This window comes from Pseudochrobactrum asaccharolyticum, from assembly GCF_003314995.1.
GTDB classification, from domain to species: Bacteria; Pseudomonadota; Alphaproteobacteria; order Rhizobiales; family Rhizobiaceae; genus Pseudochrobactrum; species Pseudochrobactrum asaccharolyticum.
On sequence record NZ_QNRH01000003.1, the window covers coordinates 311,895 to 369,565 of the forward strand.

53 protein-coding genes (2 of these 53 cut by a window edge) are annotated in these 57,671 nt (G+C 50.6%); 37 read left to right on the forward strand and 16 right to left on the reverse strand.

What is annotated here, in order from left to right:
• The 16 genes from DFR47_RS09805 to xylB form a co-directional block, all read left to right on the forward strand.
• Positions 1–604, forward strand: the end of a protein-coding gene (locus DFR47_RS09805) for a bifunctional salicylyl-CoA 5-hydroxylase/oxidoreductase (protein ID WP_113944228.1). The gene continues 1,718 nt to the left of window position 1, outside the view; the window shows 604 of its 2,322 coding nt (coding positions 1,719–2,322); the start codon falls outside the window, past its left edge; the stop codon is at positions 602–604.
• Between the two features lie 12 nt (positions 605–616).
• Complete coding sequence (locus DFR47_RS09810) at positions 617–1,417, forward strand: SDR family NAD(P)-dependent oxidoreductase (protein WP_113944229.1); 801 nt, start codon at positions 617–619, stop codon at positions 1,415–1,417.
• Positions 1,414–2,265 carry an enoyl-CoA hydratase family protein gene (locus tag DFR47_RS09815; RefSeq protein WP_113944230.1) on the forward strand — a complete coding sequence of 284 codons (852 nt, stop codon included), beginning with the start codon at positions 1,414–1,416 and terminating at the stop codon, positions 2,263–2,265. The genes DFR47_RS09810 and DFR47_RS09815 overlap by 4 nt, the downstream gene beginning before the upstream one ends.
• Position 2,266: 1 nt before the next feature.
• Entirely contained in the window at positions 2,267–3,445 is a 1,179-nt protein-coding gene (locus DFR47_RS09820) for an acyl-CoA dehydrogenase family protein (RefSeq protein WP_113944231.1), read from the forward strand.
• A 9-nt stretch (positions 3,446–3,454) separates the two neighbouring features.
• Positions 3,455–3,871, forward strand: a complete 417-nt coding sequence (locus tag DFR47_RS09825) for an acyl-CoA thioesterase (protein WP_113944232.1) — start codon at positions 3,455–3,457, stop codon at positions 3,869–3,871.
• Positions 3,864–4,259 (forward strand): RidA family protein, encoded by a 396-nt coding sequence (locus tag DFR47_RS09830; protein ID WP_113944233.1) that lies wholly within the window; start codon positions 3,864–3,866, stop codon positions 4,257–4,259. The genes DFR47_RS09825 and DFR47_RS09830 overlap by 8 nt, the downstream gene beginning before the upstream one ends.
• A gap of 11 nt (positions 4,260–4,270) precedes the next feature.
• Positions 4,271–6,277, forward strand: coding sequence for a 3-hydroxyacyl-CoA dehydrogenase NAD-binding domain-containing protein (locus tag DFR47_RS09835; RefSeq protein ID WP_113944234.1), 2,007 nt, complete (start codon positions 4,271–4,273; stop codon positions 6,275–6,277).
• Positions 6,274–7,479, forward strand: coding sequence for a 3-oxoadipyl-CoA thiolase (pcaF, locus tag DFR47_RS09840; RefSeq protein WP_113944235.1), 1,206 nt, complete (start codon positions 6,274–6,276; stop codon positions 7,477–7,479). The genes DFR47_RS09835 and pcaF overlap by 4 nt, the downstream gene beginning before the upstream one ends.
• A gap of 276 nt (positions 7,480–7,755) precedes the next feature.
• On the forward strand, positions 7,756–9,054 hold the full coding sequence (locus DFR47_RS09845) for an ROK family transcriptional regulator (protein ID WP_170137476.1): 1,299 nt from the start codon (positions 7,756–7,758) through the stop codon (positions 9,052–9,054).
• On the forward strand, positions 9,051–10,361 hold the full coding sequence (xylA, locus tag DFR47_RS09850; protein ID WP_113944237.1) for a xylose isomerase: 1,311 nt from the start codon (positions 9,051–9,053) through the stop codon (positions 10,359–10,361). The genes DFR47_RS09845 and xylA overlap by 4 nt, the downstream gene beginning before the upstream one ends.
• 151 nt (positions 10,362–10,512) lie before the next feature.
• Positions 10,513–11,565 (forward strand): sugar phosphate isomerase/epimerase family protein, encoded by a 1,053-nt coding sequence (locus tag DFR47_RS09855; protein ID WP_113944238.1) that lies wholly within the window; start codon positions 10,513–10,515, stop codon positions 11,563–11,565.
• Between the two features lie 28 nt (positions 11,566–11,593).
• Entirely contained in the window at positions 11,594–12,754 is a 1,161-nt protein-coding gene (locus DFR47_RS09860; RefSeq protein WP_113944239.1) for a Gfo/Idh/MocA family protein, read from the forward strand.
• 65 nt (positions 12,755–12,819) lie between these two features.
• Positions 12,820–14,325 (forward strand): sugar ABC transporter ATP-binding protein, encoded by a 1,506-nt coding sequence (locus tag DFR47_RS09865; RefSeq protein ID WP_113944240.1) that lies wholly within the window; start codon positions 12,820–12,822, stop codon positions 14,323–14,325.
• A 5-nt stretch (positions 14,326–14,330) separates the two neighbouring features.
• Entirely contained in the window at positions 14,331–15,335 is a 1,005-nt protein-coding gene (locus DFR47_RS09870; protein WP_374788379.1) for an ABC transporter permease, read from the forward strand.
• Positions 15,336–15,438: 103 nt separating this feature from the next.
• Positions 15,439–16,380, forward strand: a complete 942-nt coding sequence (locus DFR47_RS09875) for a substrate-binding domain-containing protein (protein WP_113944242.1) — start codon at positions 15,439–15,441, stop codon at positions 16,378–16,380.
• A gap of 66 nt (positions 16,381–16,446) precedes the next feature.
• Positions 16,447–17,907 carry a xylulokinase gene (xylB, locus tag DFR47_RS09880; protein ID WP_113944243.1) on the forward strand — a complete coding sequence of 487 codons (1,461 nt, stop codon included), beginning with the start codon at positions 16,447–16,449 and terminating at the stop codon, positions 17,905–17,907.
• A 314-nt stretch (positions 17,908–18,221) separates the two neighbouring features.
• On the opposite strand, the gene DFR47_RS09885 is transcribed toward xylB, so the two are convergent.
• The 12 genes from DFR47_RS09885 to DFR47_RS09940 form a co-directional block, all read right to left on the reverse strand.
• Positions 18,222–19,052 (reverse strand): substrate-binding periplasmic protein, encoded by an 831-nt coding sequence (locus DFR47_RS09885; protein ID WP_210207291.1) that lies wholly within the window; start codon positions 19,050–19,052, stop codon positions 18,222–18,224.
• 23 nt (positions 19,053–19,075) lie between these two features.
• The gene (locus DFR47_RS09890; RefSeq protein ID WP_113944244.1) at positions 19,076–19,729 is read right to left on the reverse strand and encodes an amino acid ABC transporter permease; all 654 of its coding nucleotides are present in this window, start codon (positions 19,727–19,729) and stop codon (positions 19,076–19,078) included.
• Positions 19,726–20,367 carry an amino acid ABC transporter permease gene (locus DFR47_RS09895; RefSeq protein WP_113944245.1) on the reverse strand — a complete coding sequence of 214 codons (642 nt, stop codon included), beginning with the start codon at positions 20,365–20,367 and terminating at the stop codon, positions 19,726–19,728. The genes DFR47_RS09890 and DFR47_RS09895 overlap by 4 nt, the downstream gene beginning before the upstream one ends.
• Positions 20,367–21,137, reverse strand: coding sequence for an amino acid ABC transporter ATP-binding protein (locus DFR47_RS09900; RefSeq protein WP_113944246.1), 771 nt, complete (start codon positions 21,135–21,137; stop codon positions 20,367–20,369). Before DFR47_RS09900 ends, DFR47_RS09895 begins: the two co-directional genes overlap by 1 nt.
• A gap of 291 nt (positions 21,138–21,428) precedes the next feature.
• Positions 21,429–22,382, reverse strand: a complete 954-nt coding sequence (locus tag DFR47_RS09905; protein WP_113944247.1) for a LysR substrate-binding domain-containing protein — start codon at positions 22,380–22,382, stop codon at positions 21,429–21,431.
• 81 nt (positions 22,383–22,463) lie between these two features.
• On the reverse strand, positions 22,464–23,669 hold the full coding sequence (locus tag DFR47_RS09910) for an NAD(P)/FAD-dependent oxidoreductase (protein WP_113944248.1): 1,206 nt from the start codon (positions 23,667–23,669) through the stop codon (positions 22,464–22,466).
• Positions 23,666–24,481 carry an NAD-dependent epimerase/dehydratase family protein gene (locus DFR47_RS09915; protein ID WP_374788380.1) on the reverse strand — a complete coding sequence of 272 codons (816 nt, stop codon included), beginning with the start codon at positions 24,479–24,481 and terminating at the stop codon, positions 23,666–23,668. Before DFR47_RS09915 ends, DFR47_RS09910 begins: the two co-directional genes overlap by 4 nt.
• Entirely contained in the window at positions 24,482–25,699 is a 1,218-nt protein-coding gene (locus tag DFR47_RS09920; RefSeq protein WP_113944250.1) for a pyridoxal phosphate-dependent aminotransferase, read from the reverse strand. It abuts the gene before it with no gap.
• Positions 25,696–27,315: a hydantoinase B/oxoprolinase family protein gene (locus tag DFR47_RS09925; RefSeq protein WP_113944251.1), complete on the reverse strand. Its 1,620-nt coding sequence runs from the start codon at positions 27,313–27,315 to the stop codon at positions 25,696–25,698. The genes DFR47_RS09920 and DFR47_RS09925 overlap by 4 nt, the downstream gene beginning before the upstream one ends.
• Positions 27,312–29,396 (reverse strand): hydantoinase/oxoprolinase family protein, encoded by a 2,085-nt coding sequence (locus DFR47_RS09930; RefSeq protein ID WP_113944252.1) that lies wholly within the window; start codon positions 29,394–29,396, stop codon positions 27,312–27,314. Before DFR47_RS09930 ends, DFR47_RS09925 begins: the two co-directional genes overlap by 4 nt.
• On the reverse strand, positions 29,393–31,060 hold the full coding sequence (locus DFR47_RS09935; protein ID WP_113944253.1) for a thiamine pyrophosphate-dependent enzyme: 1,668 nt from the start codon (positions 31,058–31,060) through the stop codon (positions 29,393–29,395). Before DFR47_RS09935 ends, DFR47_RS09930 begins: the two co-directional genes overlap by 4 nt.
• A 188-nt stretch (positions 31,061–31,248) precedes the next feature.
• A complete protein-coding gene (locus DFR47_RS09940; RefSeq protein ID WP_113944254.1) occupies positions 31,249–32,724 on the reverse strand; it encodes an aldehyde dehydrogenase family protein in 1,476 nt (491 codons plus the stop codon).
• Between the two features lie 464 nt (positions 32,725–33,188).
• Between DFR47_RS09940 and DFR47_RS09945 the strand changes: the two genes are divergently transcribed.
• The 16 genes from DFR47_RS09945 (at position 33,189) to DFR47_RS10020 (ending at position 47,487) form a co-directional block, all read left to right on the forward strand.
• Positions 33,189–34,460 (forward strand): cysteine desulfurase-like protein, encoded by a 1,272-nt coding sequence (locus tag DFR47_RS09945; protein ID WP_113944255.1) that lies wholly within the window; start codon positions 33,189–33,191, stop codon positions 34,458–34,460.
• Between the two features lie 102 nt (positions 34,461–34,562).
• On the forward strand, positions 34,563–35,432 hold the full coding sequence (locus DFR47_RS09950) for a helix-turn-helix domain-containing protein (RefSeq protein ID WP_113944256.1): 870 nt from the start codon (positions 34,563–34,565) through the stop codon (positions 35,430–35,432).
• A gap of 390 nt (positions 35,433–35,822) precedes the next feature.
• Positions 35,823–36,659, forward strand: a complete 837-nt coding sequence (locus tag DFR47_RS09955; protein WP_113944257.1) for a transporter substrate-binding domain-containing protein — start codon at positions 35,823–35,825, stop codon at positions 36,657–36,659.
• 297 nt (positions 36,660–36,956) lie between these two features.
• The gene (locus tag DFR47_RS09960) at positions 36,957–37,676 is read left to right on the forward strand and encodes an ABC transporter permease (RefSeq protein WP_245416526.1); all 720 of its coding nucleotides are present in this window, start codon (positions 36,957–36,959) and stop codon (positions 37,674–37,676) included.
• Entirely contained in the window at positions 37,673–38,368 is a 696-nt protein-coding gene (locus tag DFR47_RS09965) for an ABC transporter permease (RefSeq protein WP_113944259.1), read from the forward strand. Before DFR47_RS09960 ends, DFR47_RS09965 begins: the two co-directional genes overlap by 4 nt.
• A 1-nt stretch (position 38,369) precedes the next feature.
• Entirely contained in the window at positions 38,370–39,116 is a 747-nt protein-coding gene (locus DFR47_RS09970) for an amino acid ABC transporter ATP-binding protein (protein WP_113944260.1), read from the forward strand.
• A 7-nt stretch (positions 39,117–39,123) separates the two neighbouring features.
• Positions 39,124–39,903 carry an inositol monophosphatase family protein gene (locus DFR47_RS09975; RefSeq protein ID WP_113944261.1) on the forward strand — a complete coding sequence of 260 codons (780 nt, stop codon included), beginning with the start codon at positions 39,124–39,126 and terminating at the stop codon, positions 39,901–39,903.
• 35 nt (positions 39,904–39,938) lie between these two features.
• A complete protein-coding gene (locus DFR47_RS09980; protein WP_113944262.1) occupies positions 39,939–40,727 on the forward strand; it encodes an inositol monophosphatase family protein in 789 nt (262 codons plus the stop codon).
• 137 nt (positions 40,728–40,864) lie between these two features.
• Positions 40,865–41,674, forward strand: coding sequence for an AraC family transcriptional regulator (locus DFR47_RS09985; RefSeq protein ID WP_113944263.1), 810 nt, complete (start codon positions 40,865–40,867; stop codon positions 41,672–41,674).
• Positions 41,675–41,750: 76 nt separating this feature from the next.
• On the forward strand, positions 41,751–42,422 hold the full coding sequence (locus DFR47_RS09990) for a B3/B4 domain-containing protein (RefSeq protein ID WP_113944508.1): 672 nt from the start codon (positions 41,751–41,753) through the stop codon (positions 42,420–42,422).
• Positions 42,419–43,033 carry a LysE family translocator gene (locus DFR47_RS09995; protein WP_113944264.1) on the forward strand — a complete coding sequence of 205 codons (615 nt, stop codon included), beginning with the start codon at positions 42,419–42,421 and terminating at the stop codon, positions 43,031–43,033. Before DFR47_RS09990 ends, DFR47_RS09995 begins: the two co-directional genes overlap by 4 nt.
• A 255-nt stretch (positions 43,034–43,288) precedes the next feature.
• Positions 43,289–44,071: an amino acid ABC transporter ATP-binding protein gene (locus DFR47_RS10000; protein ID WP_374788381.1), complete on the forward strand. Its 783-nt coding sequence runs from the start codon at positions 43,289–43,291 to the stop codon at positions 44,069–44,071.
• On the forward strand, positions 44,068–44,712 hold the full coding sequence (locus DFR47_RS10005; protein ID WP_113944266.1) for an amino acid ABC transporter permease: 645 nt from the start codon (positions 44,068–44,070) through the stop codon (positions 44,710–44,712). The genes DFR47_RS10000 and DFR47_RS10005 overlap by 4 nt, the downstream gene beginning before the upstream one ends.
• Entirely contained in the window at positions 44,712–45,374 is a 663-nt protein-coding gene (locus DFR47_RS10010) for an amino acid ABC transporter permease (protein ID WP_113944267.1), read from the forward strand. The genes DFR47_RS10005 and DFR47_RS10010 overlap by 1 nt, the downstream gene beginning before the upstream one ends.
• Positions 45,375–45,400: 26 nt before the next feature.
• Positions 45,401–46,234: a substrate-binding periplasmic protein gene (locus DFR47_RS10015; protein WP_113944268.1), complete on the forward strand. Its 834-nt coding sequence runs from the start codon at positions 45,401–45,403 to the stop codon at positions 46,232–46,234.
• A gap of 122 nt (positions 46,235–46,356) precedes the next feature.
• On the forward strand, positions 46,357–47,487 hold the full coding sequence (locus tag DFR47_RS10020; RefSeq protein WP_113944269.1) for an aldo/keto reductase: 1,131 nt from the start codon (positions 46,357–46,359) through the stop codon (positions 47,485–47,487).
• Between the two features lie 37 nt (positions 47,488–47,524).
• Here the strand turns inward: DFR47_RS10020 and DFR47_RS10025 are convergent, their stop codons facing one another.
• A complete protein-coding gene (locus tag DFR47_RS10025) occupies positions 47,525–48,505 on the reverse strand; it encodes a LysR substrate-binding domain-containing protein (protein ID WP_113944270.1) in 981 nt (326 codons plus the stop codon).
• Positions 48,506–48,645: 140 nt separating this feature from the next.
• Between DFR47_RS10025 and DFR47_RS10030 the strand changes: the two genes are divergently transcribed.
• A complete protein-coding gene (locus DFR47_RS10030; RefSeq protein WP_113944271.1) occupies positions 48,646–51,087 on the forward strand; it encodes a GcvT family protein in 2,442 nt (813 codons plus the stop codon).
• Between the two features lie 72 nt (positions 51,088–51,159).
• Here the strand turns inward: DFR47_RS10030 and DFR47_RS10035 are convergent, their stop codons facing one another.
• The 3 genes from DFR47_RS10035 to DFR47_RS10045 form a co-directional block, all read right to left on the reverse strand.
• The gene (locus DFR47_RS10035; protein WP_113944272.1) at positions 51,160–51,447 is read right to left on the reverse strand and encodes a PTS sugar transporter subunit IIB; all 288 of its coding nucleotides are present in this window, start codon (positions 51,445–51,447) and stop codon (positions 51,160–51,162) included.
• Positions 51,448–51,470: 23 nt separating this feature from the next.
• Positions 51,471–51,932 (reverse strand): PTS sugar transporter subunit IIA, encoded by a 462-nt coding sequence (locus DFR47_RS10040; protein ID WP_113944273.1) that lies wholly within the window; start codon positions 51,930–51,932, stop codon positions 51,471–51,473.
• 83 nt (positions 51,933–52,015) lie between these two features.
• Positions 52,016–53,425, reverse strand: coding sequence for a PTS galactitol transporter subunit IIC (locus DFR47_RS10045; RefSeq protein WP_113944274.1), 1,410 nt, complete (start codon positions 53,423–53,425; stop codon positions 52,016–52,018).
• Between the two features lie 370 nt (positions 53,426–53,795).
• On the opposite strand from DFR47_RS10045, the gene DFR47_RS10050 reads away from it, so the two are divergent.
• The 4 genes from DFR47_RS10050 to DFR47_RS10065 all read left to right on the forward strand — a co-directional run.
• A complete protein-coding gene (locus DFR47_RS10050; RefSeq protein ID WP_113944275.1) occupies positions 53,796–55,115 on the forward strand; it encodes an NAD(P)H-dependent oxidoreductase in 1,320 nt (439 codons plus the stop codon).
• Positions 55,116–55,199: 84 nt separating this feature from the next.
• On the forward strand, positions 55,200–56,237 hold the full coding sequence (locus tag DFR47_RS10055; protein ID WP_113944276.1) for a thiamine pyrophosphate-dependent dehydrogenase E1 component subunit alpha: 1,038 nt from the start codon (positions 55,200–55,202) through the stop codon (positions 56,235–56,237).
• A 5-nt stretch (positions 56,238–56,242) separates the two neighbouring features.
• A complete protein-coding gene (locus DFR47_RS10060; RefSeq protein ID WP_113944277.1) occupies positions 56,243–57,241 on the forward strand; it encodes an alpha-ketoacid dehydrogenase subunit beta in 999 nt (332 codons plus the stop codon).
• Between the two features lie 2 nt (positions 57,242–57,243).
• On the forward strand, positions 57,244–57,671 hold the beginning of the coding sequence (locus tag DFR47_RS10065; protein WP_113944278.1) for an acetoin dehydrogenase dihydrolipoyllysine-residue acetyltransferase subunit. 913 nt of this gene lie beyond the right edge of the window; the window shows 428 of its 1,341 coding nt (coding positions 1–428); it begins with the start codon at positions 57,244–57,246; its stop codon lies beyond the right edge, outside the window.

The following is a 57,671-nucleotide window of genomic DNA, read 5'->3' on the forward strand; positions in this document are numbered from 1 at the left end:
AGGTGCAGACTGGCTGGAATTGCACTGCGCGCATGGCTACCTGCTCTCCAGTTTCCTGTCACCGCTGACCAATCAACGCACCGACGAATATGGCGGCAGTCATGAAAATCGCGCCCGTTATCCGCTGGAAGTGTTCCGTGCAATCCGTAATGTCTGGCCGGAAGGCAAGCCGATTTCCGTGCGTCTCTCCTGTCATGACTGGGCTGAAGGTGGCAACACACCGGATGATGCCGCGATTTTTGCTCAGATGTTTAAAGATGCCGGTGCCGATTTGATCGACTGCTCGTCCGGACAGGTCGTGAAACATGAAAAGCCGGTCTATGGACGCCTGTTCCAGACCCCGTTCTCGGACAAAATCCGCAATGAGGTGAATATTCCGACTATTGCCGTTGGTGCGATTTCGGAAGCAGATCATGCCAATTCGATCATTTCGGCAGGGCGTGCGGATTTATGCGCGGTCGCCCGCCCGCATCTTGCAGATGCGGCCTGGGTATTGCATGAGGCTGCCAAAATCGGCCTGACCAATGTGGCTTGGCCGAAGCAATATTACTCCGGCAAAACACAATATGAGACGAATTTAAGCCGTGCAGCGCAGGCTAAGTGAAGTGAGACAATCATGAATGATATGCAGTTTACGGGCAAACATATCCTGATTACCGGTGCCGGCAGCGGCATCGGAGCAGCTATTGCCCGTGAATTTGTTGCTAAAGGCGGTAATGTTACGCTGGCAGGCAGACGGCACGAGCCTTTGGCGGCCTTGGCAGCAGAACTTGATCAGGCAGCAGGGCGCAAGACCAGCCATGTTGCCGGTGGTTTTGATGTGACGGATACGTACGCAATTCGCGACGGTCTGCAAACGGCACAAGCCTGTTTCGGTGCGGTTTCAATTCTCGTCAATAATGCCGGAGAAGCGCCTTCCGCTCCGTTTGAAAAGACCACCGAGGACATGTGGGCGCGGGTGATTTCCGTTGATCTGACCGGTGTTTTTCAGGTCACGCAGGCGGTTTTGCCTGACGTCAAAGCCGCTGGCGGTCATGGCCGGATTATCAATATTGCTTCAACTGCTGGGCTGACCGGCTATGCCTATGTGTCTGCCTATTGTGCCGCGAAACACGGTGTTGTCGGGCTGACCCGCGCTTTGGCACTGGAACTGGCGACCAAGGGCGTGACGGTCAATGCCGTTTGTCCCGGATTTACAGATACGCCGATTATCCGCGATTCCATTGCGCAGATCATGGAGAAAACCGGCCGCAGTGAGGAAGAGGCGCTGGCGCATTTCGTGCAGAGCAACCCGCAGAAGCGGCTGATTCGGCCTGAGGAAGTGGCACATACAGTATTATGGCTGGCATCATCGGATGCCGCCTCCATCAACGGACAGGCAATTGCGGTTGCCGGTGGCGAGGTATTGGCAGGATGAGTGAACAGACCATCAGCATGAACAGTCATTTGAAAGCGTTCAAAACCTATCAGGCACAGCATTTTCTCTGGGAAGTGAGCGAAAACGGACGGGTGGCAACACTGACACTGAACCGCCCTGACCGTAAAAATCCGCTGACTTTTGAAAGTTATGCCGAGCTGCGCGATTTGTTTCAAAATCTGACCTATGCCTCAGATATCCGGACAGTCGTGCTGACAGGTGCGGGCGGTAACTTCTCTTCCGGCGGTGACGTATTCGAAATTATTGAACCGCTGACCAAAATGCCGATGCCGGAATTGCTGGCGTTTACGCGTATGACCGGCGATGTGGTCAAAGCCATGCGTAAATGCCCGCAGCCAATTATTGCGGCTGTTGACGGTATTTGCGCCGGAGCAGGCGCAATTCTGGTGATGGCTTCGGATCTGCGCCTTGCAACACCGGAAGCCAAAACCGCTTTCTTGTTTACCCGTGTAGGCCTTGCCGGTGCGGATATGGGAGCTTGCGGAATTCTGCCACGGATTATCGGGCAGGGGCGTGCCGCAGAACTGCTCTATACTGGCCGGTTTATGGGTGCTGAAGAGGGCAAAGACTGGGGCTTTTACAATCATCTGCATGCGCAGGAAAATCTCCTTGGCGAGGCGCAGAAACTTGCCGCAACGCTCGCTGATGGCCCGTATTTTGCTCATGGAATTACCAAGACCATGATGCGTCAGGAATGGGCGATGGGCATTGAAGAAATGATTGAATCGGAAGCACAGGCACAGGCTATTTGCATGGCAACACAGGATTTCTGCCGTGCTTTTGAAGCTTTTGCTGCCAAGCGCCGTCCTGAATTTGAGGGGAACTGATATGACAGCCAGCCCTTGCCGATCTGCCCCCGTTTTGGAGCATCTGGAACTGCCGTTTTTTGAGCCGCAGCAGCATGAATTTGTGCAGAAGCTGAATGCCTTTGCGGCCTCCGGTGTTTTGCAGACAATTGATCACAGCGATACCGATGCTGCTTGCCGTCAGCTGGTAAAACTACTCGGACAAGCCGGATTGCTCACAGCGGTGACCGGCGACAATGGCCGGACAGAGATTGACTCACGTTCCGTTTGTCTGGCGCGTGAAACATTAGCATGGCATGATGGTCTGGCTGATTTTGCTTTTGCCATGCAAGGGCTTGGCACCGGAGCGATTGGTCTTGCCGGATCAGATGAGTTAAAGCAGCAGGTGCTGCCAAAGGTGACATCCGGCGAGTGGCTGGCGGCTTTTGCACTGTCTGAAAAAGATGCCGGTTCGGATGTCGGCGCCATGCAATGCGCGGCGATCCGTGACGGTGATGATTATATCCTTAATGGTGAGAAAACGTGGATTTCCAACGGCGGTATCGCCGATGTTTATACGGTCTTTGCCCGCAGCGGTGAGGCCGCAGGCACTCGCGGCATTTCGGCTTTTGTTGTCTATGCCACGGATCCCGGCTTTTCAATTGCCGAGCGTATTGATGTGATCGCACCGCATCCTTTGGCAACAATCCGTTTTGAAAATTGTCGTATTCCGGCTTCCCGCCGCTTAGGTGCAGGCGGAGAGGGCTTCAAAATCGCCATGCGGACGCTCGATATTTTCCGCGCATCGGTGGCCGCTGCCGCTCTTGGTTTTGCCCGCCGGGCATTGGATGAAGCATTGCATCACGCCTGCAACCGGCAAATGTTTGGCTCGGCATTGAGTGATCTGCAATTAACACAGGCACTTCTCGGCGAGATGGCAACGGAACTCGATGCCGCAACACTGCTGACTTATCGTGCTGCTTGGCGCCGCGATGTGCAAAAATTGCCGACAACAATGCAGGCCGCCATGGCGAAAATGACAGCCACGGAATCCGCGCAGATGATCATTGACCGCGCTCTGCAAATGTTTGGCGGACGGGGTGTCAAAAGTGGTGAGATTACCGAAAAGCTGTATCGTGAAATCCGCGCTCTTAGGATTTATGAAGGGGCGACGGAAGTTCAAAAGCTCATTATTGCCCGCGAATTGCTGAAATCAATGTAAGGGCAGATCATGGTATTTCGCACAACCAGACCTTTGCGTTTCGGCGATTGTGACCCTTCGGGCATCGCTTATTTCCCGTCCTATCTGAATATTCTGATCGGCGTGCTGGAGGACTTCTTTGCCTCGATTGGTGCGGACTGGAAAACACTTAACCAGCAAAGGCAGATTGCAACGCCGACTGTGCGCCTTGATCTGACTTTTGTTAAGCCCGGCTTTCATGCAGACCAGCTGGAATTTACGCTCAAAGTTATGGCTGTCGGCGGCAGTTCATTGTCGCTTGAGCATGAAATTCACGCCAACGGTGATTTATTATGGTCGGCAAAACACAAAATTGTCGCCACTTCTATGACCACTCATAAAGCCTGCGCATGGCCTGACGATATTCGCGCTGCGCTCTCAAATCATCTGGAGACACAGAATGCATAAGATTTTACAACCGGATAACTGGGTTGCGCCGATTGGCTATTCGAATGGTATTTCTGCCCGAGGCCGGACAATTTTTGTCGGCGGACAGATCGGCTGGAACGAACAATGCGAGTTCGAAACGGATGATTTCGTTGAACAGGTGCGCCAGACGCTCAAGAATATTGTCGCTATTCTGGCCGTTGACGGGGCAGGGCCTGAGCATATCACCACGATGACATGGTATTTCACCGATAAGCAGGAATATAAATCCAATATGCGTGGTCTCGGACAAGCCTATCGCGATGTGATCGGTAAGCATTTTCCGGCAATGGCGGCGATGCAGGTGGCGGGGCTGATTGAAGACCGTGCCAAAATTGAAATTCAGGTCACAGCTGTCGTGCCGGACTGACGGGAGTGAACATGCCTGCCAGTTCTGAAACAAAGATCATTCATTTTTCAGATGCCGTTTCGGGTTTTGTTGATCATGGCCTGTTGCAGATCACGATCAGCAATCCGCCGGTCAATGCGATTTCAGCCGCTATTCGTGAGGGGCTGATGCAGGCAATGGATATGGTTGAGACCTATAGTGTCGTTCACGGGCTGATCATTCGCGGTGAGGGGAAATTCTTCGCAGCGGGGGCGGATATTCGGGAGTTTGATCTGCCACCGTCAGAGCCGACTTTGCCACAGGTCACCGCGCGGATAGAAGCATTAGTAAAACCGGTTATTGCAGTCATTAACGGGCCTGCGCTGGGCGGCGGCTGTGAAATTATTCTGGCTTGCCATTACCGGATCGCTTTAGAGGCTGCAAAGTTTGGTCTGCCGGAAGTGAAGCTGGGGCTTGTGCCGGGCGCGGGCGGAACACAACGGCTGCCACGTCTGACAGGACTGACTGCTGCTTTGGATATGATTGGTACAGGACGCACGATTTCAGCGCAGCAAGCATTGAAGAATGGTCTGATTGATGAGGTTGCAGCTTCGGAAAATTTAATGCTGACGGCGCAAAATGTTGCGAAAAAGCTGATTGGCTCAGATCTGAGCCGTACATTGGAGTTATCTGTAAAGGCAGAAAATACTGAGCAAACCGTAGCAAAAATTCTGAGTAAAGCGCGTGGTCGTGTTGCACCATCAGAGGCATTGCGTCTGGTTTCGCTCTCTGCAACATTGCCAGCACAACAAGCTTTGGCGGAGGAACGGGCAACCTTTCTGCACTTGCGCGAAAGTGATGAAGCGCGTGCGTTGCGTTATGTGTTTTTTGCTGAGCGCGATGCCGGAAAGCAGAGCGCTGACAGCACAGTTGCAACCCGCAAAGTGACAACGATAGGCATAGCAGGCACCGGCCTGATGGGTTCAGGTATCGCGGTCTGTGCATTAACCGGTGGCTATCAGGTGATTGGTTATGAGCAAAGCGAAGAGGCTGCGCTTGCCGGTTATCAACGCATTACTGCCTTACTGGATAAGCAGTTCCAGACGGGACGTTTGAGTGATCAGGCACTACAGCAGCAGAAGGCTAATCTCCGTGTCAGTGCGGATATTGCAGATTTATCAGCAGCTGATCTGGTTATTGAAGCCGTTTTTGATGATCTGACAGTTAAGTCTGAGCTATTCGTCAAGCTGGACAAAGTGTTGCGTGCTGATGCAATTGTGGCGACCAATACCAGCTATCTCAATCCTGATGATCTGGCTTTACAGATCAGCCATCCGTCGCGGGTTGTGGGGATGCATTTTTTCTCACCGGCCCATATCATGCGGCTGCTGGAGATTGTGAATTGTGCGCAAACTGCGCCGGATGTTTTGGCGACCATCGTTGCTGTGGCTAAAAAACTCAACAAGCTGGGCATTGTCTGCGGCGTTTGTGAAGGGTTCATCGGCAACCGAATTTTTTCGGCCTATCGCCGCGAAGCAGAATTTATGCTGGAGCAGGGCGCTCTGCCGCACGAGATTGATGCGGCGCTGGAAGATTACGGTTTCGCGATGGGATTATTCGCGGTCTATGACATGGCTGGACTGGAAATCGCATGGGCAAAGCGCAAGCGGCAGGCGGCAAAACGTTCTCCTGATGAGCCATATTCTCCGATTGCCGACCGGCTTTGTGAGGCAGGCCGGTTCGGTCAAAAAAGCGGTAAAGGCTGGTATCAATATCTGGATGGCAAACGTCAGATCGATCCTGACGTCACGACATTGATTGAAACCGTGCGGCTTGAGAAAAACATTCAGGCACGCAGCTTTACGTCAGAGAAAATTATCACTCAGCTTTTGCAGGTCATGACCGATGAAGGAACGCAATTGCTTCAGGAAGGCATTGCTGCATCGCCAAATGATATCGATCTGGTGCTGATCAATGGTTACGGCTTTCCCGCCCATAAAGGCGGGCCGATGTTTGCCGCAACACAAAGCAAAACAAAAGCAACGGGAACAAGTGCATGAGTGAAGCCTATATTATCGGCGGTGTCCGCACGCCTATTGGCCGTTATGGCGGGGCACTCGCATCGGTGCGGCCGGATGATATGGCAGCGCATGTTATCCGTGAGGCACTGGCTCGTTTTCCGTCGCTTGGTGGCGCTGTGATTGATGAGGTGGTGTTTGGTTGTGCCAATCAGGCCGGTGAGGATAACCGCAATATTGCCCGCATGGCGGTGTTATTGTCAGGGCTTGGCGAGAGTGTTCCGGCCATAACTATCAATCGTCTTTGTGGTTCGGGGCTTGATGCAGTTGGCTATGCTGCCCGTGCGATTAAGCTTGGAGAGGCCGATATTATTATTGCCGGCGGTGTTGAGAGCATGTCTCGCGCACCATTCGTGATGCCCAAAGCTGATGCTGCCTTCCAGCGGCAGAATGCAGTTTACGATACAACCATTGGCTGGCGTTTTATCAATCCGCTGATTGACGGCAAATATGGTTCTGAATCCATGCCGGAAACAGCTGAAAATGTGGCGCAGGATTACGACATCAGCCGACAGGATCAGGATGCTTTCGCCCTGATGAGCCAGAGCCGTGCAAGCCATGCCATTCAAAGCGGCCGCCTTGCGCAGGAAATTGCGCCTTATGTGATTGCAGGGCGCAAAGGCGCCACAACCATCGTGGCACAAGATGAGCAACCGCGCGAAACATCACTGGAAAAACTAGATGCACTCGCAACGCCGTTTCGCCAAAACGGAACTGTGACGGCAGGCAATGCTTCAAGCGTCAATGATGGCGCGGCAGCTGTGATTATTGCCTCAAAACAAGCCGTTGAACGTTACGGGCTGACCGTGCTTGCACGTGTTGATGGTATGGCGACGAGTGGTGTTGATCCTCGGATTATGGGGATCGGTCCTGTATCCGCAACACAGAAGCTACTGCATCGCCATAATCTGAAGCTCACTGATATCGGTCTGATTGAGCTGAACGAAGCTTTCGCGGCACAATCGCTGGCGTGTATGCGCCAATTGGGGCTCGCCGATGATGCAGCACATGTTAATCCCAATGGCGGTGCAATTGCACTCGGCCATCCGCTCGGTATGTCCGGTGCCAGATTGGCTTTAACCGCTGCAATGGAACTGCAAAACCGCGATACACGCTATGCTTTGGCAACTATGTGTGTCGGCGTAGGGCAGGGTATATCGTTACTATTACAAGCACCGGTGTGAATAGACGCAGGTACAGAGTTTGTCTCTTTGTTGTCCGAAGATATCATGCGCTGAGTTTTTAGATCTACCTTTTTCATTTTTCTAGACGGGCTTCAGCCTTCGCACATTGTTTACAAGAACAGATCGCGTAGAGGGGATAATTTCGTAATATATATTTCGACACTCGAAAAAAAGAATGACAAACCCTCTTTTCCATGTAATTCTCACAGGCAGGAGATTTAAAGTTCAGCGCTAAGGTCATTAAGAACCATGCTGAGCTTATGGGGAGGTCAGCGCTTGACAGTACATGTTTCGCGCTCAGAAGGGCTGCGATGGGAAAACCGTCGCCGTATTCTGATGCTGTTGCGACAATCGGGACATTTGTCTCGCACCGATATTGCCGGTGCGACCGGAATGAGTCATTCAACTGTTTCCGCCATTACCAATACGCTGCTGGCCGATGATGTCTTGCTTGAATTACCAATCAATGAAACCTCTGTATTAGATGCCGAAAACCGCCGCGGGCGGCCTCAGGTGCTGCTGGGGCTTAATCCGGATTTCGCGAGTGTCATCGCTGTTAATATTGCACTCAACGTGATCACTATAGAACTGGTTAGCTATGCCGGTGAGACGATTGATCATGTGGAAAATACAATCCCCACTTTGCAAGTCAGCAATACCGGGCTGCTGGAAGCTTTAAAAACCCATATCAATGCCCTGCTGATAAAACACGCACATCCTGCCCAAAAGCTGGCTCATATTTCTGTTGGTGTACAGGGCATGACAGACGCTGACCAGCAAAGCCTGATCTGGTCGCCGACCATCGGCGCAACCAATGCTCCGATCGCTGCGCATCTGGAAATGCAATTTCAGGTTCCGGTTAAGGTCTCCAATGACTGCTTGATGATCGCAGAGGCGCTGCGCTGGTTTGGTCCGGAAATCTTCGGTGATAATTTCGCAACGATTTTGTTCTCTTCCGGTATCGGTATGGGGCTGTTTTTGAAAGGTAAACCGTTCTCCGGTGCACGATCCTCGGCTGCGGAATTCGGCCATATTGTGCATATCCCTGATGGCGCATTATGCCGGTGCGGACGGCACGGCTGTCTGGAAGCATATGCCAGTGATTATGGCATCTGGCGGTTTGCCAATCATATTGACGATAATACACCGCCATCAGCAATGATTTCGGATGCTGATTTTTCGGCACTCACAAGCCGTGCACGCGCTGCGGAGGGTATTGAACGGCAGGCATTTCAACGTGCCGGTAAAGCGCTCGGTTTTGCACTGCGCAGTATATTCTCATTAATTGATCCGGTGCCGCTGGCCTTTGTTGGGCCCGGAGTTCATGCCTTTGATCTCATTGAAGATGATCTGCGTAAAACAATCAGTGGCGGTATCGAAAACGGTGTTCTGGCCGGTCCTCAAAACGGGCTGCGTTCACCGGAAGACCTGTCAATCTATCGCTATCCGTCTGAGCAACCGCTCATCTTGCAAGGCTGTGCAATCACATCGCTGATACAGGCCGATGCCCGGCACAATAAACAATTAAAAAAGAGCACATCTGACGTGTCACAACTTCGGGGAGTACTGGCATGAGTACGGGATTTTTCAATGCGACCACACCTGTTCAGTATGAAGGGCCGGACAGTACCAACCCGCTGGCCTACCGGTTTTATAATCCGGATGAAATCGTGCTGGGTAAGCGCATGGAAGATCAGTTGCGTTTTGCTGTCGCCTATTGGCACAGTCTGGCCTGGCCGGGGGGCGATCCGTTTGGCGGCCAAACATTTGAACGCCCGTGGTTTGGTGACAGTTTGCAGCACGCAAAACTAAAAGCTGATGTTGCGTTTGAACTTTGCACTCTTTTGCGTGCGCCGTATTATTGTTTTCACGATGCGGATATTCGTCCCGAGGGGCAAACATTTGCTGAGACATCGGCCAATCTCGACCATATGGCTGATTATTTGCAGAAAAAAATGGCTGAAACCGGCGTTAAGCTGCTGTGGGGTACGGCCAATCTGTTTTCGCATCGCCGCTATATGGCGGGAGCTGCGACAAACCCTGATCCTGAAATTTTTGCCTATGCAGCTGCAACCGTTAAACATTGTATGGATGTCACCAAGCGTCTCAATGGTGAAAATTACGTGCTTTGGGGCGGGCGCGAAGGCTATGAGACATTGCTCAATACAGACCTTAGCCGCGAACTTGATCAGATGGGGCGCTTCCTGTCGCTTGTCGTGGATTACAAGCATAAAACCGGCTTTAAAGGCACAATTCTGCTGGAGCCGAAGCCGCAGGAGCCGACCAAACATCAATATGATTATGATGTGGCAACGGTCTACGGCTTTTTGAAACGCTACGGTCTTGAGAACGAGGTTAAGGTCAATATCGAGCAGGGACACGCCATTCTGGCGGGACATTCCTTTGAGCATGAACTTGCCCTTGCCAATGCACTCGGCATTTTCGGTTCCATTGATATGAACCGTAATGATTATCAATCCGGCTGGGACACTGATCAGTTCCCGAACAACGTACCGGAAATGGCTTTGGCCTATTATCAGATATTGCAAGGCGGCGGCTTCACTACAGGCGGCACCAATTTCGATGCGAAATTGCGGCGCCAGTCGCTTGATCCGCAAGATTTGCTGATCGGCCATATCGGCGCCATGGATTGCTGCGCTCGCGGTCTGAAAGCCGCGGCCAGAATGATTGAGGATCAGGCGCTCTCTGGTCCATTGCAACAGCGTTATGCCGGATGGAACAAGCCTCAGGCGCAAGCCATGCTCAAAGGTGAACAGCCACTGGAAGAGATTGCCGCCTATGTTCACACCAGCAAAATTGAGCCGCAGCCGGTTTCTGGCCGGCAGGAACTCTTGGAAAATATCGTGAACCGCTACGTCTGACAGATAGTTTTTCTGAGGCTTTGTAGCATTTTCAGCAAAAAGTGGGAACCGGTTTTGCGTCGGATAATGCGTAAAAACAAATAGTTACAGCGGTTCCAACGATTCAGTTTTAGCTGGAACCGCTGTAAAGCGCAAAAATGGGAGTGGGATAATGAAAACGATTAAAGGACCAGCGATATTTTTGGCGCAGTTTGCAGGCGACAGCGCTCCTTTTCATTCTTTCGATGCTATCTGCAAATGGGCGGCATCGCTCGGCTATAAAGGCGTACAGATTCCCACTTGGGACAAGCGGTTGTTTGATCTGGAAAAAGCTTCAGATTCACAAACCTATTGCGATGAAATCAAAGGCATAGCGGCATCGCATGGTTTGGAAACTACTGAGCTTTCAACCCATCTTCAGGGACAGCTGGTTGCCGTTCATCCGGCCTATGATACTGCATTTGACGGTTTTGCAGATGAGAGTGTCCGTGGCAATCCGCAGGCACGAACGGAATGGGCGAATGATCAGGTGCGGCGGGCATTGCGCGCATCCAAGCGCTTAGGCCTTAATGCAATGGCATCATTTTCCGGTGCTCTCGCCTGGCCCTATGTTTATCCGTGGCCGCAGCGCCCCGCCGGTTTGGTGGAAACCGCTTTCGACGAGCTGGCAAGGCGCTGGACACCGCTGCTTGATTATGCGGATGAGAATGGCGTGGATATTTGCTACGAAATTCATCCCGGTGAAGATCTGCATGACGGTATTTCCTATGAGATGTTCCTTGAGTGTGTGAATAATCATGCGCGTGCCAATCTGCTCTATGATCCTTCGCATTTTGTGCTTCAGCAGCTCGATTATCTGGATTTCATCGACATTTACCATCAGCGCATCAAAGCGTTCCACGTTAAGGATGCTGAATTTAATCCGACCGGACGGCAGGGCGTTTATGGTGGTTTTCAGAGCTGGGTCAATCGTGCCGGACGTTTCCGTTCGCTGGGTGACGGGCAGGTCGATTTTGGCAGCATCTTTTCCAAACTAACAGCTTATGATTTCGATAGCTGGGCGGTTCTGGAATGGGAATGTGCGCTGAAGCATCCGGAAGACGGTGCGCGTGAAGGCGCGGATTTCATCAAACATCACATTATTCGCGTCACCGAACATGCCTTCGATGATTTTGCCAATGCTGGCACTGATGAAGCAGCCAACCGTAAAATGCTTGGTCTTTGATCGAGGCTTTCGCTGAAGGGAACATGCCATGGCAACTGAACACCAGCAGCACCGTATCAGACTTGGAATGGTCGGCGGCGGACAAGGTGCATTTATCGGTGCGGTTCATCGGATTGCAGCTCGCATTGACGATCAATATGAGCTGGTAGCCGGAGCGCTCTCCTCTGATCCTGAGCGAGCCAGCGCGTCTGCGCGGGAACTCGGCGTTGCCGCAGATCGCAGCTATGCGTCTTATGAGGAAATGGCACAGGCAGAAGCTGCACGTACTGATGGCATTGAAGCTGTTTCAATCGTTACGCCCAATCATTTACATGCGCCGATCGCACGCGTGTTTTTAAATGCCGGTATTCATGTCATCTGCGACAAGCCACTGACAACATCGGTGAAAGAAGCGGAAGAGCTGGTCCGTCTGGTTGAAAAATCCGGCAAACTATTTGTTCTTACCCATAATTACAGCGGCTATCCGATGATACGGCAGGCCCGGAGCATGGTCGCCGGTGGTGAGCTTGGTGATATTCGGGTTATTCAGGTGGAATATCCGCAGGATTGGCTGACCGAGCGCTCGGAGCTAAGTGGTAATAAGCAGGCAGAATGGCGCACCGATCCGGCACGTTCCGGTGCGGGCGGGGCGATTGGTGATATTGGCACCCACGCCTATCATCTGGCCGGTTTTGTTTCCGGACTTGAGACAGAGCAGGTGCTGGCACAACTGACTTCTTTTGTTGAGGGGCGCAGTCTTGATGATGATGTACAGATCATGCTGCGCTACAAAGGAGGTGCGCGTGGCTCTCTCTGGGCAAGTCAGGTGGCTGTCGGCAATGAAAATGGTCTGAAACTGCGTATTTATGGCAGTAAAGGCGGACTGGAATGGACGCAGGCTGACCCGAATTATTTGTGGTTTACGCGTTTTGGAGAGCCGAAACAACTGATCACCCGTGGCGGTGCCGGTGCCAATGCGGCTGCCAGCCGTGTTACCCGTATCCCCGGCGGACATCCGGAAGGTTATCTGGAAGGCTTTGCAACGATTTATACGGAAGCAGCGCATGCAATCCGTGCTGCGCGTGCAGGTGAAAAACCTGATGCTCAGGTGCTTTATCCGACGGTCTATGATGGTCTGGATGGGATGCGCTTTATCGAAGCATCCGTTGCTTCCAGTCAGGCTGGCAATCAATGGACTCGCCTGAAATGACAGCACTATCCGGCGCACCCCACACAGAAAATACAGGGACAAAAAACCTTCCGCATATACCATTTATGCAGGTTGCAGGCCTGTCGAAATCCTTCGGACCTATCGAAGTGCTACGGGATATTGCGCTTGAAATCAGACAGGGCGAAATTCACGCTATAATTGGTGAAAATGGTGCCGGTAAATCGACACTGATGAAGTTGTTGGCAGGGCATCTGCAGCCAAGCCGCGGTACAATTGCTTTTGACGGTGAACCGGTCACCCTTTCAGGGCCGGTTGATGCGGAACATCGTGGTGTGGTGCTGGTTCATCAGGAAATTTTGCTCGCACCGGATATGACAGTTGCGCAGAATATTTTTCTGGGACGTGAGATCAGGCGTGGTCTGACACTCAACGACCGGAAGATGAATGACGAGGCAAAAGCAGCCATTGAAAGTCTGGGAGCTGCGATTGATCCCAAGGCACGCGTTGAGCAATTATCCATAGCCCAGCGGCAATTGGTACAAATTGCCCGCGCATTGCTGGTGCCGCATCGGCTGGTGATTTTTGACGAGCCGACCGCTTCCTTAACGCCGATTGAAACAGAAGCACTGCTGAAAGTGATTACGGGTATTCGTGATCGCGGTGCGGCAGTGCTTTATATCTCGCATCGTTTGCCTGAAGTGAAGGCTATTTCAGATCGCATTACTATCTTGCGTGACGGACAACTGGTCTCATCGCATGATGCAGATGACTTACAGCCATTGGATATGGCGCGCCTGATGGTCGGGCGTGATATGTCTCAGCTCTATCCTGAGTATCACAGGTCTTCAGTCCAGAATGTTGTTCTGGAGGTGTCGGATTTCAATGTGCCGGGTTATGCCCAAAATTGCAGTTTTGCACTGCATAAAGGTGAAATTCTCGGATTTGCGGGCCTGATCGGCGCAGGTCGTACTGAGCTGCTTGAGGGGATTGTCGGTTTACGAGCGGCACATGGTAAAATCCGGCTGAACGGTAAACCAGTGCAATTTCCGTCTGCGCGCGAAAGTATGGATGCGGGCATTGTTTATTTAAGCGAAGACCGCAAAGGCAAAGGCTTGCTGCTGGAGCAGAATTTACGCACCAATCTGACACTGGCATCGCTGGATAAATTCACGGAGCATTTTTTGATCAATACCGGCAAAGAGCAGGCCGCGCTTGATCAAGCAATCAGCGAGTTTGATATCCGCACCCGTGATCCGAATTTGCTCGCCGGACAGCTTTCCGGTGGCAATCAGCAAAAACTGCTTCTCGCAAAAATGATGCTGCTTGAGCCGGATATTATCATCATTGATGAGCCCACCCGCGGTATCGATATCGGCACAAAAGAGCAGATTTATAAATTCATTGTTGCACTCGCAGCAGCAGGCAAGGCGGTTATCGTGATTTCTTCGGAAATGCCTGAACTGATCGGCATATGCGAACGCATTCTCGTCATGCGCAATGGCCGCATTGTCGCTGAAGTGAGCGGAGATCAGATGACCGAAAACGAGATTGTCGTGCATGCCACCGGCGTCACAGCACAGGAGGCTGCCATCGTGGCGGAAATAATATGAGTGATATGACAGGTAAAAATCAGAGCAACGTAACCGGTAAGAGCTTCTGGCAGGATATAGATCTGCGCGCTGTAGCACCCTTCGTGGCTCTGGCTGTGCTGCTGATATTCGGTACTTTGGTCAATCCCAATTTTATCGGGGTCGACAACTTGTTAAATATCGCAACCCGCAGTGCTTTCATTGCAATCATTGCCATTGGTGCAACCTTTGTGATTGCATCCGGCGGGCTTGATTTGTCTGTCGGCTCGATGTCTGCCTTTGTTGCGGCTGTCACTATTTTGTTCATGAATTCCGGCATTGTCAGTGGTAATTTGCCGATGTTAATTCTGGCGATGTCTCTTGCGATTGCGGTGGGGGCTGCCTGCGGGCTTGCCAATGGTACAATCACCACAATGGGGCGTATTGAGCCTTTCATTGTCACGCTTGGTACAATGGGGATTTTCCGTGCGCTGACCATTTATCTGGCTGAAGGCGGCTCGATTGCGATGAAATCGCAGGAACTGCGTGCCGCCTATCGTCCGGTTTATTTCGGCAATATTCTCGGTATTCCGATCCCAATTGTGGTGATCATTGTTGTCGCGCTTATCGCTGCTTTTCTGCTCTATCGTACGGCTTTCGGCCGCCATGTCATTGCTGTTGGCTCCAATCAGGATGTCGCGCGTTATTCGGGTATTCCGGTACGACGTGTGCGAACGCTGGCTTTTGTTATCCAGGGCATCTGCGTTGCCATTGCTGTGCTGGTTTATGTTCCGCGTTTGGGCGCAGCAACGCCGACGACCGGTCTGATGTGGGAGCTGCAGGCTATTACAGCCGTTGTTATTGGCGGCACGGCGCTGCGCGGCGGCGTTGGCCGCATCTGGGGCACGGTTTGCGGTGCGCTCATTCTCGAGGTTGTCGGCAATATCATGGTTCTGTCTGATCTGGTCAGTGAATATCTGATCGGCGCAGTGCAGGGCGCGATCATTATCATTGCAATGCTGGTGCAGCGTTCATTGTCACGGCGCCAGTAAGCAAAAGTCACATACCGGTCGGGTTGATCCATACCGGCATCAGAAACGGCGGAGGGAGGCCGGACCGCCGTAGTGTCAGGCCTTAAAATGAGGGAGACGTAAAATGAAGAAGATACTTTTAAGTGCTGTCTGCGGCGTCGCATTGCTGACAGGGGCTGCCTATGCTCAGGATAAGAAGGTGACGATTGCCGTTTCCATTCCGGCCGCAGATCATGGCTGGACAGGCGGTGTAGTGTATCACGCGGAACGTGCTAAAGCCGTTTTGGAAAAAGCCCATCCGGGTCTGAAGATCATTGTCAAAACATCGCCGGATGGTGCCTCTCAGGCCAATGCGCTGGAAGATCTGACAACGCAGGGCATGGATGCTCTGGTAACGTTGCCGCACAATTCGGACGAGCTGACCGATCCGATCCGTCAGGTCAAAGATAAGGGCATTTTTGTTACGGTTGTTGACCGCGCATTGTCTGATCCGTCCATTCAGGATCTGTATGTGGCCGGAAACAATGAAGAGCTCGGGCGCGTTGCCGGACAATATATCAAAGACACGCTTGGCTCCGGTGATGTCGTGGTCATTCGTGGCCTGCCGATTGTTATCGACGAAGAGCGCCAAAAAGGCTTTGACTCTGCCGTGGCCGGTAGCGACATCAAAGTTCTCGACAAGCAGTTCGGTAACTGGTCACGCGATGATGCATTTAAAGTGATGCAGGATTATCTGGTCAAATACCCGAAAATTGATGCTGTCTGGACGCAGGATGACGATATGAGCGTTGGCGCTCTTGAGGCAATCCAGCAAGCAAACCGCTCGGATATCAAGATGGTAATCGGTGGCGCCGGTATGAAAGAAATGATCAAAAAAGTTGCCGATGGCGATGCTTTGATCCCTGTCGACGTGCTCTATCCGCCGGCAATGATTGCAACAGCAATGGAGCTGACCGTTGCTAACTTCTACGATCAGGTTCCAATTCGCGGCAGCTATATTCTTGATGCGACTTTGGTGACGAAGGAAAATGCGCAGGAATTTTATTTCCCTGACTCACCTTATTGATCCGCTTGTTTGAAAACTCCCGCCTTTGGCGGGAGTTTTTTCATAAAGCATGGAAAGAAGCTTGATATGTATCTTGGTCTTGATCTCGGCACCTCAGGTATTAAAGCGCTGCTCATTGATGATGATCAGGGCATTGTCACTTCTGCTCATGCAGATCTGCATGTTGCGCGCCCTCATGCAGGCTGGTCGGAGCAAAATCCTCAGGATTGGTGTGCGGCCGCTGAAACGGCTTTGCTTGCACTCAAAGCTTCCCATCCGAGGGAAATGGCTACTGTCAAAGGCATCGGTCTGTCTGGGCAGATGCATGGTGCGGTTCTGTTGGATCAACATGCACAAGTCTTACGACCTGCCATTTTGTGGAATGATTCACGCAGTTATATTCAGGCGGCAAGGCTCGATGCCGATCCGCAGTTTCGTGCTATTTCCGGCAATATAGTTTTTCCGGGTTTTACGGTTCCCAAGCTCGTCTGGGTGAAAGAAAACGAGCCGGAGATTTTCGCCAAAATCCATAAAGTGCTGCTGCCTAAAGACTATTTGCGGCTCTGGCTGACCGGGGAATACTTGTCTGATTTCTCAGATTCATCCGGAACAGCATGGCTGAATACTGCGCAGCGCCGATGGTCGGCTGAACTGCTCTCTGCCACGGATATGGATATTTCCCAGATGCCGGATTTGGTTGAAGGCACTGAGCAAGCGGGGCGTTTACGCCCCGAGATTGCATCACAATTCGGTCTGACACTAGGTACAATTATTGCTGGTGGCGGTGGTGATAATGCTGCCTCTGCCTGTGGTGTCGGAACCGTTGCTCCAAACCGCGCCTTCATTTCGCTGGGGACATCCGGTGTCGTTTTCGTTGCCAATCAGCAATATAGCCCTAATGCTGAGAGTGCAGTGCATAGTTTTTGTCACGCATTGCCTGATATGTGGCATCAAATGGGGGTTATTTTATCGGCGACAGATTCCTTGAACTGGTTTGCTAAAATCTGCGGCCAGACACCGCCTGAATTAATCTCAGAGCTGGGAGAAACCTTGCAAGCACCGGGCGGGGTCAGTTTTCTGCCCTATTTATCCGGTGAACGCACCCCCCATAATGACGCGGCACTTCGCGGTAGTTTCATAGGTCTGGGGCATGGAAGTGACCGTCCGGCACTCACACAGGCTGTTCTTGAAGGCGTAGCTTTTGCAGTGCGTGATAATCTTGAAGCTCTCCGTGCCGTTGGTGCAGAGATTACACAGGCAACTGCGATCGGCGGTGGTTCGCGATCCTTATACTGGTTGTCTGCGATCGCTACAATTTCAGGTATTCCGCTTGAGGTACCGCAGGACGGAGATTACGGCGCAGCTTTTGGCGCTGCACGCCTTGGCATGATCGCTGCCCATAATCTCGACCCCGTTGCCGTTTGCACGCCCCCAAAAATTGCCCGTGTCGTCGAGCCTGTGCAACAGCTTACAGCAGCGTATGAAACAGCATATCTGCGATACAAAGCCGCCCATCAGCGTATTGTGAATTTTAATCCGACTATGTAAGTGATGGCAGATATTCTGGACGTTGGGAAAAACACTATCAGGAATATGAGGCTGATCAATTAGATATCCTGCGAAATGAGCAATCGCCAAACCACATATTCGGCCAGATCAATGTTGGTTTATCTGCTGACAACAGTAGAAGAGGGATATTTTCATCCTCACCCCACCATCATAGACACCGGTAATCGCAGTTCAGTGAATAAGAAGAATCCGGATTGTTAAGATCATAGCAATCCGGATTCTTACGAGAAGTTGAACTCTGTTTACAATCACCACTCCGCTTATGAAGCAGAGCAGTAATCCCCAGACATAACTTATTTGATCAGGCGGGGTTCACCGACATCCGCGGCACTATCCGACAAGCCGAATTCTTTCAGGATTTCAACCATACGGCCGGATTTATGCAGTTCTTTTACAACATCATCGGCGGCAACCAGCAGGTCCGGATTATTTTTGGAAAGCGGCAGACCAGCCTGCGCCGGATAGACAGAGCTTTGTACGCGCTCGTCTTTTTCTGCAACCTTGATCTGGATGCCCTTCAAAGCGCCGCCCTGCTGCGCAGCAGTACCGACAGCAATGCCATCAACTGCTATTTCAATACGTCCGGCTTCCAGATCCTGATAGAGCGCAACATAGTTGTTATAAAGGCTGAGCTTGTCACCCAGAACGGCTTTCAGTTCATTAACCCAGAGATAACCCTGCACGGTACCGACATTGCGTCCTTCAAGCTGAGTGACAGTCGTCACGCCTTCTTTGGAATAGAGCCCCATCTCATCCAGATAAAGCGGAGCGGAAAGATTGACCGCTTTCTGGCGCTCGTCTGTGCGGTAATAATTGCCGATGGCAATATCTGCACGGCCGGAGACCACAAAAGGAATAGCCGTGGCATATTCTACTGCTGCGACTTTGATTTTGAGGCATTCTTTGGCCGCAATTTCTTTAACGATTTCGCCGTCAACGCCGGTCAGATCGCTCTCGCCTTTAGGAATGGAGAAAGGCGGGAAAGTTGGTGCGGCAATCGTCAGATATCCGGCTTCCACCGTAGTGATATTGTGCAGCGGTTTGCAATCCTGCGCAAAGGCTGCCGAGGCCAGCATAGTGGTGCCGAGAGCGGCAGCAATTGTTAGAGTGATATGTTTTTTCATGATTTTCCCCTTTAGTGTTATAATTAATGGTGTGAACGCGCTTCAATAAAACCGACGATCATTGTCGCCGGAATACAAATGAGCAGGTAGAGAAGACCGGCCAGAACAAGAGCTGGCAGATACTGGAATGAGTTGGTACCGATTTCATAAGCGCGGGCTGTCAGTTCGGGCAGCGCAATGGCGAAACACAGCGAAGTGGTCTGAAAAATCAGGATTGCGAAACCGAGCAAGGCCGGAATGGCAATGCGTAATCCCTGCGGCACGACGATAAAGCGCATCATGTCGAGTTTTGTCAGACCAATGGCTTCGGCAGCTTCACGCTGCCCTGCAGGCACCGATTGCAGACCGGCACGGATGATTTCACTGGTGTAAGCACCGGTCGTCCAGCTCAGCGCCAGAATACTCGCTGACCATGAGGTCAGTGTCAGACCGGCGGAAGGTAGGCCGAAATAGGCAAATTGCAACAGAACCAGTGAGGGTGCACCACGCCCCACCTCGACCAGTGTGAGTGCCGCCCAGCGGGTCGCCTTGATCTTGGACATCACACCGAGCGAGAGAAAAAAGCCCAGCGGAATACCAATCAGCAGGCTCATACCGGTGACGATCAGGCTGATGCGTAAGCCTCCGAGCAGCTGCGGCAGCCAGTTATGCAATTGTTCGCTGATAACAGTGATCATCGGGACACCTTCTTTCGCATGCGGGCATCTATACTGCGTGACATCCATGCAACCGGCAGGCTGAGCGCGATATACAGCAGGGCAACAAAGCTGAAGACCTCAAGGCCGCGATAGGTCGCCATAGAAGACTGGTTGGCATAGAAGGTCATTTCGGAAACACCGATTGTCGAGGCAATGGCCGTGTCTTTCAAAAGACCAATGGCATAGGTTGCCATTGCAGGCAGTGCCACGCGGATAAGCTGCGGCATGATCACATCAATCCACATACGAAAAGGATGCATGCCGAGCGCTGCAGCGCCCTCCCACTGGCCGCGATGGATGGATAAAAGCGCGCCGCGATAAATCTCCGCCATATAGGCGGAAGCAATCAGTCCCAAACCAACAACAGCGGCAGGGAACGGGGCAACACGGAGATAACCGCTGCCGAGCCCGAAAAAGATAACAAACAACCAGACAATCGGCGGAATGCTGCGGACAAAAGTAATCAGCGCCATTGCTGTCAGTCGCAACCAGAAATGTTTGGATATCCGCGCCAGCATCAATGGCACGCCCAGAACAAGACCGATAGACAGGGCTGCAATCGTCAAACCAATTGTTGACGGCAATCCTCTGATAATATTGAGAATTATGTCCTGCATCAGCGATCTCTCACCGCATGCAGAAACCGGCGTGCACGCTCCGTCTGCGGATCACGCATAACGTCTTTACTAATACCGGATTCAATGATGTTACCATCGGCCATAATCATTACATGGTCGGAAACGCTCTCGGCAAAATGCATTTCATGGGTGACGACAATCATGGTCATGCCATCTTGCGCCAGCTCACGCATAACAGCGAGAACCTCTAACCCAAGTTCGGGGTCAAGTGCTGAGGTAGGTTCATCAAACAGCATAATTTTCGGGTTAAGCGCCAGCGCGCGGGCAATGGCGATACGTTGCTGCTGGCCGCCGGAGCAACGGTGCGGATATTCTGCTGCCTTGGAATCCAAGCCCACACGTTTGAGCAGTTCAATGGAGCGCTCATCAGCCTCTTGCTGTGAACGGCCAAGCACACGTTTTTGTGCGAGCGATACGTTTTCCAGCACGCTCATATGCGGGAACAGGTTGAAGGACTGAAACACCATACCGGCCGAGCGGCGCAAATCGAGAATTTGCTTTTGGGACGGATGCTTTTCAGCGATCAGTTCCATATCACCCAATGTGATACGGCCTTTATCCGGTATTTCCAGATAGTTGAGGCAACGAAGCAACGTGCTTTTACCGGAGCCGCTGGGGCCGATAATCGCCAATACGCCGCCTGGTTGCACGCTCAGGCTAACACTCTTGAGAACTGAGAGTGAGCCGAAGTTTTTCTCAAGCGCTTCCACGTGCACCAGTGGTTTGATGTTATTTTGTGTCTGCTGCATTGCCTTTTCCGTCACCGCCGCCGGATGAAACCTGAACGGCACTGAAATGTGTTACCCCTCGGAGCGGCGGTGGCGGGCAAAGCTGTTTTTATTTTTGCAATTGTTTACGCCGTTCCGTACTGAGGTCAGTGTGCCGTGCAGGACGCGCGTACCAAATCAAGAAAAGTGGCTAAACGACAAGATTTTCTTGATAGTGAGTTTGCAGAGAAAATCCCTGCCAGACAAACGTGTTTCAATACCTGTCAGCATGGCTGCCGGCAGGTCAAAGCGACACAATTGTCAGGTTCTTCTTTATATCGTGTAAGGGATGTCGTCGGTAACCATTTCACGGCGCAGCATGGCTGACCAGTCTTCGCCTTTGATCCAGTCGCAAAAAGCCGCAATGGTTTTCACACGCCGGTAGCCGCGTGGTACAACCAGATAAAAACCCGGAATATCTTCTTCTTTCATGGTGCTTAAAGCATCAATACCAAGCGGTGCAATCAGCCGTCCCTGACGCAAATCGTCAATCGCATCAATGGCTGAAACCAACCCCATTCCCATACCTGCCAGAGTGGCGCGGCGCATGGTAGCGGCATCCTGAAACTGCACATCACCTTTGGCTTCAATATCCTGCAGATCAAGGTGACGCAGAACTTTTTGCCATAGATTGGTGGCTAGAACCGGATGCAGCAAAGTCATGCTCAGCAGATCCTCCGGTTTGCGCACCCGATGTGCGAGCGCCGGTGCACAACAGATAATTTTCGGGTCACGTACCAGCAATGTCTGATCAAATTCCGCCCATTCGCCAAAACCCCATTGAACTGAGACATCAATATCATCGCGGCCAAAATCAGGAATTTCCACCATAGTGGTCAACTGCAAGACCACACCGGGCATAGTGGTGCGAAATTGCTCAAGGCGATCCATCAGATAGCGGGTGGCGAAATAGGGACTGGCATTGACATTGATGCGGTCGCGGTGACCGGTCTTGGTAACGCGACGCACGCCTTCGGCAAATTCATCAAAACCGGCTTGCACAAAATGCGCAAGCAGAATGGCTTGTTCTGTCGGATCAACCATGCGGCCTTTACGGTCAAACAGCATAATCCCCAGCGTGTCTTCCAGCAATTTGATCTGCTGGCTGACCGCTTGCGGACTGACAAATAATTCATCAGCCGCCTTGCGGAAACTGCGATAGCGCATCACTGCATGAAAGACGCGTAAAGCATTGAGCGGGGGAAGGCGCGGTACCCTGTCATTCATGGTCTGTAACCAATCTTGATCGTGACCTGACTGATATGCATTGCCTGCCTCCGCTCTCCCTTATGCTTGTTATGGTTTATATCAAATCACAGCCTTTTCAAGGAAAGGCTTATTGGCAATCACGCGCTCATAGCCGACTTCGGAGAGGTCAAGCGTGCGGAACGCATTATAGGTGATCAGCTCGGATACAGCACGTCCTGTTGCGGGACCCTGCTGCAAGCCGTGGCCGGAAAAACCATTGGCATAGATGAAGTTTTCCACCTCAGGGTGACGACCGACAATCAGGTTATGGTCCAGCACGTTGAAGTCATAATGCCCCGCCCATTGGTTGACGACTTTGATCGCCTCGAACGCCGGTGATCGCTCTGCAAGAGCGGGCCAGATGATCTCTTCAAACTCTTCATAACGCGGCGTGAAATCATCCCAGTCGACCGCAGGGTCTTCTACCGGCGGACAACCGGTCAGGAAGAAACGGCCTTCAGGGCGGCAGAAAACACCGCTCGGATCAATCATCAGCGGCAGTCGACCGCCATTGACTGTAGCACTGCCTTCCGGCGTCTGAGCGCAGTCATAGACAAACAAGGTGCGTTTGCGCGGTTCAATCGGCACATCCAGCCCTGCCATACGTGCGGTCAAAGCCGCACTGACACCGGACGCATTGACGATCGTACCCGCTGAGATTGTCTGGCCGGATTTCAGCTCCACACCGGTGATGCGATTGCCATCCCGCTGAATGGCGATAACCTCATCAGTGATATAATCGGCACCGAGCTCACGGGCTTTGTTCTTAAAGCCATACATCAGACCGGTATTGTTAAACCAGCCTTCACCGGAACGGCCATAGGAGGCCAGCAGAATATCGCCCGTATTGAGGTGCGGGAAAGCACGGCTCAGTTCCTCACGTTCCCACAGCACCACATCGGCACCGCAGGCGATCTGTACTTCGTGATTTTCGCGCAAAGTCTGAACCTGATCCGGCGTATTGGCGAGGAACAGATAACCGCCTTCGTGGAATTGCAGATCTGGCTTGTCGCCGGCAACCTGCATCACTTCTGCAAAATTGCGGATAAATTCTGTGCCGAAACGACTGATTTCCACATTAATCGGATTGGAAAACTGATTGCGGATCGAAGATGATGACAGTGATGTGGCCGCGCGCACATAGGTGGGATCGCGTTCCACAACGAGGATTGAGCCGTCAAAGTCAGGGTTCTGTGACAGGAAATAAGCGACCGAAGAACCGATCACCGCGCCGCCGATAATCACAACATCATAATGCGGTTTCATGATTTTGCCTCATCATCAGGATGGCCGATATCGACAAACCAGCCACCGAGATAGCGGGTGGCAGGCGCATAAGGATCAGAGCGCTTAGTGCGGCTTTCGACAGCAGTACGATAGCTTTCCGTATCATCCTGCGGCTGGTAACCGAGATGGCCTGCCTTGCTGTTGTCGACTGGTGATACGCGGTTATCCGACATACCGAAACTGACGGTAAAGCCGACGCGCGGGGCGGTGAGGGCGGCGGACACGAGGCGCACACAATCATCAAAGGACAGCCACGACCACAACATACGACGGTCTGCTGGTTCAGGGAACGACGAGAAAATCCGCAGTGCGACTGTCTCTATGCCGAATTTATCCCAATAGAGCCGTCCGAGGTCTTCGACAAAACATTTGGACAGTCCATAGAAACTGTCAGGCCGGTGCGGGGCATCTGCATCAATATGGGTTTCCAGCTCATGATAGCCGATGGCATGGACGGAGGAGGCATAGATCACGCGCTTCACGCCATTTTTGCGGGCGGCTTCATAAATATTATAGCTGCCATGAATATTGGAGCGCAGAATGCGTTCCCAAGACACTTCCAGCGGCTCACCGCCGAAATGCAGGATTACATCTACACCTTCCGCCAATTTCATGATCGCATCGGCATCATCAAGATCGCAGATCACCGCTTCTTCATTCGGCTGCAGATCATTGATCGCAACGCGGTCTGTGAGGCGCAATTTACGTGCCAGTGGTGCCAAGCCGCGGCGCAGTTCGGTGCCGAGCCTTCCGGCAGCGCCGGTGATAAGAATTGTATCAAAATCCATGATTTATGCCTTTGATGCCGGTTTCAGACGTGCAACAGCACCGGCGATGCGTCTGATAGCTTCACCCAGAACCTCATCAGATGTTGCTGTTGAGATGCGGAAATAAGGCGACATGCCATAAGCGGCACCCGGTACAGCTGCGACATGACCTTCATTGAGCAGGTAGTTTGCAACCGCCGTATCATCATTCAGTACAGAGCCGTCCGGACATTGCTTGCCGATCAAACCGGCACAGTTGATAAAGGCATAGAACGCACCTTCCGGCACGCGCAGGCTCAGGCCTTCAATCGTATTGACGCCTTTAACCACCAGATCGCGGCGGTTTTGAAATGCATCGCGGAAGGTGCGGATATGATCCTGCGAGCCTTCAAGTGCCGCTGCACCGGCGGCCTGTGCAATGGAGCAGACGGATGTAATCGACTGGCTCTGCACGGTGGCCATGGCCTTGATCAGCGGCAGCGGGCCCGCGGCATAGCCGACACGCCAGCCGGTCATCGCATAGGCTTTGGACATGCCGTTGACGATCAGACTACGGTCTTTAAGCTGCGGACAGGCTTTGGCAAAAGAGATAAATTTCAGCCCGTCAAAGATGATGTGCTCATAAATTTCGTCAGACAGAACCAGCACATGCGGGTAGCGTTCCAGCACCGCGCCGAGCGCCTTGAGGCTGGCTTCATCATAGACTGCACCGGACGGATTGCCGGGGGAGTTGAGGAACAACCATTTGGTTTTAGGTGTAATTGCCTGTTCCAGAATATCCGGTGTCAGACGAAACCCGTCTTCTTCACGGCAATGGGCAATCACCGGTTTGCCGCCGAGCAATTTCGCCATTTCCGGATAGGACACGAAATACGGTGTCGGCAGAATAACCTCGTCGTCGTCTTCCAGTGTTGCCATCAGCGCATTGAAAATGATTTGCTTGGCACCGTTGGAAGCGATGATCTCATCGCTGGTATAATCCAGCCCGTTCTCGCGGGAAAATTTGGCGACGATCGCCCTGCGCAGCGCCAATGTGCCAAGCGCTGCTGTATAGAGCGTGTCACCGGCTTTGGCTGCCTGATACGCAGCCTCGGTAATATGCGCCGGTGTCGGAAAGTCCGGTTCGCCAAGTCCCAGATCAATCACATCAATGCCTTTGGCACTCAGTGCTTTGGCAGCTTGTGAAACGGCCATGGAGGCAGACGGTTTAACCGCTGCCAGCCGTGAAGAAATATAGGTCATTGTCTCTCCTCCGTGACATAACCTTGAATTTTATCTTGCTCTTTGGCTGCCGCGCAGCGCTGTGCGGGATCGCCATATCCGCCGCCGCCCGGCAGGTTCAGCACCAGTCTTTTACCTGCAGGCACATGTTGCCAGCCTTTAGAGCGCATTGCGGTGCCGTCATCGAGTTTCACAGAACCTGCAGTCCCGTTTTGCCCGCCATTGCGGCCACGCGGCGCTTGTGTAACACGGTCAAACATCGCGGAAAAATCAAATTCATGATTATCCGCCGCACCGATTTCGATGACTTGTCCGAGACCACCACGGAATTCACCGTCACCGCCGGAATCTGGTCGTAATTCTTTGCGCCAGATAATCACTGGGCCGGTATGTTCAGTTGCTTCAATCGGCATTGTGTGGACACCGGACGGGAAGGCGGTTGCCGACAAGCCATCAAGGGCAGGGCGCGCACCCATGCCGCCGGAATTAAACATCAGCACTTCAGCATTCTGTCCGCTTTGTCCTGCTACAGGGCGCACGGAAATATGAATATTCCACAGCGCACCGGCACCTTCAGCCATAATCTGACCCGGCAAAGCCTTGGCAAGCGCACCAAACACCAGATCCGGCACCATATGACCGATGACATGGCGCAGACTAACCGGTGCAGGGCGTTGCGCGTTAAGGATATTGGTCTCGGATGACACGGTGAAGAAAGCCAGCGAGGCAGCATTGTTCGGAATTTCCGGTGCCAGCACGCATTTCAGCGCATAAGATGCATAGGCCTTGGTATAAATAATCGGAACATTGATACCCCAGCGGCTCATCGGGTCGCTGCCGGTGAAATCCACATTCACCAGACCGTCTTTCATATCCACAACGGCTGCAAGACGGATCGGCTCATCATAGCCGTCTGTCATCAGCTCATTTGACCACGAGCCTTCAGGAAACTGTGCAAGACGCTCACGCATGGCATTGGTGGTACGCGAGAAGATAAATTCGGACAGGTTATCGAGCGATGTCAGGCCGATCTCGCGCATCATATCGACAAGACGGCGATGGCCGACTTCGTTACAGGCGGAGAGGGAGTAGAAATCGCCGATCACCTGATTAGGCTCGCGCACATTGGCACGCAGAATGCGGATCAGGTCTTTATTGACCAAGCCGCGTTCGGCAAATTTCATGATCGGAATCTGAATGCCTTCTTCATAGACAGATTTACCATCTGCACCGAAACCACGACCGCCGACATCGACCACATGGGCGGTACAGGCGAAGAAAGCGACCAGTTCGCCATTAAGGAAAGACGGCGAAACCATTGTGATATCATGGAGATGGCCGGTGCCTTTCCATGGATCATTGGTGACATAGGTGTCACCCTCGAACATGTCATCACGCGGAATTTCATTGATAAATTCCAGCACCGCTTCGGCCATAGTATTCACATGACCCGGTGTGCCGGTCACTGCCTGTGCCAGCATTTGCCCTTGCGGATCAAACACACCGGCAGAAAGATCGCCAGCTTCACGCACCGAAGTGGAAAAAGCGGTGCGCAGCAACGTCAACGCCTGTTCTTCCACCACGGAGATCAGGCGGTTCCACATGACCTGCATGCGGATTTCATCCAGTTCACTCATGCGGATTTTCCTTTTTTCACCAGCAGAATTGTGCCGTCATGCTGGATAACCGCATCAAATGGTGCGGTCACAATGGTAGAGGTTTCGCGCTCGGTAATGATCGCTGGCCCCGCTACACGATCGCCGATCTGTAAGGTGCCACGGTCAAAAATGCCGGTCGGCAACATCGCGCCGTTGCTCGGGTCAAATACATCGCGCTGTAAGGCAGGGGTGACAACGCGTTCGCCATAGCTGACAGTGCCGCTTTGGGTGAAGTTTTGTTTGACTTCCACTTTGACCGACCATGTGACGATTTCAATCTCCGCGCCTTCAATCGGACGGCCAAAGAAGCGGGCATAATTCTCAAGGAAACGCTCGCGGATTGTCGCCAGCGCCTCATCGTTGAATGGCGGCTGTGGTGCCGTGACGGGAATTTCCCAACCCTGACCGGCATAGCGCATGAAAGCAGTAACTTCGCGCTCCAGCGGCGCATTAGTGCCGCTGCGCACAAAGCTTTCAGCAGCGGTGCTGAGATCTGCCAGCGTGGCATTGACCGCATCGAGATTAATGCCGGATAACTTCGCCAGATGCGAAACCAGAGCCTCATAGCCGAACGGTGCTTTGAGGAAGCCGATAGCAGAGCCGACACCGGCACCCTGCGGGATGAGGCATTCCTCAACACCGAGTTTTTCGCAGAGACGGGCAGCATGCAAAGGTGCGGCACCGCCAAAGGCGATCATAATATTATCGGAGATGTTTTTGCCGTTTTCCACCGCATGAACACGGGCGGCATTGGCCATATTTTCATCCACCACTTCGCTAATACCGAAAGCAGCGGAGAGCGGCTTCAGATTGAGTTTGGAACCAACATCTTTGTTGATTGCCGTTTCGGCATTTTGCACCGAGAGTTTAATCGCGCCACCGGCGAAATTATCGGCATCAAGTTTACCCAGCATCAAATCGGCATCGGTAATCGCAGGACGCTCACCACCGCGCTGATAGCAGGCTGGGCCGGGCTCAGAGGCAGCGCTTTCTGGGCCGGTCTGAATGCGACCCATCGAGTCCACCCATGCAATGGAGCCGCCACCTGCGCCGATTTCGATCATCTCGATCACCGGAATGGAGATCGGCATACCGGAACCTTTGCAAAAGCGATAGGTGCGGGCGACTTCAAAAGTACGCGCGGTTTTCGGAACGAAATTTTCGATCAGGCAAATCTTGGCTGTTGTGCCGCCCATATCGTAGGAAACGACATTCTCAATACCAAAACGACGGGCAATATCAGCGGCAAAGATTGCACCACCCGCAGGGCCGGATTCCACCAGACGCACCGGAAATTCAGACGCTGTATCAACGGAAATCAGGCTGCCTCCGGAATGGATCATGAAGACAGGGCAGGTTGCACCCATTTCTTTGAGCCGTACTTGCAGGCGAGCCAGATAATCAGCCATTTGCGGGCGCACATAGGCATTTGCGCAAACTGTGTTGAAGCGTTCAAATTCGCGCATTTGCGGCGAGACTTCCGCCGAAATGGAAATAGGTACAGAAAGTTTGCGCTGCAAAATCGCACGGGCACGGCGTTCATGCTCCGGATTCATGTAAGAGTGGATAAAGCCGATGGCGACTGCACCAAAACCGCCTTCTGAAATCGCATTGGCGATTTCTTCCAGTTTTGCCTCATCCAGCGGCTGCAATTCCTGACCCTGAGCATTCATGCGGCCTTTGACCGTAAAACGATGTTCACGCGCAACCAGAGGGGCAGGGAGTTTCAGGTTGAGATCATATTGCTCGAAGCGGTTTTCACTGCGCATTTCGATCACATCGCGATAGCCTTCAGTGGTCACAAAAGCTGTCTTGGCACCGCGTCGTTCAATCAGCGCATTGGTGGCCAGTGTGGTGCCGTGAATAACAATATCGAGCTCAGCAGGGCTGATGCCTGCCTGTTCCGTGACAATGCGGATACCGTCGAGAATAGCCTGCTCCGGCGCGGTATAATTGGTCAAAACTTTGGTGGAGTAGAGCGTTCCACGCATATCCAGTGCGATATCGGTGAATGTGCCGCCGATATCTGCACCAAGCCGGATGTCGTTTCGGGATGTCATGCCGTTTCCTTCGCTGCCAATGCGGCAGCGCGCATCTGGCTTAATGTCTGGCGGGGTGTAAGGGCTTCCGGTGAAATGTTCAGTTCAAGAACCGCACCGGTTTTAGACTCTGCTGCACGTTCAAAAGCGGCTGCAAAATCTGCCGTGGTTTCGACCCGCTCAGCATGGAAACGGTAGGATTTTGCCAGTGTCACAAAGTCCGGGTTTTCCATAGTGGTGCCGGAGACCCGTGCCGGATAGTGCTTTTCCTGATGGGCGCGGATGGTGCCGTAAATGCCGTTATTGAGAATAAGGATGATCGGTTGCGCACCGGCCTGCATGGCAGAGCCGAGTTCCTGACAATTCATCTGGAAATCGCCGTCACCGGCAAAACAGATGACCATACGCTCAGGTTCTGCCACTTTGGCGGCAATCGCTGCCGGAACCCCATAGCCCATGGCACCGGATTGCGGAGCGAGCAGTCGTGCTTTGGTACCGAATTTTGCAAACTTATTCGGCCAGACAGTGAAATTGCCTGCGCCATTGGTCAGGATCACATCTTCCGGCAGGCGGTCGCGCAAGTAAGCCATAACCGCAACCATATCCACCGGTGACGGCTGGGCAGGGGCATCAAAACTGGCAAGATAGGCATCCCGAGCGGCTTTGCGCCAGTCTGCCCATGCACCGCTGACCGGCTGCAGGCTCTGCGCAAAGCTGTTCGGACAGGCATGAACACCTAAATCGGGTACATAGATTTTGCCGATTTCCGCATCGGACGGATGGACATGGATCAGCTTCTGCTGCGGCACCGGTACATTGAGCAATGTATAGCCGTCAGTGGTCATCTCACCAAAACGGACATTGATTGCTAGAATAAGATCGGCATCACGGATCAGTGCTTTGACATGGGGCAACATGCCGACACCGGCTTCACCGACAAAGGCTGAAGAGAAATTGTCAAACTGATCCTGATAGCGGAAGGCTGCAACCACCGGAATATCGGACTGTTCAGCGAAGCTGTGCAGTGCCGCACGACCTGTTTTTGACCAGTTGGTGCCGCCCATCAGAATGACCGGCTTTTTCGCGGCTTTCAGCATTTGTTGTGCTGTCGCCATTGTTTCTGTCTGCGGGGCAGGGGAGGCGATTTTAGCCGGTGCAGTCAGAGGTGATTTGTCTGTCAGGCTGGTCAGCATATCTTCCGGCAGTGCAATGACGACAGGTCCCGGACGACCGGTTGTGGCCACTGTCCATGCGCGTGCCAGAATTTCCGGAATACGCTCGACCTGATTGATCTGCACTGCCCATTTGGCAACTGTACCAAACATGGCGCGGTAGTCGATCTCCTGAAAAGCTTCCCGACCGGTCATATCGGTGCCGACCTGACCGATGAACAGCAGCATCGGTGCGCTGTCCTGCATGGCCGTATGTACGCCAATGGAAGCATTGGTGGCACCGGGGCCACGGGTAACAAAGCAAATGCCGGGGGTATTGGTCAACTTGCCATAGGCCGCAGCCATAAAGGCGGCACCGCCTTCATTCCGGCACAGGATATAATCCAGCTTGCCCTTGGTGTCGTGAAGTGCGTCCAGCACTGCCAGATAGCTTTCTCCCGGAACACCGAAACTCTTGCGTGCTCCAAGCGCGATCAGACTTTCAACAAGGAGCTCTCCCCCGTTACGCATTATGCCTTACCCTCCGACTTATAAACTGCTGAACCTTTGCAGGTTCGTCAAAGCCGGAGATACCCATTTCCGGCCTTGTTTATAAATGCATGTCGGGGTTGGTTCAAAAATCAAGAAAACGCGTTAATCGACAAGATTTACTTGCCCTGAGGAATTCACTGTTCGCATGATTTTATTGATATGCTTATTCTTTATTTTATATACCAGCCCCATGGTTCATCACTGACCAGGCGAGTAATTTGCTTAATTTCAAGGTAGTTTTCTAATCCCCAGCGACCCAGTTCCCGTCCGATACCGGATTGTTTGTAGCCTCCCCATGGTGCTTCGGTAAATGTTGGTTGTGAACAGTTGATCCAGACAATTCCTGCCCGTAAATTAGCTGCAACACGTTCTGTTCGCGCGTCATCTGCTGACATCACTGCTGCAGCTAAGCCAAACGGACTATCATTGGCGAGTTTTACAGCCTCGGATTCTTCTGAGAATCGCCTGACACATACTACCGGACCAAAAATTTCCTCGCGCCATGCAGCACTATTAAGAGGTACATCAGACAAAATGGTTGGTTCGACGTAATATCCTTTTGTAAGTCCCTCGGGTCGCTTACCGCCGAAGGCTAATTTTGCTCCGTCAAGACATGCCTGCGTAATGGCATCTAAAACTTGATCATATTGTTGTTTGGAAACCAGAGGGCCTAATAAAACACCGGCATCAAGACCATTCCCGATTTTAATTTTACGTGCTTCTTCAATTAAACGGGATAACAGGCGATCGTAAATAGTATCGTGAACGAAAACCCGTGACGTTGCAGAGCAGACTTGTCCTTGATTCCAAAAGATGCCGAATAAAATCCATTCAACAGCTTTCTCAATGTCGGAATCTTCAAAAATAATAAATGGTGATTTACCGCCGAGTTCAAGGCTAATACGCTTGATATCGCGTGCTGCTGCTGCCATCACTTTGGAGCCTGTCGCAACCGAGCCGGTAAAAGCGATTTTATCGACTTGAGGATGTTCACTAAGTGCCTGACCCGCTACAGAACCAAGACCAGTAATGATGTTCACGACACCAGCGGGTAACCCTGCTTGATCAATTATTGTACTGAGTTCCATTGCCGTAAGCGGAGTTTGTTCTGCAGGTTTCAGTACGATTGTGCACCCAGCCGCAAGAGCAGGGGCAATTTTCCAGCTGGCCATCAATAAAGGATAATTCCATGGAATGATGGCGGCCGCAACGCCCATAGGCTCCCGGACTACTTTGGTTTTGAAACGCGTATCAGTTAAAGATAAATGTTCTTCTGGCTGCGCATCAAGCTCTTCAGCTAGTCCTGCATAATAATCAAAACATCCTGCTGCATCTGTAATATCTCCGAGAGCCTCAGGTAACGGTTTCCCATTGTCCATTACCTCCATCTCTGCAAGTTGATTTTGTTTGGCGCGGATACTTTGCGCAATTAACCGCAGATAGTTCGCGCGTTCGTGCCCTGTCATTCTGGACCACGGCCCCGTATCAAATGCTTGTCGTGCTGCTTTTACAGCTGCATCAACATCATCAACGGACGCGGCCGGAGCCTTATGAATAAGGTCTTCGGTTGCCGGATTAATGACGTCGAAGAGCCCATCATATTTAGGTTTAATCCATTCGCCATTGATGTAGAGGTAGTCACGCATAAGATTCTCCTGTCATGTCGGGGGATTAATATTTTTCAAGATTTATAATGCATATACTTAAGAATATGTTTTATCGGCTAGTTATAGGATTATTTTGTTGCTTTAATTATGTATATTATTGTTTAATAAGAATTGTTAAATATTTTTACTCATGCATAATTTAACTTTATATTTTAATTTTACAGAGGTTTATTGATGATCAATAATAAATTGACATATTTTGTTGTTATGTGTGGCGAATATTTATCTGTTTTTAAGAAAATCTCTTATTATAATCATACATTTTTAGATCTCTGAAAGAATAATGCTGCTGCTGTTGTTGCTCTTGTCGAATAGTGTTTCAGTTTAGTGTTTTGCTGACTATCCTCCTTTGGGGCGATGGCGGACGATCCAATGCATACAGATAATCAGCGATAATACTTATTCGTCTGATATCATTGCTGTAAGCCATAAGAGAGTTCATTATGAAACACGTCGGCTCAAATACCATCTTTCCAGTTCTTGACGTTCGTAGCCGGTTTCCGGCTTTGTCGAGAGAGATAACTCCACCTGTCTATCTGGATAATCCTGCAGGAACTCTGGTTCCGCGAATGGTGATTGACGAGGTGGCTGAGGCAATGGCGTCAGCAAGCAGTAATCTGGGTGGTGCTTTTGCAGCATCAAAACGTGCTGATACTATCTGGCAGCGGGCACATGAAGCCGCCGCAGATCTTCTTGGTGCTTCTTCGATGCGGGAAATCGTCATAGGGCAGAATATGACGACACTGACATTGCACTTATCACGCTCGATCGGCCGTACTTTGAAGGCGGGTGATGAGATTATTGTCACACAGATGGACCATGAAGGTGATGTTGCTCCATGGTTATTGCTGGCACAGGATTTGGGGTTGACAGTAAAGTGGCTGCCTTTCAGCCGTGATAGCTGGCGAATTGAGCCGGAAGCCTTACAAAACCTGATTAGTGATAGAACCCGTTTGGTTGCGCTGAACTTTGCCAGCAATATGACAGGTTCCGTTAATGATATTGCCGCTCTTTCGGCAATTGCCAAAGCTGCCGGCGCTTTGGTTTATGTTGATGCCGTACAATTATTGCCGCACCGTTTGCCTAATGTGCAGGCGTTAGGTTGTGATTTCCTTGCCTGCTCGTCTTATAAGTTTTTTGGCCCGCATTTAGGGATTGTCTGGGGACGTGAGGAGTTGCTTGCTTCACTGGAGCCATATAAGTGCCGTTGCGCCAGTGACGCTTTGCCGGAACGCTTTGAAACAGGCACACCTCAGACGGAATTACTTGCCGGTTTTATAGGGACAGTGAACTATCTGGAATGGTTGGGCGAAGCCACGGGTCACAGCGGAACACGACAGGAGAAATTGCAGGGTGCCTATACCAGCTTCGACGCCTATGAGATGGAATTAACAAAGCTGCTTATCTCCGGACTAAACAAAATTGCAGGTGTGACTATTCAGGGCATTACGAGCCCGGAGCAGTTTGCACATCGTGTCCCTACTGTTTCCTTTACTCATGCAAATATTTCAACCCATGTGATCGCAGAGGCACTGGCTGCTGAGAATATTTATTGTTGGTCAGGGCATAACTATGCCTATGAGGCAGCATTGTTGCTCGGCCTGGATGAAAATGAAGGCGTTGTCCGCTTAGGTATTGCGCATTACAATACGCAGGCCGAAATTGAACAAGCTTTAAGCGCTATTGAAAAAATTATTACAAGCTATGCGCATTGATGATCTGCAAATAGTGGATATCATGAAAGTGGTGACGATTTTATACAAGATGCCGGCTTGGGCTTTTTCCAAGCCGGCTAAACCCATTGAGGTAGGATTCTGGTGACAAAAACTGATGATTTTATCCTTGCTGTTGCCCAGGCAATCGAGCGATTTGATCATACTGACGGTCCTTATATATTGCTTGACGCAATTAACCGGATCATGCCTTTCAATCTGGCAATGTCAGCAGTTTACAGGAAGGATACAGCGCCGGTCTATATTGCTGATACGTTTAAGAATATACAGGCAAAGAGGGCGCTGGAGCATTATTTTGAAGGAACATATATTCTTAATCCGGTCTATAATGCTTACCTTGGTGGATTAAAAACGGGCATCTACCGGATCACGGAATTAGCTCCGGATGCATATTTTAGCTCAGATCATTATAAGCACCTCAATGTTCACCGACATGAGGATGAAGAGCTGGGATATCGTACCTATGGCTGGCCTGCAGGTATGGAGGAGTTGATTGTTGCGATTGAATTACCCGAAGGTGATATGGCGGAAATTAGCCTGTCAAGAAAAGTCAGTCAGGGCGGATTTTCAGATTTACACATACAGACTGTGAGCAGTATCGCACCAATCATCTATGCGCTGTACCGGCGAATTTGGCAGCACGTGAAAAAAGCTGAACGTCAGGACACCGAGATTCTGACATTTGATTATCTGCTCAACGGCTTTTGTCAGGACACTCTCAGCCCACGTGAACGGGAAGTAACCCATTTGATCCTAAAAGGGCACTCCAGTGAATCCATCGGCTATAATCTGGGGATTTCAATTGCTACGGTGAAAACACATCGTAAAAACTTATACGCGAAACTAGGTCTGTCGACGCAACAGGAGTTGTTTTCACTGTTTTTGAAGTCGATACAAAAAAGAACCGGTCAACGATCGCCAGATCCTTCATATGATGAATTAAATAAAAATTAGTGCACCTTACAAAATATATTATGATGCCACAGAAAAATTTTCAAATTTCATCTTTATTCTCAGTTTTAATCGATAATAAAATAATTGAACTACCTTTAATTGTGAAATTATTCTCGATTATTATCAAGTTAAATAAGAATTAAAATCAATAAATATTATTTATATTAGTTATATATTTAAATTGTAATTTTTCTTGAGAATGGTGGGCGTCAGAGATCAAAAAACATTGAAGGTGATAGCTCCGGGATGGAATAAGCCATCATCCTTTGGGGGGATAACATTGCACGCAGATTTACTGAACATTTATCAAATAATTGCTGATCGAGAATTTTATATTGGAGGATTTTTTTGATCCGCAAGAAAATAAAAAATATTTGAGGGAACCCTGTTATGTCAGTTAAGAAGCTTGCTTTATACGGAATGCTGACAGCATTCTCCGCTATTTCTTTTATGCCATTCCAGCCAAATGTAGCTCAGGCTGAGACATTGCGTGTTGGCATGGAATGTACCTATGCACCATTTAATTATCGTCTGCCTACCGGAGAAATGGCTGGCTATGATGTGGATGTAGCCAAAGGCGTTGCTGAACTCATCGGAGCAGATCTGGAATATGTCTGTCAGCAGTTTGATGGGATGATACCGGCTCTGTTGGCGAATAAATTTGATCTGATCATTGCATCTTTGTCGATTACAAAAGAGCGGCTTGAGAAAATTGATTTCTCAATACCTTACCGAGTATCAATTGGCCGTTTCCTGGGCCCAAAGGGTAAAAATCTGAATCTTTTTGATGAAGCAGGAAATGTTATTCCTGATAATTTTAAAGGGCTGAAAGTTGGCGTTGAACGGGCCACAACCTATAACAAGTGGATTGAAGCTGAACTTCCGGACGCCAATATTCAGCTTTATGATAGTGGTCAGGCGATGTTGCTGGATTTACGTAGCGGTCGTGTAGATATCGCTATTACTAATCCTATGAAAGCCTACCTTGATTTCCTCAGTCAGGAAAATGGTTCTGGTTTTGAATTCGTTTCACCGGTTATTGATAAAAAAGAATATTTTGGTGAAGGCGTGGGAATTGGCGCGCAAAAAGGTTCTGAAGAGCTGATGGCGCGTGTGAATAATGCTTTGGCAACCTTGATCAAAAACGGCGATCTGGAAAAATTCAGCCATAAGTATTTCCCATTCAATATTAATCCGGAAAATTGGCAGGGTATTGAAGCCAATTAATGCTTTACTCTGCTTTTAAAAAGCAAAATTCAGTTTTGTGGAAGCAGTATAATAATGAAGGATCAGGGCGGAATTATAATACCTCTGCACAGAGGCCGCTCTGATCGTACTTTCCGGTTCTGATCATTTGCAAGATGCTGATAGCATTCTTGCGAGCTAACCGATCGTGTCATTTATTACCCGGATAAATAATTGAATGATCCAGAAATGCACATTGTAAGCCCCAAAATAAAAGATTTGCAAAAATTGAGACGCAAGTTTCAGTATTAGTTCAGCAAATTTATTTTTTATTACAATGTGCCTTCGGTGGAAAGGATTGTAATGACTGTACTTTCAGGATGGTGGGATGATTTCTTTTTCGGAACATTAGTTGTTTTGAAATTATTCGTAGTTGCCCTGATTTTATCTGTTATTTTTGGATTAATTGGTTCGACAGCTAAACTATCGCGAAATCGCACGCTTCGTTTCTTTGCTAATGCTTATACAGTTATTTTTCGCGGAACGCCGGAACTGATTGTTTTGCTGATCTTTTATTACGGAACAGCAATTTCGCTGACTTGGTTTATACAGCTTTTTAATCCGCAAATTAAGTTTGTTGATCTGCCGCCGTTTTGGGCTGGCGCAACAGCAATCGGCTTTATTGTCGGTGCTTATATGACTGAAACTTTTCGTGGTGCATTTCTTGGTGTGCCCGAGGGGCAGGTCGAAGCAGCACATGCTCTGGGTCTTTCAAAAGCGCAGACTTTTTTCTATGTGCGTGTTCCGCAAATGTGGCGTCTGGCTTTGCCAAATTTTGGCAACCATTTGCTATCAATTATGAAAGATACAGCCCTCATTTCGGTTATCGGGCTTGAAGAAATTGTCTTCGTCGGTGCGATGGCAACAGCCGTCACGCATCAGCCGTTCCTAATGTATATGGTGGTGGCGCTGATCTATCTGGCAATCACGACTTTTATCACTGTCTCGGTTGCCGGTCTGGAACAATACGCCAATCGTCATATGAGGAGAGCAGTATGAGCTTTGATTTGAGCCTCGTTGCGTCGAGTTTACCCCTTATTGCCAGCGGCATCTGGATTACGCTTAAACTATTAGTTCTTTCCTCTGTTATGGGAATGATCCTTGCAGTTGGTATATTATTGCTGCGGATTAGCGGGCGTTGGTACCTCGCGTGGCCGGCAATGGCTTATATCTACTTCCTGCGCGGAACACCTATCCTGGTACAAATCTTCATTATCTACTACGGCCTGCCGCAGTTTGAATTCGTGCGTAACAGTATCTTTTGGCCTTTGTTGCGCGAACCGTTTGGCTGTTGTTTTTTGGCCTTGTCGCTCAATTCCTCGGCGTATGTGTCCGAGATTTTGCGCGGTGGTGTGCTTGGTGTTGACCGAGGTGTTAATGAGGCTGCTAAAGCTCTCTGTCTTTCAACACGCCAGCGTTTTGTCCATGTTGTAGCACCAATTGCCATCCGTATTTCATTACCTGCTTATGGAAATGAATTTATTTCTATGATGAAGGCAACGGCACTGGCCAGCACTGTGACACTTATGGACATTACCGGTGTCGCCCGCACAATTGTTGCTAAAACATTTGCTCCCTATGAGGTCTTCATAGCGGCCGCGCTTATTTATCTGATTATGGCATGGGTTTTTCAGACCGGGTTTGGAAAACTTGAACAGGCAACTGGCCGTTATTTAAAAAAGGAAAGCTGATATGGTAGCTTCTCATGAGACTATTGTTCTTGAAGACGTATGCAAGCATTACGGAGCTTTTCAGGCACTAAAAAACATCAATCTTGTGGTTAATAAAGGTGAGCGTCTGGTTGTTTGTGGGCCGTCCGGTTCCGGGAAGTCGACAATGATCCGCTGTATTAACAGGCTGGAGGAGCACAATAGCGGACGTATCACGGTAAATGGTCATGAGCTGACAAATGATAATAATAAGATTGATGCAGTACGTCGTGAAGTGGGCATGGTTTTCCAGAATTTTAATCTGTTTCCACATCTCACCATTGTGAAAAACCTGATGCTTGCACAGCGTCTTGTTCGTAAAAAGAGTAAACCTGAGGCTCATGCAACAGCGATGAAATATCTGGAACGAGTAAAAATTCCAGATCAGGCCAATAAATATCCGATACAGCTTTCAGGGGGACAGCAGCAGCGCGTTGCGATTGCCCGGGCTTTATGTATGAACCCCGAAGTTATGTTGTTTGATGAGCCAACCTCTGCCCTTGATCCGGAAATGATTTCAGAAGTGCTGGATGTGATGATTGATCTGGCACGCGAAGGCATGACGATGATTTGTGTGACGCATGAAATGGGCTTTGCACGATCAGTCGCGGATAAAATCGTTTTCATGGATGCCGGCCAAATTGTTGAAACTGCAACGCCGCAAGCATTCTTTGACAATCCTCAGAGCGAACGCGCCAAAACATTCCTGAGCCAGATTTTGCATAAATAGGTGATTTATGGATAAAAATTTAGCGGACGAATTTCTGGATTTTTCAGAAGTACTTGCTGATACAAGCCGAACAATTTTGCTCAATGCAATCCGGTATTCGCACGAAATAGATATTAAAGCCGATGCAAGTTTTGTCACAGCGACTGACCGGGCTATTGAAATGCGGTTGCGTGAAATGATTGAGGCTAAGTATCCCCATCATGGTATTCTGGGCGAGGAATTCGGCGCAATCAGCTTGGATAAGGAATTTGTCTGGGTGATCGATCCTATTGATGGAACAGCACCGTTTATTGCCGGAATACCCGTCTATGGGACTCTGATCAGCGTTGCCAGAAATGGTAAGCCATGGACAGGGATTATGGATTTCCCTGCAACCAGTGAGCGTCTGACGGGCATTGCCGGCATGTGTGCACATCATAACGACCGGGCTATTCGTTGTCGTCCGCTTGTTGAACTGGAAAACGCTTTTGTGACCAGTTCTAACCCCGGTTTTATGTCTGAAGTCGAACTGAAGTCATTGGCTAAACTTAATCAAGCCGCACGGTACACCCAATATGGCGGCAGCTGCTATGCATATGGTTGCCTGGCTCGTGGTCAGACAGATATTGCTGTTGATGCCGGATTTAATACTTATGACGTTTTTGCCCCGATTGCGATTATTGAGGGTGCAGGAGGAGTTGTGAGTGACTGGGATGGTCAGTCGATCACGCTTGATTGGGAGGGGCAGATCATTGCCGCAGGGGATTCCGCAATACATGCGCAGGCAATCGAGTTGTTTAATAACTAGTTAGTCGCTTTTGCAATTAAATTGGGTAAAATTTCATGCAGTGTCTAGATGAGTATGTATCTTTTGCCGAACATTTGGCTGATTTAGTACGACCTGTTTTGATTGAAGCTTATGAGACAGGCTTTGATTACGAGAAAAAGGGTGATGGTAGTCCGGTTACGGAGATCGATAAGCGTATTGAAGCAATCTTGCGTAAAGAAATTCTTGTGCATTATCCCGAACACGGAATTCTGGGAGAGGAGTTCGGGTCACAAGGATTGGACAAGGATTTTATATGGGTAATTGACCCAATAGATGGTACCCGTTCCTTTACTGCCGGATTACCCACTTTTGGGTCACTTATTGCGTTATGTTATCTGGAAAAACCTGTTTTGGGTATCATCGAAGCACCTATAGCACGGTTGCGAGCTGTCGGAGTTACTGGTCGTCCAACATTATGCAATGGTAAACCGGTGAGGGTTCGCGATTGTTTGATGCTTGAGCAGGCGGTGTTATCTGATTGGACTAATAATGCGCAAAAACCGGATGAGCCGGGTGCCGAGCGGTTGAAGAATGCCGTTAACTGGTCCGTCCGTGACGGTGGTTGTATAGGCTATATTTCATTGGCGCGTGGTTTTATTGACCTGTGTATTGATGGCAATCTCGATGCTTACGATTTTTGTGCTCTGGTTCCGGTCATTGAAGGTGCTGGCGGAGTTATAACAGACTGGAATGGCCTACCATTAAAATTGAGCTCAGGACCACTCGTCGTGGCCGCGGGCTCAGTTGTCTGTCATGAGCAAGCAATGCAGTTACTTCAGAAAAATCTGACAAGTGAGATCTGAAATGAGCACTTTCATTTAGCTTCAGCGCAGACAGACTACTCCGTGAGTAACTGGAAAACCCCGATACCGATCGTTGATGCTGCGGATCTTACAACACATTTATGGTTCATGAAGATACCTCAGAGTAGTATTGCCAGATGAGCAAAGGACGATTCCAAATTATTCGTTGCGACATGACGGATGTGGAAGCCGTGATAGCGGATTCAACACATAAATTCGGCCGTCATACTCATGATCAATTCGGTATTGGTGTAATCATTCGTGGCGCTCAAAAATCATTGAGCGGACGAGGTATTGTCGAAGCTGAGGCCGGAGATGTGATTACTGTCAATCCCGGGGAAGTACATGATGGCTCACCTGTCGGCGATGTCGGCCGCGCATGGAAAATGCTGTATTTTGATCCGGCAGCACTTGCTGAGCCGATACACATTTTGAGTGACGGTAAAATTACGATGGCAGAGCTCACGCACCCTGCTCTGACTGATCGGGCAGCCGCAGCGGGTTTCCGGTTGTTGTTTCGTGCTGTTACCGATAAGAATGGGGGCAATAGTGAAATTGAAGCTGCTGAAAAACTGCTCATCCTGCTGGAACGCCTCATCCGTCAACATTCCGGCGAGCGTGAGCTTAATGTTCCCAGTGCAATTAAACAAGCGCGTAGCCGCATTGATGACGATCCTGTTTCGCAACTCTCACTGAACGAGTTAGCGGCAATCGGAGGGGTTAGCCAGTTCCAGCTTATACGTGGATTTTCACGACTTACGGGTCTCACCCCTCACGCTTATTTAGTCCAGCGCAGATTACTTCGGGCGCGCAGAATGATCGCATCCGGAGAAACACTTACGAACACCGCTCATGCATCAGGGTTTGCTGATCAGAGTCACATGACCCGGCTTTTTGTAAGCGCTTACGGTATGTCTCCGGGACAGTACGCCACGGCGATGCGTTGAACTGCAATTTCCTTCAAGACTACATGAAATGAAACTGGTCAGATGATTGTTTAATCAACGAGACCAGAACATGTCCATTCAGTTTTATTATGCCGTTGGGATACACCAGCGTTTCCCGCAACTACAGGCCCGTGCTTTGTTTGCAGAGGGTATAAATGCAAACGCAGTACCGTCCACTATAATTAACGGTCTGATGGCTGTCGCCAACCATCGGCTTTCCGTCTTCGGTGAAAGCGAATTCCCTGAAATTCAGGCATGGCGGCGCGCTTTTTCCACAATGGGACTTAAACCAACGCAATATCGTTGTGCTTCAGAAGCGTTATTACGGCGCTATCGTAAGGAGGGTTCACTTCCAAAACTCCACCCGCTGATTGACTTGTGTAACAGCCTGTCGCTTGCCTATGCAATACCGGTCGCAGTGTTCGATCTTGACAGAATTGAAGGTAACCTGTGTGTTTGCTTTGCTCATGGCGATGAGGCATATGAGAGCTTTAGCGGTGAAATTGAAAATCCTGAACAAGGTGAAGTGATTTTTGCGGATGATGCAAGGCGTGCTCATGCACGACGCTGGACCAATCGTCAGAGTGGTTGGTCTGCGGTTCAAAAGCAAACCGAACGCGTTTTGATCGTTGCGGAAGCTTTGCATGACGATGCGGGTGATGATGTCGCTGCTCTAATGTTTTCACTGGTTGAGGCGCTGCGGTTGACTTGGCCTGAAGTTAAACTCAGGAAGGGTAGTGTAGCATGACGCCGGAATTTTATTTCACATCTTTAGTTATTATAGCAACGCCCGGAACGGGCGCGATATATACGGTTGCGGCAGGTCTTTCCGGTGGTATGCGTGCCAGTTTCGTTGCTGCTTTCGGATGCACAATGGGTATAATCCCGCATATGATTGCAGCAATAAGCGGTTTGGCCGCACTTCTTTATACGAGCGTGATGGTTTTTCAGCTGATTAAATATCTTGGTGTAATCTATTTGCTTTATATGGCATGGGTTCTGTTCCATGGACATGGAAGGCTAAGCCTCAGCGGGCAAGAAACAGATCAGAAGAACAAAGGACAAGTGATCCGTTCAGCCATTCTGATTAATGTACTGAATCCAAAACTTTCGATCTTCTTTTTTGCCTTTCTTCCGCAATTTATTTCAGCTGGAAACGGGCCTGCTTTCGGTCAGATGCTGGAGTTAAGCTTGATCTTTATGCTGCTTACTTTCATGGTCTTTTCAGCTTATGGCGTTTTTGCAGCTTCCGTTCGGCAATATGTTCTTTCCAGTGTTGCTGTGCAGAGCCGGATGCAACGCGGATTTGCAATAGCATTCGCGGGTCTGGCCGTTCAACTTGCATTTACACGTCAATAAAATCGGGTCTGTAAGCGAATACGTGCCATGCTGATTTCAAGCGGTGAGGTCATTACTTCAGGTTATCGGGTGCCGGACTTTTTTTGCATTGGTAATCTATCGGTTCGGCACTATCGTGTCATAACATGGGAACACGACCGGAAGAATAAAGCTCAATAAGAACGCTGTCTCCGGTGCAATTTATCTATCAATTCCATACATTGTGACGATTGTTGTGGAAGAGGGGGAGAGCCGTTGAGTGCAGTTCAGCCGGTTATGGCATCAGGAATGGCAAACGCTTCTGCCGCTACAGAAAAACTCATACGCCTTGAAAAACTAAGCAAACATTTCGGTTCTCACAAGGTCCTTGAAGATATTGATCTTGAGGTCGAGCAGGGGGAAGTGCTTGCGATTATCGGGCCGAGCGGATCAGGTAAAAGCACATTACTTCGCTGTATCAACTATCTGGAAAAACCGGACGGCGGATTGCTGACTGTCGGTAAACTTCAGCTCGATGCAACAAAGCCGCCACAGCGCGCGCAGCTGAAAGAACTGCGCAGTGGTGTAGGTATGGTGTTTCAGTCCTTTAATCTGTTTCCGCATTTAAGTGTGTTGCGCAATGTCAGCCTGCCGCAAGAGCGTGTGCTGAAATGCAGCCGTAAACAAGCCGAAGAGCGGGCCATGCAATTGCTTGACCGTGTTGGTCTTGCGGATAAGGCCCATCAATATCCAGGCCGGTGCTCCGGCGGGCAACAGCAGCGTATCGCAATTGCGCGCTCCTTGGCACTCAATCCGCAGGTAATGCTGTTTGATGAGCCGACTTCCGCGCTTGATCCTGAACTGGGGCTGGAAGTACTGGCCGTTATGCGTGAGCTTGCCGAAAGCGGCATGACAATGCTGGTCGTTACTCATGAAATGGGCTTTGCCGAAAATGTTTCCGATACAGTTATGATTATGGCTGACGGAAAAATTATCGAGAAAGGCCCGTCAAAAGATATTATGCGCAATCCGCAGGAAGAGCGCACCAAACGGTTTTTGCGGGCGGTGCATGACCGATGACAGTTGACAATGTTTTGCTTATTCTCAGCGGTCTGCCATGGACGGTTGTTCTGACATTCGGTGCCTTTGCAATCGGTTGTTTGCTGGGTGTGCCATTGGTTGCAGCCAGAAAATCCACCTTTGCACCTTTCCGCTGGACTGCCGCAGTTTTCATTCAGATCGTGCGGGCGCTGCCGCCAATATTGTGGCTGTTTATTATCTTTTTCGGCGTGGGCATGAGCTTAATGCCGATTAATCCGCTCCTTGCAGCCCTGATCGGTCTTGGTGTGATCGCCGGTGCCAATATGGCTGAGATTTATCGCGGAGCGCTTGCATCTTTGCACCATGGTCAATGGGAAGCGACAACGGCGCTTAATTTCAGCAGACGCCATACATTGATTGATGTGGTGATACCGCAGGCCTTTCGTGTCGCTCTGCCGTCTTCCGCGAGCTATCTGATTGGCTTGATGAAGGAAACGGCTGTGGCATCGACAATCGGGGTTACCGATCTTGCATTTCGCGGTAATCAGTTGTCGCAGCTGACTTTCAAGGGGATTGAGGTCTTTGCTTTGGTTGGCTTGTTTTATATTTTTATGAGCCTGCCGATTGCGTGGTTGTCCCGTTCTGCTGATCGTTATTTACGAGCGAAGGTGGCACGCTGATGTTTCCGACACTTGAAGAATTTCACGAATGGATGCCGGCTCTGCTCGGCGGATTGAAAATCAGCCTGCAAGTAGCAACATGCAGTTTGATTATTGGCGTGCCGCTCGGGCTTTTACTGGCACTTGGTGTTGAAGCCAAAACACGCGCATGGCGTATCCTGAGCCTGTTTCTGGTCGAAGTAGGGCGCGGCGCTCCGGCACTTGTTCTGCTGCAATTTATGTATTTCGGCTTGCCTTCGACCGGATTGACCATGAGTTCGTTCGGTGCTGCTGTCGTGGCTTTGGCGTGGAATACCGGCGCTTATACCAGTGAGATTATTCGTGCCAGTTTGCATGCCATCCCCGCCGGACAGAAAGAAGCTGCCGAGGCAATGGGGTTCAGTGCTTTGGATGAATTGCGCTTTGTCCTGTTGCCGCAAGCATTGCGTGTCGCACTTCCGGCACTCTTGGCATTTGCCATTCTTATTTTTCAGGGAACTTCGCTTTGTTTCACGATTGCTCTGCCTGAACTGGTTAGCAATGCTTATGAGATCGGGTCGAATACATTCCGCTATATGCCTGCGCTTCTGCTCGCAGGACTGCTGTATGCCAGTATTTGTGTACCGGCAGCGTGGATTGTTTCCTATGTGGAAAGACGTTCATCCGCTTATACCATCCGATAAAGTAAAGACAAAAAAGGGGAATAAAGATGATCAACGCAATTTGGAAAAAGACACTTACGGGAGCCGCTGCGGCGCTGCTGCTGGCATCTGTTGCACAGGCGCAGGACTGTAAGCCAAAACATGAGTTTAAAACAATAACACCCGGGGTTCTGACAATTGCGGTTACCAATTATGCGCCGCATTCTTTTATCGATGAGAGTGGTGCGATGCGTGGTCTGGATGGCGACATCGCCACAGAATTTGCAAAGCGCGAATGTCTGACAGTCAAGCCGATTGCTGTCGATCCGGCGGCGGCTATTCAGTATGTTTTATCCGGTCAGGCCGACATTACAACAGGGGACTGGTATCGTACGGCGGAGCGCGCCAAAGTGATGAACCTGTCTTATCCGCTCTATAAAGATCAGATGGGTCTTTACTCGAAAGACGGGGTAAAAACTGTTGAAGATCTGGTCGGCAAGAAGGTCGGCACCGTTCAGGGCTATCTCTGGGTCACGGATGCCAAGAAAATGCTGGGCGCAGATCTGCGACTATATCCGAATTCGGTAAATATGCATCAGGATCTTCAGTCGGGGCGTATTGATATCGGGATCGACGGCTATTCAAATGGCGCATATGCCGCGAAAAACGGCTCTCTTAAAGATGTGAAAATTGAAATTGCACAGCCGGATGATCGTATTCGTGCCACCAAAGAGGCTGCACAGGCAAGTCTTCCTTACGCCAAAAGCGCAACTGATTTTGGTACGGCACTGGATGCCAATATTCAGGATATGCATAAAGACGGGACGATTGCAGCAATCCTGAAATCCTATGGTCTTGATGAAAAAGCAGGCGACACCGGCGAGCCGATGCTGATCGAATAGACGCGTTTACAGAGGCGGAGCAGCAGTTGAATTCTTTTTGCTTACTGCAACAAGGATAGCCATTGTTGCTCCGTTTCTTTCAATGAAGAATGACAGACAGTCCGTTTCATAAGGTGCTTATCATGACGCTCGACAGTTACTACTTGCTTGGCCGGTCGGGGTTACGCGTCAGTCGCCTTGCATTGGGCACAATGACCTTTGGCAATGCCGGTATTCGGGGCATTGGTGGCTCTTGGGGAACGGATGAAAATAATGCCCGTGCTATTTTTCATCACTATATCGATAAGGGTGGTAACTTTATCGATACGGCCAATTCCTATGGAGCGGGTTTAAGCGAAAGTCTGATCGGTCAGTATATTGAAGATGCCGGACTGCGTGATCATGTTGTGCTTACAACAAAATATTCCAATAACCTGCAGCCTGGAAATCCGAATTCCGGTGGCAATGGCCGGAAGAATATGATGCAGGCAGTGGATGCCTCATTAAAGCGGCTGAAAACCGACTATATCGATCTCTATATGCTGCATACTTGGGATGGCATGACGCCGGTTGAAGAGGTTGTGCGGACCTTTGATGATTTAATCCGTGCCGGTAAAATCCGTTATTATGGCCTGTCTGATGTACCCGCATGGTATGCTGCCCGTGCAATGACATGGGCTGAAGCGCATGCGCTTGCACAACCGATTAATCTGCAACTGCCTTACTCTCTGGTAGAGCGCAATATTGAGCAGGAATTTGTGCCGCTGGGGCAGACCTTAGGGATGGGCATTACCGCATGGAGCCCGCTGGCTATGGGGCTGCTTTCCGGAAAATACCGGTCTGGCGGACAAGGACGCCTGAACAATGATGATGCGAATGGCTTGGGATTGTTTACAGAGCGCAATATGCGCATCGTGGCAGCACTCGCAGATGTTTCCGACACGATGGGAAAATCTATGGCGCAGGTTGCGCTGAACTGGGTCGCGACCCAACCCGGTATTGCCGCTGCAATTATTGGCGCCAGTAAAATAACACAGCTTGATGATAATCTGTCAGCGCTTGATTTTACAATTCCGCCGGAACTGCGCGCTCTGCTGGATGATGCCAGTGCCGTGCAGCCTGCTTATCCTTATTCGCTGTTTTCGCCAGAATATCAGGCCGGTATCTTAAATACGGGTGTGTCCGTAGGTGATAAACCGACGGGATATTGCCGGACAAAATTTGTGCCAAAAATTGAGAACTATGCATTTGGCAAAGCTGATGAGACAAGCTGAGACGTAAGCTTTTAATCACGCACAGATAGCGCCTCACTCATTCAAAATCGTTCGTCCACCCGAGCGGTGATGCCGCAATATCATGCACAGTTTCAGCAGAACTGAGATCAGCATCTGCTCCCTGCATTAACAGCCAGTCACGGAAAATTTCGGCACCACGTTTCGGTGGCCGTTGAGCTGGCATAACCAGATGCACCGTATCACCGGAGCGATGGCAGACATCAATCGCAGGCACAAGTCTGCCCGCAGTAATATGATCATGCACAAGATGTTTCCAGCCAAGCGCGATGCCTTGCCCGTGAACGGCTGCCTTGATCGAGCTGAGAGCGTCCGTGAACACAAAATCCTGCTCGATCTGCGGAGCCATGACCCCATTATGTTCGAGCCATTCACGCCAGCCTAGACGGGAGCGATGACGCTCTTCAAAATGCAGCAATGTATGTTGCAGCAAATCCTGTGGCGTCAGCGGTAATTTGTGTTCTTTAAGATAAGCAGGGCTGCAAACCGGCCAGACTTCTTCGGTTACAAAATGCCAGGCGTTGATGCCGGGCCATTTGCCTTTACCCAATCGTGCCGAGATATCGATATCTTCCTCAAGCATATCTTGGTTATCACGGCTGCTTTCTTCAATACGCAATGCCACATCAGGATGGAGCTGCTTGAATCCTTTGAGGCGGGGCAGCAACCAGAGCTGCACAAAGGACGTCGAAAACGAAACGCGGATAATATCCCGTGAGTGTTTCTTACGCATGGATGAGATCACCATATGCAGGTGATCAAAGGTTTCCTGCGTTTCTTTATAGAGCCGCTCACCCTCTGCGGTCAGCTCCAGACGACTGCGCTCTCTGCGAAACAGTTTCAGCCCAGTTGCTTCTTCCAGCAGCTTGATGGTCTTGCTGACTGCCGGTTGGCTGACATTCAGTTCCTCAGCGGCAGCCGTAAAATTCAGCCGGCGTGCAGCGGCTTCAAAGACGAACAGATAATTGGCCGATGGGATGAGCGAACGGAGTCTGTGCATAATCTGAAGTTATACCTTTCGCAATATTTTATCAAGCTCACAGATGGAGGAAGCTTCTGTAATGTAACACTTAAAAGGGCTCAGAATAGTGCCGTACGGCCTGTTCTGAAGCTTAAACAATATTTTGAAGGGAACCTGAAATGCAAACTCATGCACGTGCGGTCGTTATTGGTGGCGGTTGTGTCGGCGCGTCCATTCTTTATGGTTTGGCAAAGCGCGGCTGGTCAGATGTTGTGTTGCTGGAGCGTACACAATTAACAGCCGGATCAACATGGCATGCCGCAGGTCTGATCCCTTCTTATGCGCGCAGCATCAATATCGGCCGGATGATCGCGAAATCCATCGAAATCTATGAAGGACTTGAAGCCGAGACCGGTCAGCATGTCGGCTGGCATAAATGCGGCCAGCTGCGTATCGCCAATACGCGCGACCGTATGGATGAATATAAAAGCTATATGAGTGTGGCTGAAGTACAGGGTATTCGCTCGGAACTGGTTTCTCCGGCACGTGCCCGTGAAATCTGGCCGCTGCTGGAAAATAACCATGATATGCTGGGCGCACTTTATCATCCGGATGATGGTCATATTGCACCCGCTGACGTGACGATGGCACTTGCCAAAGGTGCGCGCGATCACGGTGCAAAGATCCATCTGAATACTGAAGTGCGCAGCATTGAGCGTCTGCCGAATGGCGAATGGAAAATCTCAACCAATCAGGGCGACATTGTTTGTGAGCATGTCATTTCCGCTACCGGAAATTATGCGCGTCAGACCGGGGCAATGCTGGGGCTGGATATACCGGCTATTCCGATTATCCATCAATACTGGATTACAGATGCTGTGCCGGAAATCATGGAGCGTAAACGTCAGGGGTTGCCGGAGATGCCGATCCTTCGTGATGAAGGATTTGAAGGTTATCTGCGTGAAGAAGGCGACGGTCTGATGTTCGGCCCTTATGAGAAAACCGAGCACTTACAATTATTTGCCGAAAATGGTGTTCCTGAATGGTTTGGTGCTGATCTTCTGGAGGAAGACTTCGATTCCGTTTCATGGAACTGGGAACGGGCGATTGATATGGTGCCGTCACTGGGGCGTGTTGGTATCAAAGCGAATGTGCGCGGCCCGTTTCAGATGACTGCAGATGAGCTGCCTTTGGTAGGCCCTGCATGGGGATTAAACAATGTCTGGCTGGCCGAGGGCGTGCCGGGCGGCATCCTGTGGGGTGGGGCAATCGGCTATTACCTGTCCGAGCGTATCGTCGAGGGTGGCAACAGTCTGGATACGAGCGAGCTCGACCCGCGCCGTTTTGGTGATTATGCTAATAAAAACTGGACACGGGAAAAAGTGCGTGAAGCGTGGGGAACACATGCCGAGCAGCATTATCCGGGGCAGGATATGCCTGCGGCACGACCACAGAAAACCGCGCCGTCCTATGATCGTCTGAATGAGCTTGGTGCCGTATGGGGCGTGCTGAACGGCTGGGAAATTCCGAACTGGTATGCACCTGAAGGCGTGGAAGCCAAAGACCAATATAGCTGGCGCTGGACGGAAAAAGGCAAATATGTCGGCGAGGAAGTTGCTGCTGTACGTAATGCTGTCGGTTTGGTGGAAATGACACCAATGACCAAGTTTGAAGTCAGCGGCGCAGGGGCAGAGGCCTGGCTGGATGGTATTCTCGCTAACCGCCTGCCGAAAACCGGTCGTGTCAATCTGACCCATCATTTGACCCCAAAAGGCACTGTTCAGGCGGAATATGTTGTCGCGCGGATGAGCGAAGACAGTTTTTATATGATCTCGACACCGCGTGCCGAGCGCTGGAACTTTGATGATTTGTCCAAGCTTTTGCCTTCGGATGGCAGTGTTACATTACGCAATGTCACGAATGACCGTGGTTGCTTCACGCTTGTGGGGCCAAAAGCGCGCGACGTTCTGCAGTCTCTGACAGAGATTGATCTATCGAACGAGGCTTTCCCGTGGTTTGACATAAAAACCGGCACCGTTGGCCTTGCCAGCGATGTCCGCTTGCTTCGTGTCAATTATGAAGGCGAACTGGGATGGGAGCTCTATCATCCTTTGGCCTATCAGCGGCAGTTACTGGAAGCTTTGCTCACTGCGGGTAAGGAGCATGGTCTGCGGCTGGTTGGTCTCCATGCGCTGGAATCTCTGCGTTTGGATAAGTCCTATCGTGCGATGTATCGGGATATGAATCCGGAGCTCAGTGCATGGGAAAGCGGGCTCGACCGGTTTATCCGTCTGGATAAAGGTGATTTCATCGGGCGTCAGGCTTTGCTGGAAGATAAAGAACGCGGTGTTCAACAGCGTATTGTAACGCTGGCGATTGAAGCGGATGGCTTTAGCGTGTTGAGTAATGAGGGGCTTTACCATCAGGGTAAACTTGTCGGACGCGTCACTTCAGGCAGCTATTCCTACACATTCGGTCACGATATTGCGCTGGGGTTGTTGCCTGTAAAACTGGCGGTGCCGGGGGCTGAATTTGATGTGCCGGTGTTGGGAGAGATGCGTAAAGCACGGGTGATTGAAGAGTCACCTTATGATCCGGAAGCAAAACGCGCACGGCTCTAAAGATGACTGGCCGGGCAGGGAAAACTGTTCTTGCCCGGCAGTCATGTTCAAAACATACAGATAAGTGATAAATTACTTACGCAGCTCTGCTTCAATTTCATCAAGAATTTTATCTTTGCCAATACCAGTGAGAAAGGCCAGACCTTTGATAACCGGTTTGGTAACAGAAGCTGAGATTGGTGTCGTTGACACGATGAAATCAACATTTTCTGCAAGGGAAGGCACCTCAGTAGCTTTCGCCTGCTGAGCGTTAAAAGTTAGTCCGCGCTTTTTCATTTCCTCAGATACAGCCGCATTGACAGCTGTTGAGGTCGCCACACCGGTGCCGCAGGCAAAGAGAATGGTTTTCTGTCTGGCCATAGGATCGTTCCTTATAATATCAATTAACTGAGCAGTTTCTTGAGATCGTCTGATGTTTGTGCCAGTTTCAGACCATCAAGAATTTCCGTTGACTGAATTGCGCTCATAATGGATTGCAGTGTTTCAATCTGCTTGTCCTTATCGTCAATAGCAAGCAGGAAGACTGTGCCGACAGGTACGGTCTCATCCGGATCTTCCATATTGGCAAAATCAACGGGGTTTCGCAGTGTTGCCATGGCAATCGCGGCTTTCAGAACATGTTCCGGATCGGTATGCGGCACAGCTACATTGTCATCACGCTCCAGTGGCAAGCCGGTGGGCATGGATTGCTCGCGTTTTACAACAGCATCGGCATAGCTGTCTTTGACATAACCGAGCTGATGCAGCCGACCGGCCAGAAGGCGGATCACCTCTTCGTTGGTTTTGGCCTCGACACCAAGAAAAACTGCATCTGGTGTCAAGGAATGAAAGAGGCTGTTTGCCATCTTGTGTCTCCGTTCGGCTGCATTCGGGGGTGTCTCATTAACACGTACTGTGCCCCGATTGCTCGGGGCATAGTCTTCTCTGATCAGGCAGATATCTGGTCTGCGGGTTCGTCCGCTGCACCGGCTGCGCGTTCCCAAGCGAGCGTATTGCGGCGATAGAGCCCAAAGAGTGCTGCTACAATCACAGCCAAGACGCCGATACCGGCAACACCAAGCCACTGGATTGCTTCAATAATGACATATGGAATCCACAGGAAGCCATCGACCACCGAAGTAATCTGCAAGGCATTGTCCGGCAGCTTGAAGCCTGAGGATACGGCGGCGCTGGTAAACAGTGGTGCCAGAGCATTCGCTACATAGAAGCCTATGGTCAGAGTGATAGTTCCGACAATAACCATACGGAACACATTGCCTTTCAAAAGCGGAGCTGTAAGCGCCACGATGAAAGGAATAACAGCAAGATCGGCGAACAGGATCACACGGTTGCCCGGCAGGATAACAGAGAGCAGGATCGCAATCGGCACAAGGATCAGTGAGGACGAGATTGCTGCCGGATGCCCGATCAGGATTGCTGAATCGAGACCGACCAGCAACTCGCGATCACCGGTACGCTTGCGCACAAATTCTTGCGCTGCATCGGATACCGGTAGCAGACCTTCCATGAGGATTTTTACCATACGCGGCAGAAGCAGCATTACTGCAGCCAGTGTCATGCCGGTGCCGAGTATTTTTGCCAGAACCGTACCAAAATCACCGGCATTGTAAAAAGCGATGGTACCGAGAACCAGACCGATAATCAGGCCGAGGACAACCGGCTCACCAAAAACACCAAAACGGCGCTCAATGGTTTCAGTACTGATATTGACCTTGTTGATGCCCGGAATACGATCCAGAACCCAATTAACAATAATGGCAATTGGCAGAATTTGTGCTGAAGCAATATGTGGTACGGAAATCCCCGGCACATCATAGAATTGCTGAACAGCACGGGCTGACCAGTCGGCAAACAGCAGTGACAATGCGGCGACCAATGCAGCAATAGCGATGCCATAGGCCAGATTGTCAGTAGCAGCCACGACAAGTGAACCAATAAATGCAAAGTGCCAGAAATTCCACACGTCTACGTTCAGGGTACGGGTCCAGCGCATCAGCAGCAGCGCAATATTAACAAGAATACCTACCGGAATAACCCAAAGTCCGACAGAAGAACCAAATGCAATGGCAGCGGCAGAAGGCCAGCCGACATCCACAATATCCCGCTTAATACCTGTATTGGTAACGATTGCCTGTGCTACCTCGCCGATTGAGGTGAACATCAATCCCAGCACCAGATTGATACCGATAAAAGCCACGCCGATGGTAACAGCAGCACGAAAAGCTTTGCCGACCTTCGCGCCGAGGATAACGGCGATAATAAAGATTACGATTGGCAGCAGGACTGTGGGCCCCAATGTGTCGATCGCAGATTTTAGTCCATTAAGAAATTCATTCATATCTCCATGCCTCCCGGGATATGTAAGAGAATTAGTATGCCGTGAACTAACATTTGTCTTTTTATTTATACTAAAGTTTATCTGTGATATTTATGCTCAAGTCAATCGGGGCTCTTCACTCGTCTAATGGAGAGAGCAAAAATTCATGTTTCACGCGCTTTTCCTGCTGATACTAGCTCTGAAAAGGGTGTTTTGAGCGCCTGCTTTTTACGTTGCAGGGTATCCTGTGCATTTCTTGTGCGACGGTTTTGCAAATCAGGAATATGAACATAGGTATTGACTTAAATACAAATGTTACTTAATCGATAAGGCAAGCTGATAAAATCAGAAAGAGCGGCTGAATAAGCATAAGCGCTCACAGGAGGATTTCATGACGACAAATGTTGCTCTGACAGGGCTTGCCCGCGATATGAAAGCGCGTGCGGATACCGGCCGGCCAATCCGCATTGGTTTGATCGGTTCCGGCGAAATGGGCACTGATATTGTGACCCGTGTCGCGCATATGCCAGGCATTGAAATCGGCGCAATTTCCGAACTGCGCGTGCCGAATGCGCTTAAGGCCGTAGACATTGCCTATCAGGAAAGCGGCCATGGCCGTGAAGCGAATACTGCATCCGAACTGACTGCTGCTATGGAAGCGCATAAGGTTGCGGTGACAGATAATGCCGATCTGATCCTTGAAAATGACCTGATTGATGTTGTGATCGATGCGACCGGCGTTCCCGCTGTTGGTGCGGAAATCGGCCTGCGCGCGATGGAGCACGGCAAACATCTCGTGATGATGAATGTTGAAGCAGATGTCACCATCGGTGCCTACCTGAAAAGTGAAGCGGAGCGCCTTGGCGTTACCTATTCCCTCGGCGCCGGTGACGAGCCTTCATCTTGCATGGAATTGATTGAATTCGTTTCCGCTATGGGACATCCGATTGTTGCTGCCGGTAAAGGCAAGAACAATCCGCTCAATATTGATGCGGTGCCGGATGCCTATATGGAAGAAGCAATTCGCCGTAACATGAACGTGCGTATGCTGGTGGAATTTGTTGACGGTTCCAAAACCATGGTGGAAATGGCAGCCATTGCCAATGCCACCGGGCTGGTTCCTGATAAGGCCGGCATGCACGGTCCGGCAGCAACACTGGACCAGCTTTCCTCCACCCTTATTCCTGAGAAAGACGGTGGTGTGCTGTCTAAGGTTGGTGTGGTCGATTATACTATCGGCAAAGGTGTTGCGCCTGGTGTGTTCGTGGTTGCTGACATGTCCCATCCGCGTATTTCTGAGCGTATGGAAGACCTTAAAATGGGCAAAGGTCCTTACTTTACCTTCCATCGTCCGTATCACCTGACGTCACTGGAAGTGCCACTGACTTGCGCACGCGTTGTCCTCTACGGCAAACCGGATATGGTGCCGTTGGATAAGCCTGTTGCTGAAGTCGCTGCCGTAGCCAAAAAAGACATGGCAATTGGTGAAAGCCTCGATGCGATCGGTGAATATTGCTACCGCGCATGGATTATGACAGCCGGTGAAGCGCGCGCTGCCAAAGCCATTCCGTGTGGCCTGCTGCAGGGCGGTACAGTAATTGCCCCGATTAAAAAGGGTGAGTTGATCACATATGCCAATGCGGCTGTGGCTCCGAATTCCAAAATTGCCGAATTGCGCGCCCGTCAGGATAAGCTCGTCTACGGCGCCTGATACATCTGAATTTCGATAATACGGCGATTGCAACTTCCGGAACCTGTCCGAAAGTCTGCAAGGTGCCTTGAGGAGTAAACTTTGATGGCTCAGGTCAAAAAAGCTCAGACGGAAGACGGAGTGAAGGGCGAATTACGCAATCTGCCTTTTGCTTTCCGTGAATATTCACCGGAAAAGCTCAAAGAAGCCCTGCATAAAATGTATCTCATCCGCCGTTTTGAAGAGGGCGCAGAAGAAAGTTATATGCGCGGGCTGATCCACGGCACGATGCATTTGTCGATCGGGCAGGAAGCCAGCGCGATGGGGGTTTGTCTGCCGCTGGAAGACAATGACATGATCGGCTCGACCCATCGCGGCCATGGCCATTGTATTGCCAAAGGCGCTGATATCGGCCGCATGTTTGCCGAGTTTTTCGGCAAGGAAACCGGCTATTGTAAAGGCCGTGGCGGCTCCATGCATATTGCTGACGTATCCAAGGGTAATCTCGGTGCCAATGGTATTGTCGGTGGAGGCATTCCGATTGCTGTTGGTGCTGCGCTTTCTGCCAAGAAGCAGAAAAACGGTAAAGTCGTAATTTCCTTCTTTGGTGACGGTGCAAACAATGAAGGCGCCTTCCACGAAGCACTGAATATGGCCTCTGTCTGGAAATTGCCGGTGGTGTTTGTTTGTGAAAACAACGGTTATGGCATGTCGACATCGACCAAACGCTCGACGGCAGTTGAAAATATTGCCGACCGCGCTGTCGCTTATAATATGCCGGGCGTAATCGTTGACGGGAACAATCTTTCCGATGTTGCCGAAGCCACCCATGAGGCGGTTGAACGTGCCCGTCGCGGTGAGGGGCCGACGCTGATTGAGAATAAGACATATCGTCTGCGCGGTCATTCCAAGAGTGATCGCAATCGTTACCGCACCAAGGAAGAGATCGAGGACTGGGCGACCAATCGTGATCCGATCGCCCGTTTCGAGGCCGATCTGAAGGAATACGGCTTCATCAATGATGCCGAGATTGAAACAATCCGCACCACTGTCGAAAAAGAGATCGCAGACGCAATCGAGTTCGCCAAGAACAGCCCAGCGCCTGACCTTCATAATCTGACACGCGACGTATACACGGACTGATAAATATGAGCACGACAACCCGTGAGTTGAGCTATTCACAGGCTATTCAGGAAGCCATGGCCATTGCTATGGAACGCGATGACCGCGTGTTTCTGATGGGTGAAGATATCGGTGTGTATGGCGGTGCCTTTCAGGTTACCGGTGATCTGGTACACCGTTTCGGTGAAGATCGCGTTATGGATACGCCGATCTCCGAACTTGGCGGAGCCGGTGTGGCCGTCGGTGCGGCGCTGACCGGTATGCGCCCGATTTTTGAGTTTCAGTTCTCCGATTTTGCCGCGCTGGCGCTGGAGCAGATCGTCAATCAGGCCGCAAAAATCCGCTACATGCTGGGCGGTGCGGTTTCTGTACCTCTGGTGATGCGTTTTCCTGCGGGTTCGGGCACTGGTGCCGCAGCGCAGCACAGCCAGAGTATTGAGGCATGGCTTGGCCATGTGCCGGGTTTGAAAGTCGTTCAGCCTGCAACGCCTTATGACATGAAAGGCATGTTGCTGGCCGCCGTTGAAGACCCTGATCCGGTGATGATTTTCGAGCACAAGCTGCTTTACAAGATGAAGGGCGAAGTGCCAGAAGGTTATTACACGGTTCCGCTCAACAAGGCGAAAGTGGTGCGTGAAGGCACAGACCTTACTATCGTCGCCTCGGCGATCATGGTGCATAAGGCACTGGATGCAGCGACAGAACTTGCCAAAGAAGGCATCAATGTTGAAGTGATTGATCTGCGCTCGGTGCGCCCGATTGACCGTGAAACCATCATTGCAAGTGTCAAAAAAACATCAAAGCTGATGTGCGTTTACGAAGCGGTGAAAACGCTGGGTATTGGTGCGGAAATCAGTGCTCTTGTCGCTGAAAGCGATGCATTCGATTATCTGGATGCGCCGATTGTGCGTCTGGGCGGGGCGGAAACGCCGATCCCGTATAATCCGGATCTGGAACGTGCAACGGTGCCACAGGTACCAGATATCCTGAAAAGTGCGCGTGAACTTGTGAAGGGAGCTCGCTAGTCATGGCTGTCGAAGTCATCCTGCCTAAAGTTGATATGGATATGGAGACCGGCCAGATTTCGCGTTGGTACGCCAAGGATGGCGATACGGTCACCAAAGGACAATTGCTGTTTGAGATTGAGACCGATAAAGCGGCCATGGAAGTGGACGCTCCAGCTTCCGGTATTCTCGGTGATGTTTCTGCCGCAGAAGGCGCTGTGGTTCCTGTTGGTCAGGCAGTTGCGTGGATTTATGCGGAAGGTGAAGAGCGCAAGGGCGGAAATGCCACTGCCGCTGAGACTGCAATTGTCGCGGAAGCAGCTGTCTCAGCACCAATAACCTCTGTTGCACTGCCGGAAGTTACCCTCGCTCCGGTTGTGCTGGCAGAAGATTCCGGTGTGCGGGCAACGCCTTTGGCGCGCCGTCTGGCACGTGAGGCCGGTCTTGATCT

Excerpts from the sequence above, each read along its gene's own strand:
- DFR47_RS09810 (WP_113944229.1), top strand. The coding sequence starts at position 617 with ATGAATGATATGCAGTTTACGGGCAAACATATCCTGATTACCGGTGCC.
- DFR47_RS09815 (WP_113944230.1), top strand. The coding sequence starts at position 1,414 with ATGAGTGAACAGACCATCAGCATGAACAGTCATTTGAAAGCGTTCAAA.
- DFR47_RS09820 (WP_113944231.1), top strand. The coding sequence starts at position 2,267 with ATGACAGCCAGCCCTTGCCGATCTGCCCCCGTTTTGGAGCATCTGGAA.
- DFR47_RS09825 (WP_113944232.1), top strand. The coding sequence starts at position 3,455 with ATGGTATTTCGCACAACCAGACCTTTGCGTTTCGGCGATTGTGACCCT.
- DFR47_RS09830 (WP_113944233.1), top strand. The coding sequence starts at position 3,864 with ATGCATAAGATTTTACAACCGGATAACTGGGTTGCGCCGATTGGCTAT.
- DFR47_RS09835 (WP_113944234.1), top strand. The coding sequence starts at position 4,271 with ATGCCTGCCAGTTCTGAAACAAAGATCATTCATTTTTCAGATGCCGTT.
- pcaF (WP_113944235.1), top strand. The coding sequence starts at position 6,274 with ATGAGTGAAGCCTATATTATCGGCGGTGTCCGCACGCCTATTGGCCGT.
- xylA (WP_113944237.1), top strand. The coding sequence starts at position 9,051 with ATGAGTACGGGATTTTTCAATGCGACCACACCTGTTCAGTATGAAGGG.
- DFR47_RS09855 (WP_113944238.1), top strand. The coding sequence starts at position 10,513 with ATGAAAACGATTAAAGGACCAGCGATATTTTTGGCGCAGTTTGCAGGC.
- DFR47_RS09860 (WP_113944239.1), top strand. The coding sequence starts at position 11,594 with ATGGCAACTGAACACCAGCAGCACCGTATCAGACTTGGAATGGTCGGC.
- DFR47_RS09865 (WP_113944240.1), top strand. The coding sequence starts at position 12,820 with ATGCAGGTTGCAGGCCTGTCGAAATCCTTCGGACCTATCGAAGTGCTA.
- DFR47_RS09870 (WP_374788379.1), top strand. The coding sequence starts at position 14,331 with ATGACAGGTAAAAATCAGAGCAACGTAACCGGTAAGAGCTTCTGGCAG.
- DFR47_RS09875 (WP_113944242.1), top strand. The coding sequence starts at position 15,439 with ATGAAGAAGATACTTTTAAGTGCTGTCTGCGGCGTCGCATTGCTGACA.
- xylB (WP_113944243.1), top strand. The coding sequence starts at position 16,447 with ATGTATCTTGGTCTTGATCTCGGCACCTCAGGTATTAAAGCGCTGCTC.
- DFR47_RS09885 (WP_210207291.1), bottom strand. The coding sequence starts at position 19,052 with ATGAAAAAACATATCACTCTAACAATTGCTGCCGCTCTCGGCACCACT.
- DFR47_RS09890 (WP_113944244.1), bottom strand. The coding sequence starts at position 19,729 with ATGATCACTGTTATCAGCGAACAATTGCATAACTGGCTGCCGCAGCTG.
- DFR47_RS09895 (WP_113944245.1), bottom strand. The coding sequence starts at position 20,367 with ATGCAGGACATAATTCTCAATATTATCAGAGGATTGCCGTCAACAATT.
- DFR47_RS09900 (WP_113944246.1), bottom strand. The coding sequence starts at position 21,137 with ATGCAGCAGACACAAAATAACATCAAACCACTGGTGCACGTGGAAGCG.
- DFR47_RS09905 (WP_113944247.1), bottom strand. The coding sequence starts at position 22,382 with ATGAATGACAGGGTACCGCGCCTTCCCCCGCTCAATGCTTTACGCGTC.
- DFR47_RS09910 (WP_113944248.1), bottom strand. The coding sequence starts at position 23,669 with ATGAAACCGCATTATGATGTTGTGATTATCGGCGGCGCGGTGATCGGT.
- DFR47_RS09920 (WP_113944250.1), bottom strand. The coding sequence starts at position 25,699 with ATGACCTATATTTCTTCACGGCTGGCAGCGGTTAAACCGTCTGCCTCC.
- DFR47_RS09925 (WP_113944251.1), bottom strand. The coding sequence starts at position 27,315 with ATGAGTGAACTGGATGAAATCCGCATGCAGGTCATGTGGAACCGCCTG.
- DFR47_RS09930 (WP_113944252.1), bottom strand. The coding sequence starts at position 29,396 with ATGACATCCCGAAACGACATCCGGCTTGGTGCAGATATCGGCGGCACA.
- DFR47_RS09940 (WP_113944254.1), bottom strand. The coding sequence starts at position 32,724 with ATGCGTGACTACCTCTACATCAATGGCGAATGGATTAAACCTAAATAT.
- DFR47_RS09945 (WP_113944255.1), top strand. The coding sequence starts at position 33,189 with ATGAAACACGTCGGCTCAAATACCATCTTTCCAGTTCTTGACGTTCGT.
- DFR47_RS09955 (WP_113944257.1), top strand. The coding sequence starts at position 35,823 with ATGTCAGTTAAGAAGCTTGCTTTATACGGAATGCTGACAGCATTCTCC.
- DFR47_RS09965 (WP_113944259.1), top strand. The coding sequence starts at position 37,673 with ATGAGCTTTGATTTGAGCCTCGTTGCGTCGAGTTTACCCCTTATTGCC.
- DFR47_RS09970 (WP_113944260.1), top strand. The coding sequence starts at position 38,370 with ATGGTAGCTTCTCATGAGACTATTGTTCTTGAAGACGTATGCAAGCAT.
- DFR47_RS09975 (WP_113944261.1), top strand. The coding sequence starts at position 39,124 with ATGGATAAAAATTTAGCGGACGAATTTCTGGATTTTTCAGAAGTACTT.
- DFR47_RS09980 (WP_113944262.1), top strand. The coding sequence starts at position 39,939 with ATGCAGTGTCTAGATGAGTATGTATCTTTTGCCGAACATTTGGCTGAT.
- DFR47_RS09985 (WP_113944263.1), top strand. The coding sequence starts at position 40,865 with ATGAGCAAAGGACGATTCCAAATTATTCGTTGCGACATGACGGATGTG.
- DFR47_RS09995 (WP_113944264.1), top strand. The coding sequence starts at position 42,419 with ATGACGCCGGAATTTTATTTCACATCTTTAGTTATTATAGCAACGCCC.
- DFR47_RS10000 (WP_374788381.1), top strand. The coding sequence starts at position 43,289 with ATGGCATCAGGAATGGCAAACGCTTCTGCCGCTACAGAAAAACTCATA.
- DFR47_RS10005 (WP_113944266.1), top strand. The coding sequence starts at position 44,068 with ATGACAGTTGACAATGTTTTGCTTATTCTCAGCGGTCTGCCATGGACG.
- DFR47_RS10010 (WP_113944267.1), top strand. The coding sequence starts at position 44,712 with ATGTTTCCGACACTTGAAGAATTTCACGAATGGATGCCGGCTCTGCTC.
- DFR47_RS10015 (WP_113944268.1), top strand. The coding sequence starts at position 45,401 with ATGATCAACGCAATTTGGAAAAAGACACTTACGGGAGCCGCTGCGGCG.
- DFR47_RS10020 (WP_113944269.1), top strand. The coding sequence starts at position 46,357 with ATGACGCTCGACAGTTACTACTTGCTTGGCCGGTCGGGGTTACGCGTC.
- DFR47_RS10025 (WP_113944270.1), bottom strand. The coding sequence starts at position 48,505 with ATGCACAGACTCCGTTCGCTCATCCCATCGGCCAATTATCTGTTCGTC.
- DFR47_RS10030 (WP_113944271.1), top strand. The coding sequence starts at position 48,646 with ATGCAAACTCATGCACGTGCGGTCGTTATTGGTGGCGGTTGTGTCGGC.
- DFR47_RS10035 (WP_113944272.1), bottom strand. The coding sequence starts at position 51,447 with ATGGCCAGACAGAAAACCATTCTCTTTGCCTGCGGCACCGGTGTGGCG.
- DFR47_RS10040 (WP_113944273.1), bottom strand. The coding sequence starts at position 51,932 with ATGGCAAACAGCCTCTTTCATTCCTTGACACCAGATGCAGTTTTTCTT.
- DFR47_RS10045 (WP_113944274.1), bottom strand. The coding sequence starts at position 53,425 with ATGAATGAATTTCTTAATGGACTAAAATCTGCGATCGACACATTGGGG.
- DFR47_RS10050 (WP_113944275.1), top strand. The coding sequence starts at position 53,796 with ATGACGACAAATGTTGCTCTGACAGGGCTTGCCCGCGATATGAAAGCG.
- DFR47_RS10055 (WP_113944276.1), top strand. The coding sequence starts at position 55,200 with ATGGCTCAGGTCAAAAAAGCTCAGACGGAAGACGGAGTGAAGGGCGAA.
- DFR47_RS10060 (WP_113944277.1), top strand. The coding sequence starts at position 56,243 with ATGAGCACGACAACCCGTGAGTTGAGCTATTCACAGGCTATTCAGGAA.